The organism is Gymnodinialimonas phycosphaerae (assembly GCF_019195455.1).
Taxonomy (GTDB): Bacteria; Pseudomonadota; Alphaproteobacteria; order Rhodobacterales; family Rhodobacteraceae; genus Gymnodinialimonas; species Gymnodinialimonas phycosphaerae.
This window is the reverse complement of record NZ_JAIMBW010000001.1, coordinates 449,337-505,808: the sequence shown is the minus strand read 5'-3', so window position 1 is coordinate 505,808 and position 56,472 is coordinate 449,337. Positions and strand designations below refer to the sequence as shown.

General features: G+C 63.0%; 55 protein-coding genes and 2 tRNA genes (2 of these 57 running past the window's edge). 32 read left to right on the top strand and 25 right to left on the bottom strand.

Translation table 11 applies throughout. The features are described from left to right. Nucleotides 1-910 carry the 3' portion of a glutamate--tRNA ligase gene (gltX, locus tag KUL25_RS02585; protein ID WP_257891499.1) on the top strand. The gene continues 488 nt to the left of window position 1, outside the view, so only the last 910 of its 1,398 coding nucleotides appear in the window; its start codon lies beyond the left edge, outside the window; its stop codon occupies nt 908-910. 105 nt (nt 911-1,015) lie between these two features. Beyond that, a complete protein-coding gene (gene gltA / locus KUL25_RS02580) occupies nt 1,016-2,308 on the top strand; it encodes a citrate synthase (RefSeq protein WP_257891498.1) in 1,293 nt (430 codons plus the stop codon). Nucleotides 2,309-2,419: 111 nt separating this feature from the next. On the opposite strand, the gene KUL25_RS02575 is transcribed toward gltA, so the two are convergent. Further along, nucleotides 2,420-2,830, bottom strand: a complete 411-nt coding sequence (locus KUL25_RS02575; RefSeq protein WP_068358437.1) for a SufE family protein — start codon at nt 2,828-2,830, stop codon at nt 2,420-2,422. 157 nt (nt 2,831-2,987) lie between these two features. Between KUL25_RS02575 and KUL25_RS02570 the strand changes: the two genes are divergently transcribed. Beyond that, the gene (locus tag KUL25_RS02570) at nt 2,988-3,434 is read left to right on the top strand and encodes a hypothetical protein (protein WP_257891497.1); all 447 of its coding nucleotides are present in this window, start codon (nt 2,988-2,990) and stop codon (nt 3,432-3,434) included. An 18-nt stretch (nt 3,435-3,452) separates the two neighbouring features. Here KUL25_RS02570 and rnd read toward each other — a convergent pair whose 3' ends face one another. The 3 genes from rnd to purM form a co-directional block, all read right to left on the bottom strand. Further along, on the bottom strand, nt 3,453-4,613 hold the full coding sequence (gene rnd / locus KUL25_RS02565) for a ribonuclease D (protein ID WP_257891496.1): 1,161 nt from the start codon (nt 4,611-4,613) through the stop codon (nt 3,453-3,455). 90 nt (nt 4,614-4,703) lie between these two features. Then, complete coding sequence (gene purN / locus KUL25_RS02560) at nt 4,704-5,294, bottom strand: phosphoribosylglycinamide formyltransferase (protein ID WP_257891495.1); 591 nt, start codon at nt 5,292-5,294, stop codon at nt 4,704-4,706. Further along, entirely contained in the window at nt 5,291-6,340 is a 1,050-nt protein-coding gene (gene purM, locus KUL25_RS02555) for a phosphoribosylformylglycinamidine cyclo-ligase (protein WP_257891494.1), read from the bottom strand. The genes purN and purM overlap by 4 nt, the downstream gene beginning before the upstream one ends. Before the next feature lie 172 nt (nt 6,341-6,512). On the opposite strand from purM, the gene KUL25_RS02550 reads away from it, so the two are divergent. After that, nucleotides 6,513-7,457 carry a glycosyltransferase family protein gene (locus tag KUL25_RS02550; RefSeq protein ID WP_257891493.1) on the top strand — a complete coding sequence of 315 codons (945 nt, stop codon included), beginning with the start codon at nt 6,513-6,515 and terminating at the stop codon, nt 7,455-7,457. Here KUL25_RS02550 and KUL25_RS02545 read toward each other — a convergent pair. Next, nucleotides 7,454-7,849 (bottom strand): hypothetical protein, encoded by a 396-nt coding sequence (locus tag KUL25_RS02545; protein WP_257891492.1) that lies wholly within the window; start codon nt 7,847-7,849, stop codon nt 7,454-7,456. The two genes, KUL25_RS02550 and KUL25_RS02545, sit on opposite strands and share 4 nt — an antisense overlap. A 118-nt stretch (nt 7,850-7,967) precedes the next feature. On the opposite strand from KUL25_RS02545, the gene KUL25_RS02540 reads away from it, so the two are divergent. Both KUL25_RS02540 and KUL25_RS02535 read left to right on the top strand, forming a co-directional pair. Then, nucleotides 7,968-8,044 (top strand) — tRNA-Ile (locus KUL25_RS02540). A gap of 166 nt (nt 8,045-8,210) precedes the next feature. Continuing rightward, a complete protein-coding gene (locus KUL25_RS02535; protein WP_257891491.1) occupies nt 8,211-9,062 on the top strand; it encodes a hypothetical protein in 852 nt (283 codons plus the stop codon). Between the two features lie 135 nt (nt 9,063-9,197). On the opposite strand, the gene KUL25_RS02530 is transcribed toward KUL25_RS02535, so the two are convergent. Continuing rightward, entirely contained in the window at nt 9,198-10,505 is a 1,308-nt protein-coding gene (locus KUL25_RS02530) for an ATP-binding protein (RefSeq protein WP_257891490.1), read from the bottom strand. A 30-nt stretch (nt 10,506-10,535) separates the two neighbouring features. Here KUL25_RS02530 and KUL25_RS02525 point away from each other — a divergent pair, with 30 nt between their 5' ends. The 3 genes from KUL25_RS02525 (at nt 10,536) to KUL25_RS02515 (ending at nt 13,965) form a co-directional block, all read left to right on the top strand. Beyond that, nucleotides 10,536-11,423: an MBL fold metallo-hydrolase gene (locus tag KUL25_RS02525; RefSeq protein WP_257891489.1), complete on the top strand. Its 888-nt coding sequence runs from the start codon at nt 10,536-10,538 to the stop codon at nt 11,421-11,423. Nucleotides 11,424-11,481: 58 nt separating this feature from the next. Then, nucleotides 11,482-11,556, top strand: a tRNA-Asn gene (locus KUL25_RS02520). A gap of 399 nt (nt 11,557-11,955) precedes the next feature. After that, entirely contained in the window at nt 11,956-13,965 is a 2,010-nt protein-coding gene (locus tag KUL25_RS02515; RefSeq protein ID WP_257891488.1) for a PAS domain S-box protein, read from the top strand. Between the two features lie 317 nt (nt 13,966-14,282). Here the strand turns inward: KUL25_RS02515 and KUL25_RS02510 are convergent, their stop codons facing one another. Continuing rightward, nucleotides 14,283-15,461 carry a nucleotidyltransferase family protein gene (locus tag KUL25_RS02510; RefSeq protein ID WP_257891487.1) on the bottom strand — a complete coding sequence of 393 codons (1,179 nt, stop codon included), beginning with the start codon at nt 15,459-15,461 and terminating at the stop codon, nt 14,283-14,285. A 215-nt stretch (nt 15,462-15,676) separates the two neighbouring features. Here KUL25_RS02510 and KUL25_RS02505 point away from each other — a divergent pair, with 215 nt between their 5' ends. Further along, complete coding sequence (locus tag KUL25_RS02505) at nt 15,677-16,222, top strand: phage tail protein (protein ID WP_257891486.1); 546 nt, start codon at nt 15,677-15,679, stop codon at nt 16,220-16,222. A gap of 77 nt (nt 16,223-16,299) precedes the next feature. On the opposite strand, the gene KUL25_RS02500 is transcribed toward KUL25_RS02505, so the two are convergent. From KUL25_RS02500 to KUL25_RS02480, 5 genes are all read right to left on the bottom strand, one after another. Continuing rightward, entirely contained in the window at nt 16,300-16,443 is a 144-nt protein-coding gene (locus KUL25_RS02500; RefSeq protein WP_257891485.1) for a hypothetical protein, read from the bottom strand. 151 nt (nt 16,444-16,594) lie between these two features. Further along, a complete protein-coding gene (locus KUL25_RS02495) occupies nt 16,595-18,442 on the bottom strand; it encodes an asparagine synthase-related protein (RefSeq protein ID WP_257891484.1) in 1,848 nt (615 codons plus the stop codon). Beyond that, entirely contained in the window at nt 18,442-18,927 is a 486-nt protein-coding gene (locus KUL25_RS02490; protein ID WP_257891483.1) for a lasso peptide biosynthesis B2 protein, read from the bottom strand. Before KUL25_RS02490 ends, KUL25_RS02495 begins: the two co-directional genes overlap by 1 nt. Before the next feature lie 11 nt (nt 18,928-18,938). Continuing rightward, nucleotides 18,939-19,223, bottom strand: coding sequence for a PqqD family protein (locus KUL25_RS02485; RefSeq protein ID WP_257891482.1), 285 nt, complete (start codon nt 19,221-19,223; stop codon nt 18,939-18,941). Nucleotides 19,224-19,358: 135 nt separating this feature from the next. Next, nucleotides 19,359-20,285, bottom strand: coding sequence for an HPr kinase/phosphorylase (locus KUL25_RS02480; RefSeq protein ID WP_257891481.1), 927 nt, complete (start codon nt 20,283-20,285; stop codon nt 19,359-19,361). Between the two features lie 304 nt (nt 20,286-20,589). On the opposite strand from KUL25_RS02480, the gene KUL25_RS02475 reads away from it, so the two are divergent. Next, complete coding sequence (locus KUL25_RS02475) at nt 20,590-22,380, top strand: ABC transporter transmembrane domain-containing protein (protein WP_257891480.1); 1,791 nt, start codon at nt 20,590-20,592, stop codon at nt 22,378-22,380. Here the strand turns inward: KUL25_RS02475 and KUL25_RS02470 are convergent. The 4 genes from KUL25_RS02470 to KUL25_RS02455 all read right to left on the bottom strand — a co-directional run bounded on the left by KUL25_RS02470 (nt 22,377) and on the right by KUL25_RS02455 (nt 25,765). Further along, on the bottom strand, nt 22,377-23,111 hold the full coding sequence (locus KUL25_RS02470) for a maleate cis-trans isomerase family protein (RefSeq protein ID WP_257891479.1): 735 nt from the start codon (nt 23,109-23,111) through the stop codon (nt 22,377-22,379). The genes KUL25_RS02475 and KUL25_RS02470 overlap by 4 nt on opposite strands. Continuing rightward, nucleotides 23,108-24,265: a M24 family metallopeptidase gene (locus KUL25_RS02465; RefSeq protein ID WP_257891478.1), complete on the bottom strand. Its 1,158-nt coding sequence runs from the start codon at nt 24,263-24,265 to the stop codon at nt 23,108-23,110. Before KUL25_RS02465 ends, KUL25_RS02470 begins: the two co-directional genes overlap by 4 nt. After that, nucleotides 24,262-25,299: a pyridoxal-phosphate dependent enzyme gene (locus tag KUL25_RS02460; protein ID WP_257891477.1), complete on the bottom strand. Its 1,038-nt coding sequence runs from the start codon at nt 25,297-25,299 to the stop codon at nt 24,262-24,264. The genes KUL25_RS02465 and KUL25_RS02460 overlap by 4 nt, the downstream gene beginning before the upstream one ends. Nucleotides 25,300-25,420: 121 nt before the next feature. Further along, nucleotides 25,421-25,765: a hypothetical protein gene (locus KUL25_RS02455; RefSeq protein ID WP_257891476.1), complete on the bottom strand. Its 345-nt coding sequence runs from the start codon at nt 25,763-25,765 to the stop codon at nt 25,421-25,423. A gap of 822 nt (nt 25,766-26,587) precedes the next feature. Between KUL25_RS02455 and KUL25_RS02450 the strand changes: the two genes are divergently transcribed. Beyond that, the gene (locus KUL25_RS02450) at nt 26,588-26,935 is read left to right on the top strand and encodes a TfoX/Sxy family protein (RefSeq protein WP_257891475.1); all 348 of its coding nucleotides are present in this window, start codon (nt 26,588-26,590) and stop codon (nt 26,933-26,935) included. 156 nt (nt 26,936-27,091) lie between these two features. After that, entirely contained in the window at nt 27,092-27,514 is a 423-nt protein-coding gene (locus KUL25_RS02445) for a c-type cytochrome (protein WP_257891474.1), read from the top strand. An 83-nt stretch (nt 27,515-27,597) separates the two neighbouring features. Here KUL25_RS02445 and ndk read toward each other — a convergent pair whose 3' ends face one another. Further along, the gene (gene ndk, locus KUL25_RS02440; protein WP_257891473.1) at nt 27,598-28,020 is read right to left on the bottom strand and encodes a nucleoside-diphosphate kinase; all 423 of its coding nucleotides are present in this window, start codon (nt 28,018-28,020) and stop codon (nt 27,598-27,600) included. Nucleotides 28,021-28,128: 108 nt separating this feature from the next. Then, on the bottom strand, nt 28,129-29,307 hold the full coding sequence (locus tag KUL25_RS02435) for a Bcr/CflA family efflux MFS transporter (RefSeq protein WP_257891472.1): 1,179 nt from the start codon (nt 29,305-29,307) through the stop codon (nt 28,129-28,131). A gap of 62 nt (nt 29,308-29,369) precedes the next feature. On the opposite strand from KUL25_RS02435, the gene KUL25_RS02430 reads away from it, so the two are divergent. The 3 genes from KUL25_RS02430 to KUL25_RS02420 all read left to right on the top strand — a co-directional run bounded on the left by KUL25_RS02430 (nt 29,370) and on the right by KUL25_RS02420 (nt 32,569). Further along, nucleotides 29,370-31,208 carry an ABC-F family ATP-binding cassette domain-containing protein gene (locus KUL25_RS02430; RefSeq protein ID WP_257891471.1) on the top strand — a complete coding sequence of 613 codons (1,839 nt, stop codon included), beginning with the start codon at nt 29,370-29,372 and terminating at the stop codon, nt 31,206-31,208. A 128-nt stretch (nt 31,209-31,336) separates the two neighbouring features. Further along, a complete protein-coding gene (locus tag KUL25_RS02425; protein WP_257891470.1) occupies nt 31,337-31,954 on the top strand; it encodes a MarC family protein in 618 nt (205 codons plus the stop codon). A gap of 36 nt (nt 31,955-31,990) precedes the next feature. Next, nucleotides 31,991-32,569, top strand: coding sequence for a retropepsin-like aspartic protease family protein (locus tag KUL25_RS02420; RefSeq protein WP_257891469.1), 579 nt, complete (start codon nt 31,991-31,993; stop codon nt 32,567-32,569). 5 nt (nt 32,570-32,574) lie between these two features. Here KUL25_RS02420 and KUL25_RS02415 read toward each other — a convergent pair whose 3' ends face one another. Then, nucleotides 32,575-33,039 carry a DNA polymerase III subunit chi gene (locus KUL25_RS02415; RefSeq protein WP_257891468.1) on the bottom strand — a complete coding sequence of 155 codons (465 nt, stop codon included), beginning with the start codon at nt 33,037-33,039 and terminating at the stop codon, nt 32,575-32,577. A 29-nt stretch (nt 33,040-33,068) separates the two neighbouring features. After that, the gene (locus KUL25_RS02410) at nt 33,069-34,535 is read right to left on the bottom strand and encodes a leucyl aminopeptidase (RefSeq protein WP_257891467.1); all 1,467 of its coding nucleotides are present in this window, start codon (nt 34,533-34,535) and stop codon (nt 33,069-33,071) included. Nucleotides 34,536-34,648: 113 nt separating this feature from the next. Between KUL25_RS02410 and lptF the strand changes: the two genes are divergently transcribed. From lptF to rsmA, 6 genes are all read left to right on the top strand, one after another. Continuing rightward, nucleotides 34,649-35,818: an LPS export ABC transporter permease LptF gene (gene lptF, locus KUL25_RS02405; protein WP_257891466.1), complete on the top strand. Its 1,170-nt coding sequence runs from the start codon at nt 34,649-34,651 to the stop codon at nt 35,816-35,818. Continuing rightward, on the top strand, nt 35,797-36,909 hold the full coding sequence (lptG, locus tag KUL25_RS02400) for an LPS export ABC transporter permease LptG (RefSeq protein WP_345790916.1): 1,113 nt from the start codon (nt 35,797-35,799) through the stop codon (nt 36,907-36,909). Before lptF ends, lptG begins: the two co-directional genes overlap by 22 nt. Then, complete coding sequence (locus KUL25_RS02395; protein ID WP_257891465.1) at nt 36,906-39,041, top strand: LPS-assembly protein LptD; 2,136 nt, start codon at nt 36,906-36,908, stop codon at nt 39,039-39,041. Before lptG ends, KUL25_RS02395 begins: the two co-directional genes overlap by 4 nt. A 76-nt stretch (nt 39,042-39,117) precedes the next feature. Continuing rightward, nucleotides 39,118-40,377 carry a peptidylprolyl isomerase gene (locus KUL25_RS02390; protein WP_257891464.1) on the top strand — a complete coding sequence of 420 codons (1,260 nt, stop codon included), beginning with the start codon at nt 39,118-39,120 and terminating at the stop codon, nt 40,375-40,377. A gap of 15 nt (nt 40,378-40,392) precedes the next feature. Further along, complete coding sequence (pdxA, locus tag KUL25_RS02385; protein WP_257894808.1) at nt 40,393-41,388, top strand: 4-hydroxythreonine-4-phosphate dehydrogenase PdxA; 996 nt, start codon at nt 40,393-40,395, stop codon at nt 41,386-41,388. Continuing rightward, entirely contained in the window at nt 41,385-42,242 is an 858-nt protein-coding gene (rsmA, locus tag KUL25_RS02380; RefSeq protein ID WP_257891463.1) for a 16S rRNA (adenine(1518)-N(6)/adenine(1519)-N(6))-dimethyltransferase RsmA, read from the top strand. Before pdxA ends, rsmA begins: the two co-directional genes overlap by 4 nt. Before the next feature lie 53 nt (nt 42,243-42,295). Here rsmA and KUL25_RS02375 read toward each other — a convergent pair whose 3' ends face one another. The 4 genes from KUL25_RS02375 to KUL25_RS02360 all read right to left on the bottom strand — a co-directional run bounded on the left by KUL25_RS02375 (nt 42,296) and on the right by KUL25_RS02360 (nt 45,580). Continuing rightward, the gene (locus KUL25_RS02375) at nt 42,296-42,985 is read right to left on the bottom strand and encodes a DUF4167 domain-containing protein (RefSeq protein WP_257891462.1); all 690 of its coding nucleotides are present in this window, start codon (nt 42,983-42,985) and stop codon (nt 42,296-42,298) included. A gap of 236 nt (nt 42,986-43,221) precedes the next feature. After that, complete coding sequence (gene prmC, locus KUL25_RS02370) at nt 43,222-44,061, bottom strand: peptide chain release factor N(5)-glutamine methyltransferase (RefSeq protein ID WP_257891461.1); 840 nt, start codon at nt 44,059-44,061, stop codon at nt 43,222-43,224. Then, nucleotides 44,058-45,122 (bottom strand): peptide chain release factor 1, encoded by a 1,065-nt coding sequence (gene prfA, locus KUL25_RS02365; RefSeq protein WP_068364991.1) that lies wholly within the window; start codon nt 45,120-45,122, stop codon nt 44,058-44,060. The genes prmC and prfA overlap by 4 nt, the downstream gene beginning before the upstream one ends. Continuing rightward, entirely contained in the window at nt 45,122-45,580 is a 459-nt protein-coding gene (locus tag KUL25_RS02360) for a DUF1499 domain-containing protein (protein ID WP_257891460.1), read from the bottom strand. The genes prfA and KUL25_RS02360 overlap by 1 nt, the downstream gene beginning before the upstream one ends. Nucleotides 45,581-45,698: 118 nt before the next feature. Here KUL25_RS02360 and KUL25_RS02355 point away from each other — a divergent pair, with 118 nt between their 5' ends. Genes KUL25_RS02355 through KUL25_RS02345 form a run of 3 tightly spaced genes read left to right on the top strand, consistent with a single transcriptional unit; the run spans nt 45,699 to nt 48,551 of the window. Further along, complete coding sequence (locus KUL25_RS02355) at nt 45,699-46,634, top strand: nucleoside hydrolase (protein WP_257891459.1); 936 nt, start codon at nt 45,699-45,701, stop codon at nt 46,632-46,634. Then, entirely contained in the window at nt 46,631-47,059 is a 429-nt protein-coding gene (locus tag KUL25_RS02350) for a hypothetical protein (RefSeq protein ID WP_257891458.1), read from the top strand. Before KUL25_RS02355 ends, KUL25_RS02350 begins: the two co-directional genes overlap by 4 nt. Before the next feature lie 49 nt (nt 47,060-47,108). After that, nucleotides 47,109-48,551, top strand: coding sequence for a protein adenylyltransferase SelO (locus KUL25_RS02345; RefSeq protein ID WP_257891457.1), 1,443 nt, complete (start codon nt 47,109-47,111; stop codon nt 48,549-48,551). Nucleotides 48,552-48,672: 121 nt separating this feature from the next. On the opposite strand, the gene KUL25_RS02340 is transcribed toward KUL25_RS02345, so the two are convergent. Then, on the bottom strand, nt 48,673-49,566 hold the full coding sequence (locus KUL25_RS02340) for a DMT family transporter (protein WP_257891456.1): 894 nt from the start codon (nt 49,564-49,566) through the stop codon (nt 48,673-48,675). A gap of 169 nt (nt 49,567-49,735) precedes the next feature. Between KUL25_RS02340 and KUL25_RS02335 the strand changes: the two genes are divergently transcribed. From KUL25_RS02335 to KUL25_RS02305, 7 genes are all read left to right on the top strand, one after another. After that, nucleotides 49,736-50,281: a tellurite resistance TerB family protein gene (locus tag KUL25_RS02335; RefSeq protein WP_257891455.1), complete on the top strand. Its 546-nt coding sequence runs from the start codon at nt 49,736-49,738 to the stop codon at nt 50,279-50,281. Nucleotides 50,282-50,381: 100 nt separating this feature from the next. Continuing rightward, complete coding sequence (locus KUL25_RS02330) at nt 50,382-50,795, top strand: Fur family transcriptional regulator (RefSeq protein WP_257891454.1); 414 nt, start codon at nt 50,382-50,384, stop codon at nt 50,793-50,795. Nucleotides 50,796-51,056: 261 nt separating this feature from the next. Further along, nucleotides 51,057-51,923 carry a DMT family transporter gene (locus KUL25_RS02325; RefSeq protein ID WP_257891453.1) on the top strand — a complete coding sequence of 289 codons (867 nt, stop codon included), beginning with the start codon at nt 51,057-51,059 and terminating at the stop codon, nt 51,921-51,923. 92 nt (nt 51,924-52,015) lie between these two features. Beyond that, nucleotides 52,016-53,293 (top strand): phosphopyruvate hydratase, encoded by a 1,278-nt coding sequence (gene eno / locus KUL25_RS02320; RefSeq protein WP_257891452.1) that lies wholly within the window; start codon nt 52,016-52,018, stop codon nt 53,291-53,293. A 99-nt stretch (nt 53,294-53,392) separates the two neighbouring features. Continuing rightward, complete coding sequence (locus tag KUL25_RS21820) at nt 53,393-54,745, top strand: ATP-binding protein (protein WP_257891451.1); 1,353 nt, start codon at nt 53,393-53,395, stop codon at nt 54,743-54,745. A 162-nt stretch (nt 54,746-54,907) separates the two neighbouring features. Then, nucleotides 54,908-55,678, top strand: coding sequence for an OB-fold-containig protein (locus KUL25_RS02310; protein WP_257891450.1), 771 nt, complete (start codon nt 54,908-54,910; stop codon nt 55,676-55,678). A 60-nt stretch (nt 55,679-55,738) separates the two neighbouring features. After that, nucleotides 55,739-56,472 carry the beginning of a flotillin family protein gene (locus KUL25_RS02305; RefSeq protein WP_257891449.1) on the top strand. The gene runs 973 nt beyond the window's last position, so only the first 734 of its 1,707 coding nucleotides appear in the window; the start codon lies at nt 55,739-55,741; the stop codon falls past the right edge of the window.

Genomic DNA, 56,472 nt, shown 5'->3' with positions numbered 1-56,472 from the left:
CGCGACGCTTGACGACATGATCCTGCTGCGCTCGGACGGGACGCCCACCTATATGCATGCCGTCGTGGTGGACGACCACGACATGGGCGTGACCCATGTGATCCGAGGTGATGACCACCTCAACAATGCAGCGCGCCAGATCCAGATCTACACCGCCATGGGCTGGCCCGAGCCGGTCTGGGCGCACATTCCCCTGATCCACGGCGACGACGGCAAGAAACTGTCCAAGCGCCATGGGGCCACGGGCGTAATGGAATACGCCGAGATGGGTATCCCTGCGGCGGCCATGCGCAACTACCTGACGCGGTTGGGCTGGTCCCATGGCGATGACGAGCTGTTCACCGACGCACAGGCGCGCGAGTGGTTTGACCTGAGCGGCATCGGCAAATCGCCGTCCCGGCTTGATATGAAGAAGCTGGCCAATGTGACGGGCTGGCATATCGCGCGTATGGAAGACGCGGATCTGATCGCACAGATCAACGAATATCTGGCACTCACCGGGCAACCGGCGCTTTCGCAGACGCAGCAAGATGGGATGACCCGTGCGATGTATTGCCTCAAGGATCGGGCGAAATCCTTGCCCGATATCCTCGATAAAGCCCGGTTTGTATTGGAAAATCGCCCCTTCGACTATGACGAGAAAGCGCGGGCTGCCCTTGATCCGGTATCCCGTGGTATACTGCGGGAATTGACTACGCAGTTGCAGAATGCTAGCTGGACCCGTGACACCTTGGAGGGCGTTCTGAACGCCGCCGCGGACTCCCATGGGCTGAAATTCGGCAAACTGGCCGGACCGCTTCGCGCGGCTCTCTCTGGGCGGACGGTTTCTCCAAGCGTGTTCGACATGATGCTCGTGATTGGCCGGGACGAAAGCATCGCCCGCCTGAACGAGGCCGCCTCCCTCGCCTGAAAGTTGGGGGGCAGCGCCCCCGCCCCATCTTGTGAGCATCCGCTCCCGAGTGGGCCCCATATCCCGCCGGCATTCCGCCGCGCGCGCTTTCACGAAGGGACGACCATGGCCGAGCCTAAAACCGCCACTTTGACCATTGATGGCCAATCCTTTGACTTGCCGATCCATTCGCCCACCGCCGGGCCGGATGTTGTCGATATCGGCAAGCTTTACGGACAAGCGGGCGTGTTCACGCACGATCCCGGCTTCACCTCCACCTCGGCGTGCGAATCGTCGATCACCTTCATTGACGGCGACAAGGGAGAGCTGCTGCACCGTGGCTACCCCATCGACCAACTGGCCGCGCAATCCCACTACCTGGAAGTCTGCTTCCTGCTGCTATACGGCTACCTGCCCTCTGCGAAAGAGCTGGAGCATTTCGAGACCACGATCACCCATCACACGATGCTTCACGAGCAGATGGCCAACTTCTTCCGGGGCTTCCGCCGCGATGCCCACCCTATGGCCGTCATGGTTGGTGTCGTGGGCGCGATGTCCGCCTTCTACCACGATTCCACGGATATCACCGATGAGCGCCAGCGCGAGATCGCCTCGCACCGACTGATCGCCAAGATGCCGACGATTGCGGCATGGGCCTACAAGTACACCATCGGCCAGCCTTTCGTGTATCCGCGCAATGACCTGAGCTATGCCGCAAACTTCCTGCGCATGTGCTTTGCGGTTCCGGCCGAAGAATATGTCGTCGACCCGATCCTTGAAAAAGCGATGGACCGGATCTTCACACTGCACGCGGACCACGAGCAGAACGCCTCGACCTCCACGGTGCGTCTGGCCTCTTCGTCCGGCGCCAATCCCTTCGCCTGCATCGCAGCTGGCATTGCCTGCCTCTGGGGCCCTGCCCACGGCGGTGCGAACCAAGCCTGCCTAGAGATGTTGAAGGAAATCGGCACCGTTGACCGCATTCCCGAATTCATCGCGCGCGCCAAGGACAAAAACGATAGCTACCGCCTGATGGGCTTTGGCCACCGCGTCTACAAGAACTTCGATCCGCGCGCGACGGTCATGAAAGAAAGCGCCGATGAGGTGCTGGAACTGTTGGGCGTCGAGGACAACCCGCTTCTGCAAGTCGCCATGGAGTTGGAAAAGCAAGCGCTCGCCGATCCCTACTTCGCCGAGAAGAAGCTGTTCCCGAATGTCGATTTCTACTCGGGCATCATTCTGGAGGCGATGGGCTTCCCCACGTCGATGTTCACCCCGATCTTCGCGCTGTCGCGGACCGTAGGCTGGATCTCTCAGTGGAAAGAGCAATTGGCAGACCCGGCGCTAAAAATTGGCCGTCCGCGCCAGCTTTACACCGGTGAAACGACGCGCGACTACGTCGACATCAAGAACCGCTAAACGCGCTGCCTGAATTTGGATTGGCCGCTCCGGACCCCGGGGCGGCCTTTTTCGTGCGCCTCGCGTAGACCGGGCCTTGGCCCGGGGCCACCGCCTGCCCCGATCAGGTCTTTACGCCGCCTCGGCCGCGTGGGCACGGATCCGCTCGACCATGGCCCGCACCCCGTTGGAGCGTTGTGATGACAGATGCTCATCCAACCCCAAACGCGCCAATTCCGCCGGTGCATCGACAGCCAGCACGTCCCGCACTGGGATTCCACCATAAAGCGCGTGCAAGACCGCCACGAGGCCGCGCACGATGATCGCGTCGCTGTCACCTTGAAAATCGAAGGTCTGCCCTTCGATCCGGGGCAAAATCCACACTTGCGAGGCACAACCATCAACCTTGGTGGCGGGCACTTTCAGCGCCTCCTCCATCGGTTCCATCGCTTTGCCAAGTTCGATTACATGGCGGTAACGATCTTCCCAATCATCAAGAAATTCAAAGGTTTCCGCGATTTCTTCAAAGGCTTCGCTGGCCATTGGGCGTCTCCGACGGTCAAGGGGTGTGAAGGATGAGGTAGGCTGTTCGGGCCCGCTCGTAAAGGGCTGGCCCTCTGCGCACCGCCACAGGCCGGGTTTTCAACCCGCGCGGGATCGTTTACGCACGTCTTCAAGCTAATGTCTGAGGGATCCTCCCATGTTGCGCGCCGCTTTTCTCGTTACCGCCCTTCTGTCGCTTGCGGCCTGTGATAGCCGGATCAACCCGCTCAACTGGTTTGGCGGCGACCGCGAGCAACGCATCACGGTGGACCCGGACGCCCTTGGCACAGGCGCCATCGTGGATGGGCGCATTCTGGCGGCGGAAATCACGCAACTCGCTGTAGAACAGACAACCTCTGGCGCGATTGTCCGTGCCACCGGCGTGACGCCAGCGCAGGGTTATTTCAATGCGGAACTGGTGCTGGTGGAGGCGACGGAAACGCTGCTGGCCTATGAATTCCGGGTCGTCCCGCCCCTTGGGTCAGGTGCGGCAGGCTTGCAGACCATTTCGGTCGGGGCCGAACTGACGGTGGGAGAGCTTGCAGGCATCCGCACGATCACGGTCATCGCGCAGAACAATCGCCGGTCCGTCGGGCGCCGCTGACCGTCCGCAAGTAGGGCGTTACGCCTCGACGATCTTGACGCGAGAGCCCTTGGCCGACAGCGCAATCTCTCCGTTTAGAAGCCTCTGCGCATCGGCACCAAAGACCTCTTTGCGCCACCCGGACGCCCAGGCGCCATCGGCGTAGCCCGAGGCGATATCATCCAGATCACCGGACGACGCGATCAGCTTCGTCGCGACCCCAGCCTCTTCCGCCTTCGCCTTCAAGAGAACACGCAACAGATCCGCCAGCGCCGGGTTGAGGTTCGAGCGGTCGCGCCCGGCGGCCACCTTCGGGATTTCGCTGTTGGGCACCGACATGCCGCGCGCCACGGCCGCCACCAGCCCTTCTGCGATGGCACCCTTGCGCGCGTCGCGCAACAGCAGCCGGGATTTGCCAAGGTCGGCCACCGTCTTGGGCTTGGTGCCTGCCAGCTCCAGCAGCGCATCATCTTTCAACACGCGGTTGCGCGGGATGTTCTTTTCCTGGGCATAGGTTTCACGGAAGGCGGCAAGTTGCTGCGCAATCGCCACGACGCGCCCGGAATTCGATCGTAATTTCAGGCGCTTCCAAGCGTTCTCGGGATCCACCACATAAGCGTCGGCATTGGTCAGCTGCGCCAGCTCCTCTTCCAGCCAATGGGTACGTCCGGTCTTTGCCAGCTCGGCCGAGAGGTATTCGTAGATCTGCCGCAGATGGGTGACATCGCCCAAGGCATAGGTCTTCTGCGCGTCCGAAAGCGGCCTGCGGGACCAGTCGGTAAACCGCGAGGATTTGTCCAGGCTGGCCTTCGCGATCTTGCGCACCAGCGTCTCGTAGCCAACCTGGTCGCCAAAGCCGCAAACCATCGCCGCGACTTGGGTGTCGAACAGAGGCGCAGGCACCAGCCCACCTTCGACGAAAAAAATCTCCAGATCCTGGCGCGCCGCGTGGAAGACTTTCACGACGTCGGGATTTCGAAACAACTCGTACAAAGGCTCCAGCGACATGCCCTCGGCCAGCGGGTCGATCAATACTGCGTCACTGTCGTCGGTGCCGGGCAATGCCACCTGCACCAGGCAAAGCTGTGCAAAGTAGGTGCGTTCGCGCAAAAACTCCGTGTCGACAGTAACATAGGGCTGGGTGGCGGCGCGGGCGCAGTAGTCGGCCAGAGCCTCGGTGGTGGTGATTGTGTGCGGCACGAGGGGGCGTTCTTCGTCAAGAAATCAGGTTCGGACCGGGTGTAGAGGACCGGGGCGCGGAAGGAAAGACGGTGCGTCGAATTGAAGACGTCACGGCAGGTGAAACACTCGGCGATCCCCGCTGACAAAACGGCGCAAGACGGCAGGATACAGCGCGTGTTCCAGCGGCAGGATGCGGGCGGCCAGTGTGTCGGGCGTGTCATCGGGCGCGATGGTCACGCGGGCCTGGCCCAGGATTGGGCCATCGTCCAGCGCCGCCGTGACCTCATGGACCGTGCAGCCAGCCTCTGCATCGCCCGCCGCAATCGCCCGGGAATGGGTATCGAGGCCCTTGTAAAGCGGCAGCAAAGAGGGGTGGATGTTCAGCATCCGCCCATCCCACTGGCGCACGAAATCCGGGGTCAGGATGCGCATGAACCCGGCGAGACAGATGATATCGGGGGTGTAGTAGGACAGCGCCTCAAGCAGCGCCGCCTCAAACTCCTCGCGGCTCTCGTACTTGCGGTGGTTCACGCAAAGGGTTGGAATGCCAAGACTTTCCGCCTTGGCAAGCCCCCCCGCCCCCGGCACGTTCGAGACTACCAGACAGGGGCGCGCCGGGTGATCGCCTGTCATCGACCGGGCCAGCGCCACCATGTTGGAGCCGCCGCCCGAGATCAGGATCGCGACCCGTGTGCTCACAAAAGCGCACCCGTGTAGCGCACGCCTTCGCCCGCCGTGACAGAGCCGATGCGATGCACGCTTTCGCCTGCCTCTTGCAGCGTCCAGGTCAGGCCATCCGCGGCTTCAGCCGAAACGACAAGCACCATGCCGAGACCGGCATTGAAAGTCTTGAGAAGTTCGGCCTGTTCCATACCGCCCTCTTGCGCCAGCCAACCGAAGACCGGCGGAAGTGGCCAACTGCCAAGGTCGATGTCGACGCCCAGGCCCGCGGGCAGGACGCGGGGGATATTCTCGGTCAGGCCGCCACCGGTGATATGCGCCAGCGCGTGAACGCCGCCGGCCCGGATCGCCTTCAGCGCGGGTTGCACATAAAGGCGCGTGGGGGCGAGAAGGGCCTCGCCCAGGGTGCCCTCGCCGAACGGCGAGTCCGCGTCCCACGGCAGACCCGACCGTTCCACCACCCGGCGCACCAGCGAATAACCGTTGGAATGGACGCCGTCCGATGACAGGCCAAGCAGAACATCGCCCTCGATCACGCCGTCCGGCAGGGCCGCGCCACGTTCCATCGCCCCGACAGAGAACCCCGCAAGATCGAAATCGCCGGGCGCATACATGCCGGGCATCTCAGCGGTCTCGCCGCCGATCAGCGCACAGCCCGAACCCTTGCAGCCCGCCGCGATCCCTTCGACAATGCGCGCGGCATCATCGACGTCCAGCTTGCCCGTCGCGAAATAGTCGAGGAAAAACAACGGCTCCGCCCCTTGGCAGACCAGATCATTGACGCACATGGCGACCAGATCGACCCCAATGGTATCGAACACGCCGGTATCGATCGCGATCTTCAACTTCGTGCCGACGCCGTCCGTAGCCGCCACCAGAACCGGGTCCGTGTAGCCCGCCGCCTTCAAATCGAACAAGGCACCAAACCCCCCAAGACCCGCCATCACGCCGGGCCGGTTGGTTGCCTTCGCGGCGGGTTTGATCCGGTCGACCAGCGCATTCCCGGCATCGATATCAACGCCCGCTGCCGCATAGGTCAACGCGTCCAGCTTCTTGTCGGTCATATCCTGGCCCCTTTTCACAGACGCCGCTCAGTTATCAGGCCCCCCGCGCCCCGTCCATGCACATCCGCAACAGCGCGATCCCTCACTGCCGATTGTGTCAATTTGCGCCTAATTTTCGACAAATTGGCTGCGTAGCGCTTGGGGAAAGACAAAAACCGACGAGGCAAAGCACATGACATCGCATCTTTTGACCGAGGTTTTCTTCATCATCGACGGCGAACGGCTGGAGGCGCAGGCCAGCCTGCTGGCCCCGACGTTGAAACGTCACCTCACGGCCCATCAGCGCGCCGTGGCTTACGTGCGCGAAGACTACATCGATCAGGTGAACGACTTCACGCTGGATGTTCTCGCCGCGTCGGATGTCGAAGTCCGTACGATCCCCGGCACGAATCTTGGCCATACTCCGTGGCTGGCACCCTACCCCCACGGCAACAAGATCCTTGCCGCCGCCACGCCGCGCGATTGCGATGTCTCGGTCTGCCTCGACACCGACATCGTGCTGACGGGATCGATTGATTTCGCCGCCGAATTGGGGGACGCGCTGATTGCGGCCTGCGTGTCGGACTATGCCTCTGCCACTGGCACCGACGCGGATTGGCAGGCCTATTACGCCGCGTTCAACATGGAGCCGCCCGAGGATCGCGTGCAGCTCAACGGCGGGCGACGTCTGGTGTCCTTTCCCTATTTCAACGCGGGCGTCGTGGTGTTCCGCGAACGCGGAAACGATGGCACGCGCACGGAGGTCGGGCGCGATTGGCTTGGGGCGGCGCTCCACTTCGAGCGCGCGGTCACGCGTGACTATATACGCTCCAACATCGACCAATTCACGCTGCCGATTCTGGGCTATCTGCGCCAGAGCCCGATCAAGCCGATGGGCCAGCACATGAACTACAACGTGCAGGCCTTCGGCGACGGTGAGGGACAGAAACAGAGTGTGGTCCACTACCACCGCGTCGGCGCGCTTTGGAAACACAGCAAACATGGGCGCGCGACGCTGGAGATTCTGGCCGATGTCATGAACAGGGAGGCCCCCGAAACGTTTCTGGAGGTCTTCGGCCTTCACGCCCGGCGCAAGAACATGAAGCACCACCTGCGCGCCATGGCCGAGGCCGGTTAACCGCGCGGGCCACCGATCCGCGCGCCGATCCACAAGAACACCGCCAGCATCGCCGCCGTAGCCAGAAGCAGGCTAGCCGTGACCTGAAGATATTCAGGCGTAGCCAAAGCGGCGCGCATCGGTGCCAAGATGATCGCCGGCAAGATGATTTGAACCGCCGCGAAAAGCGCAAGGCAAAGGCCCCACAATTTGGCCCATTCGGGCAGCGCCAGGGGCCCCGCCGACATCTGCCGCGCCGCCCGCGCCACGTCCAATGCAGGCACGGTCGCAAGGATGACGCCCACGGCAGGAAGATTGGGCAATCCCACCCCCTGCACCGCGAAACTGTAGAGGATGCGCAAGCCGATCAGCCAAAGCAGGTAGCGCAGGGCGAGTTTTCCAAGGTTGGGCATGGGCATATCTCCGGCGCAATCAAAGGCTGGCGTAGCGATAAGGGAAGCGACCCCGGGCCGCAACGCGATTGCCCCCCTTCAAAGTGGCTTTGGGCTCTGCTAACCCTGCGGTTATCGGGGGCCTGTAGCTCAATTGGTTAGAGCAGAGCGCTCATAACGCTTTGGTTGCGGGTTCAAGTCCTGCCGGGCCTACCAAACTTCCCGATCACCCTTTTTCCGAGGCTACACTTGTGTCGTGCGCCAAAACTGGGGAACACGTTTCAATGGACTACAATGATCCCTGATTTAGGGGTTCGATGCGCCGACGCATTCAATCAACCCCTCAAATGCGTCTGCACCACGACCAGAAAGGACTCTCAACATGAGCATCAGAAAGCGCTACGATGAAGCGCTTCTACTTATTGAGAAAAAGCACTACGAAGCCGCGTTGATAATTGTCTTAGTAGCAATAGCCGCCTGCTCTGTAATCGAAGGAAAGAAGAAGGGCTGGACCAAGGACTTGGCGGAGAAAGGTAAGCCCAACTACAAGAGCGATCGGCATTTCTTCATCGAGTATCTCAAGGATCCGAAACGCACAAACATTGTTGGAACTAACATCGTGGGTACTAGCGGAGGCACAGGAATGGCCGACACACTGTACGGTGAACTCAGATGTACACTGATCCACGAAGCAGTGGTGTTCGACGACGGACAGGGGTTCTCAGACGAGACTGGCATTTTCACGTATAACGGTGGAGAATTTCGGTTCGGCGTAGGCTTACTGCATGCCCTTCTTCGCGCCATTCGTTTAGACGATAACCTGCGCGATCAATTTCAAGACATCCAACACCCGCTAGAGAGAAAACCCGCTATTTTTGACCTAGCGTCTATAGACGAGTTACTAGCAACGGCCAATGCGACCGCTCAGGCTGAAAGTTGGTACTACAAAGACTTTCCAAATTTCTCGGAATCGCGAAAGTCAACACTTCTTGTTTTAATGGAACACATCGGCGTCGAGGCGATTATTGTAGAAAACTGGTCGAAGTATCGAAAATTCATTGCTAGTAACAAGGGTGCTTTGCTGTGCCTTTCCGGGAACAAGATAAATGGTGGAGCAATCGGCAGCCTCCAGAGAACCCACCCGCAAATCGTCGATTCGGATGAGAAGATCACAGCTGAAGGATGGGAATTCCTGTGTGCAATGGCGCAGCACGCGACGCCCAGCGAGAGCTAAGTCGCTATTCTCAAGCTACAAATAGCAAGTTGAAACCGGGTACAGAGGAATTCGGATCGCATTTCCGAACATCACATTTCCGTTTCTCGTCCACAGTCGTTGCTTATAGATTGGCCCCGGCGATGTTAGCAGGGACTACCTCGGCAGCATCATGTCCACCCGCAACCCGCCCAATCTGGCACTCTCGCCCAGGATCAGGGATCCCCCGTGGCGGCGCACGATGTCATGGGCAATCGCCAACCCCAGGCCCACGCCCGAGCCCTGGTTCTGGTTGCGCGCCGTGTCGAGCCGGATGAACGGGCGCAGGGCGTCCTCGCGCTTGTCCGCCGGGATACCCGGCCCCGCATCCTCTACCGTGATACGCAGCGTCCGTTCCTGTACGCTGACTGAAACCGCCGTGCGCCCACCATAACGCAGCGCGTTTGACACAAGGTTCATCACCGCGCGCTGCACCGCCAAGGGGCGCATCATCACAGGCTCGACCGCGTCGGGGAGTTGCAGGGTTATTTCGCCACCGCTGCGCCGCGCATTCTCGACCACGTGGGTCACCAGTGCCAGCGGGTCCACGGGTTCCGGGTCGTCGAGCGCATCGCCACGCACGAAGTCGAGGAAGGTCGCAACCAGCGCCTCCATTTCTTCCACGTCCTGGATCAGGGCGTCACGGTCCGGCCCCTCCTCCATCATTCCCAGCGCAAGCCGCATCCGTGTCAGCGGCGTGCGCAGATCATGACTGACCCCCGACAACATCAAGGTGCGTTGCTCCAGATAGCCCTCGATCCGCCCCCGCATGTCCAGAAACGCCCGTCCCGCCGAGCGGACTTCGGTCGCCCCCGACGGATGATATGGCGCCCGCCGCCCCTTTCCGAACGCCTCTGCCGCGTCGGCGAGGCGACGGATCGGGCGTAACTGGTTGCGCAGGAAGAGATAGGCCACCAGCGTCATCAGGATGCCTGTCGCCACCATGATGACCAGAAGCTGGTGTGGGGCCGCCGCCGACGCCCGTCGCCGCGTCGTACTCAAGGCCACGGGCGCGCCCGCGTCTGGCGCCACGACCACATGAACTTGGCGCGCATCAGTGCGCAGATCGATCGCGACCGTGCCCGGCACCTGTTCGCGCAGCACCTCGATCACCACGACGCCCGAGAGGTCGTAGAAATCCCACGCATCCCTCACCGCCACGCGCGGGGCCGAGATCTCGATCTCCAGCGCCTGAGCCAACGCCTCGGCAGCCACTGGCCCCGAGGTCTCCAGCGTGTCCAGCACAAGGTTGAAATCGAGGCTGAGCGCGCTGGTCATCTGACGCGTCACATCCTCGAAATGGCGTTGCAGAAAAACCGAACTGACGACAAGCTGGATCGTGACCACGGGAACGATCAGGATCAGCGCCGCACGCCCATAAAGGCCACGGGGCAGGAAGCATTTGATCCAGGCCGACGGTTTCATGGGGCGTATCTAAGCGGGGGAAGGCCAGGCATGCAAAGCGAAACCGTGCAAAGCGAAACAAGGGCCGTCCTGGCCCCGGGCCTGCGCCGAGTGACCGCGCCGAACCCCTCTCCGATGACCTTCACCGGCACCCAAACCTATATATTGGGCGAAGGCGCGGTCTGTGTCATCGACCCCGGCCCTGCCCTTCGCCCACATCTTGAAGCGATTCTGGCGGCACTGGAGCCCGGAGAGCGGGTGTCGAAGATCCTCGTGACACATTCCCATCTGGACCATTCCCCCCTCGCCCGGCCCTTGGCCGACGCAACGGGCGCTCCGATCCTGGCCGCCGGTCCCTCGGACTGGGGCATCAGCCCGGTGATGGCCGACTTGGGCGAGGCCGTTGGCGGCGGAGAAGGCGTGGACCCTGACTTTGCCCCCGATGAGCAGATCGCAGAGGGTGACGACATCGACGGCATCGCGGTGCTGGAGACCCCAGGGCACATGGCCAATCACCTCAGCTTCGCTTGGGACGGTGCGTTGTTCTCGGGCGATCTGGTGATGGGGTGGTCGACATCCCTGGTCTCGCCCCCTGACGGCGACATGACGGCGTTCTTCGCCTCTCTCGACAAGCTGAAGGCCCGCTCGGACCGCATCTACTACCCCGGCCACGGCGATCCGGTGCGGGCCCCACAGGCCCGCTGCGCCGAGCTGATCGCCCACCGACGCACCCGCGAAGCGCAGATCCTCTCGGCACTCGCGGCGATCGGACCTGCCAACGCCGAAATGCTGGCCCGCCACATCTACACCGACGTCGCCCCCGCCCTTTTGCCCGCCGCGGCCCGCAACGTGCTGGCGCATCTGATCGACCTCACCACACGCGCCCGGATCCACCCTCAAGGCCCCCTCCACGCCAATGCACTTTTCCGTCCCGAATGAAGTTTTCCGGATTCCCCCACTGGACGCCCCAAATTCCCCTTGCTATATCGCGCCTAGTTCCGGCGTAGCTCAGCGGTAGAGCAGTTGACTGTTAATCAATTTGTCGTAGGTTCGATCCCTACCGCCGGAGCCAGTTTTTCCTACTAGGACAATGAATTACTGGCGCTTCTGCCTTGTGCACTGCGGCGCTGTCGATGCTCTGGAAGCAGGAGCGGCGGCATTGGGCCATTTACTGGGCACAAAAACACGGCAGTCCTATTGAACCATTCCGACGCTTAAAGGCAGGCCGCTCGCCGCGGATGCTACCCCCTGGTGCTGCCGTTTATGGCGAACGACGCTGTCGCCATCAGGACGGCTGAAGCGGTCGATGCCCAACAAACGACCCCGCCGGTCTTCATCAAGCAGAGATCGTGCCGGGTTTTCCCATGCAATTGCGGTCCTCCGAGCGGCTCCGATGCGGAAGAGCGACAATGGGAAGCCCTGCTTGCTCCCTTGAGTCGCAAAGCATTGACCGAGATGCTTGAGAGGCCACATGTTGGTGAAAACACGCCGTTACCAAGCGCCCGCAACGGTCGCGACACGAGCCAATCCGGTGAGAGGAGCTATTATGAATATACCCGAGACGCTTGCCGCACAGACGATCGCACCGGAGCACTACTGGGCAATGATGGAAGCGGTGTCATCGGGGATGTTTTACTGGTGTGTTCGGGAGGACCGCGTCCAGTGGTCGCCGAAGTTACATCAAACGCTTGGATATACGGCACAGGAGGCCGCTGGTGTTTCTGACACCTTGGCTCTGATGCACCCGGACGATCTGGAGCCCTACAAGCAGATCCTAGAGGCTGCGATGGCAGAGGTTCGGGATTATACCACATCGGTCCGACTCCAAAATGCCAAGGGTGCTTACCAGCATTTTGACGTTTCCGCCCACTGGATGCCGGCGCAGGATGATGGGCAGCCAGATCTTATTGGGTTTCTTCGCGATGTGACGGCACTGACCGAGTCCCGGGCGCAAGCACAGCGGTCACAGCGCATTTTTCACGCCCTTTGCGAAAACATGCCCGCCGCTGTCTACATCAAGGGTGCAGACCGCAAACATATCTACGGCAACGAGATGGCCGCCACGTTTGCGGGATGCAGCAGGGACGCGTTCATCGGCAATTCAGCCTCGGATCTCTTTGACGCCGATACGGCTGCCGCGCTTGAACGTGTCGACCATCGCTTGCTGAAAAATGGTGGCAGCATTTCGCGCCACGATAGCTTCGTCACTGAAAGTGGTGAGACACGGACGGTCTTTGATACGAGCTTCCTGATCGACGGGCTGTCCGAAGGGGAAAAACTGATTGCCAGCGTGGCCTTCGATACGACCAAGCAGTACGAAGCGGAACAAGCGCTGGCGCGCAGCCAGAGGCTCGAGGCGCTTGGACAACTCGTCGGGGGCATCGCGCATGATTTCAACAACACGCTTGCCGTTTTGAAAGGCAATCTGGAGCTGCTTCAGATCATTGACGACAAGTCGCAATGTCAGCTGTTCTGCAAGGAGATGGACGATGCCATCGAACGGGGACGTCGCTTGACGATGCAATTGCTGGCCTATGGCCGCAAAGCGGTTCTCAATCCCCAGATTCACAGCATGTCCGACATCCTGGCTGAAAGCGACAGGATGCTGCGCCGCGTTCTTCCGGAAACGATACTGATCGAGATGGTCGCGGGGGGTGGTTTGTGGAACACAATGATCGACCGCTCGCAAGTCGAGAACGCCATTCTGAACCTGGCGATCAATGCGCGTGACAGCATGCCCGATGGTGGCAAGTTGACGCTCGAGACACGCAACATCCGTTTGGATGACGATTACATCGATGATCGAAACGAGCCGGTGGAACCCGGACGCTATGTGATGCTTGCCGTGACAGACACCGGCACTGGTATGAGCAAAGACGTCATGGACCGGGTGTTCGAGCCGTTCTTCACCACCAAAGACGTTGACGAAGGTTCGGGCATGGGACTTGCCATGGTGCATGGTCTCATGTCCCAGATCGGTGGCAGCGCGCAAATTTACAGCGAGCCGGGCGTTGGCACGACGGTAAAGCTCTATTTCAGGGCATCCGAGGAAACGGCGGATAGGGACACTGCCGTGCTAGCCAAACCCATCGTGCGCGGCACCGCCCACGTGCTGTTGGCGGAAGATGAAAAGAGCGTCCGCGAGATGCTGACCCGGCAGCTGGAGGCGCTGGGATATCGGGTCACGGTGGCCGCCAATGGTGATCAGGCCTACGAATTCCTGCTTCAGGATGCATCGATCGAATTGCTTGTTACGGATGTTGTCATGCCGGGCACCTTGCAAGGCCCGATGCTGGCCAGGCAAGCCAGAGAACATCGCCCCGATTTACCTGTCCTCTTCATGTCCGGATATCCCCGTGAAGCGGCCATCCATGGCAACGGTTTGAAAGAACGTGACATCAACTTGATGAAGCCCGTCAGCATGCAGAATCTTGCAGTGGCCATCGCGGAACTCTTGAACAATCACGAAACCAGCACCTGAAGGTCTTCATCTGCGAGCCTGTTGAAGCCGCCGCCACTCTTGGCTGATCTGGCTGCGATTTGGTCGTGCTTACCCGTCATATGCACATGCTGAGGGGCCGTTTCCTGCACATCATGCCGTTGTGAAGATGACAGTGACGCCCCGATGTGCGGCCGACAGCTTCCGCGCTTCTCTTCTTGCCTGATCCGTCGTTAGGGCACCATGACAACGTGAGCGCTGCTGCGTGACCGCGTCGGGCTGGCGCTGGAGAAGTGGCGCGACCGCCTCGTCGCGGTCCGCCTTGTGCCCGTAGCCAACCGGTCAAGCCAGACGGTCGCTCAGGTTTGGTGCTTGGCGCTTGCGCCACGGCGGGGCACAAGGCCTTTCAGGCGCCGCACGATCAACGACGGCAGGCGGATCACGATGTAGACACCGTCCAGCGACGGGGGCAACGGCAAGGCCATGACGTCTTCCTGGCCAATCAAATGACCTCTCAGCGCCCACACCCCCGCCCACGGCGTGGCATGGAGATGGCGCGACGCGATGATGTCCTTGATCTGCCGGATCACGCCCCGGGCACTGGTGGGCGCGACACGCGGCTGATCGATCCGCGCCAGCGCATAACGATACAGGATCCTGGCCCTGCGCGACATTCGGGGGGCATATTCAGTGCCGAACAAGGTGTCGCAGAGCGCCAACGCCTGCGCCAGAACATCGCTTGCCGGGCCAGTACCCACTTCCGCGATCACACGGGCACGCGTCAGCGCGGGAAGAGCATTGAGGTAGGCCGACAGGTCCGCCAGCCACTTGAGCCGCGTCCAGAAATGCGCGGCTCCGTGCTGGCAAAGGTAGGGCACCAATTGCTCGGCTGCCATGGTTTGCATATCCGTGGTCCCCGCAACCGCGATGGTTTGCGCCTTGGGATCACGCTCAGCCCCGCTAAGGTCTTCGCCGATGTCACACAGCCGCCAATGCAATTCAATCAACGTGCCGGACGGCCCCCCGAACTTGAGATCCTTGCAATTCCGGATCACGGCATCGGCCAGCCTTGCCGAGACCTCATCCCCCTGCCCCGCGCGCCGATATCCAAGTCCCTCCAACGCGGCAATTGCGGCATTGGCCTCGGATGGCGGCACGAAGATATCGAGGTCACGACTGAATTTCCGCACGACACTGTTATAGGCCAATTGCCCCAACACGGGACCTTTCAAATGCAGCGGCGACACGCCGGCGGCTTTCAAGGCTTTATCGACATCAATGCACGTGCGGGTCAATTCCATGGCTTGCAGTGCCACGCCATGGGCCTCTTGCCGCGCCCAATCGCGGAAGGCCTGCGGCACGCAGGCAAGATCACGCACCGCCGGGTGAACCAACGCGACGACGCGATGCTCTGCCACGGCCTCTTGCGCCAACTCCCACGAACCGACGTCGGCCGCCGCTGCCGCAACCGCCTCGTGCGCGGCGGCGTCAACGGGCCACCGACAGCAGGCCGCCACGAACCGGGTTGTGTCACGCATGGGGCGTCCCTCTTGCACCGCGGATATGCGGTGGTGTGCCTCTAACCTAGACGCAGGCAGCGACCGCCAAAAGAACAAAAAAGACGTGACTAAATCGCTGGCTATGACAGTGTTGGCCTACCGGAGAACCCGTGTACCGTTTCATTAGTTTGCCAAAGTCCTTTTTACCGCGGGATGTGCCTTCGGAAAATGAAACAGAATAGGAAGACATTATCATGCCTGTAGATCCGTACCTTGGTGACATCTCGATGTTTGCTGGAAACTTTGCCCCACGGGGATGGGCGTTCTGCGATGGCCAGCTTTTGCCGATCTCGCAATACTCTGCCTTGTTCTCGATCCTTGGCACCATGTACGGCGGCGACGGACGCACGACCTTTGCCTTGCCGGACCTTCGCGGTCGCGTGCCGATGGGCCACGGCGCTGGTCCGGGCCTGACCCCGCGCAATACGTTCGGGCAAAAGGGCGGCAACGAATTCACGACCCTGACCACGGCGAACATGCCCAACCACACCCACACCGCAACGCTGCACGCCGAGGCCGCAGTCGGAACGTCGGGCAATCCCACGAACCAGATGCTGGGGATCATCACCGGGGACACAAAGATCTACGCGCCTCTGGACCCGGCGAACAATGTCGTCATGTCCTCCGAAAGCATCACGGTCTCGGCCGAAGGGGGCAATCAATCGTTCTCGAACGAGCAGCCCTTCCTCGTGCTGGCGTTTATCATTGCCCTCCAAGGCGTCTTTCCAAGCCGCAGCTAAAAAAAACGCCTGCCTCTGATACGAGGCAGGCGTTTCTTTTCATCCAGCGCGTCTATTTCGACGCAAGTGCACAACCCTCAGGACATTTGCAGAATGGTTGGGAACTCACTGGGATCCGGGAACGGACCCGTCTGCGTGTCCGCAACGTTCAGCACACGCAATTGCGGTGCCTCATAGGCCGGAAGGTCTTTTTGGCGATCCTGGTCCGTGGCGGTGGTCATTGGCCTGTATCCTCAAAAGAGTTAAAAATATGGTTAATTAGGTACCGAGCGTGCTTGGCTTGTCAAGCCGTGAGCGCCACGTTAATCGCCGTGTCAGGCTTATTTTCAAGGCGCAACCTGGAATTCCCCCCGCGATGCATCGCCCGCAGCCCTAAAGCCATGCAGTCAGTTGATCCAGCTGCCACAAACTGAATTCCGACGACAAATCCGCCGGTGCATCCGCCTTGTTCTGTGGTCCGCACCGAGCCATCAGGGCATCGTACTTCCGGGCATCCACAAGGCTGCGCAGGACCTCGGGCAGTGCTGCGAACGGCGTTACCGTTCTGGGGGCAATGTTCGGGCGCCCGCCCAAATGCGTGCCCATGTCTTTCGTCTTCTGCCAAAGGATCTGATCGGGGACCCGCCCCATCATTGCGCGGCGATGCAGATACCGTCCCATATCGCGGTGCCGTTTCTCGATCGCGGGCGTGGCGAAAAATTGCTGGATCAGGCGGCGGTCGAGCATCGGAAATCGGTAATCCACGCGGTGGCTTGCCGCAAACAAAGCAGTGCTTTCCAGACGCGCCGTGCGCCCGTGGGTGAAACCCGGCAACAGTCCGGTCCAGGCATTGAGGGTGGGGGTCAGACCGGTGGGGTTTAACCACGCCTCGACCTGATCGCGCAGGCCCATGTCTTCCAGCACATCGTCGCGCAGGCAACTCGCGGCCAGTTTGGCGCGAACCCTTTCGCGTTCCCGCTCGAACGGATTCGAGGCACCGCGCATCAGACGTTTTGCCAGCCGCGCAAGGCGCATTGCTCCGGTGCCGGGAAGCTCTTGAAGCAAGGTGCCATATGCTTTTTGCGCCTGCAGATCGTCGAACAGGCCCCCCGCATAGGATGTGACGACCTCATCCCCCCCGAAGCCAGAGACCATGGTGCGAATGCCCAGCGATGCCCCAATGGTGAAGAAGCTGGGATGCAGCAACATCTGCCCATGTTCGGCCGGATGCCCGATGGTGCGCAGCGCCCGCTGAAAGCTGGCGTTAAGTGCCAGCATTTCGGGCCGGGTGACGATATGGGTGTGACGGATGTCGCACATCGCGGATGTGGCCGGAAGCAGCGCCACCTCATCCACCATCTGCATCATGCCGAAGCAGTGAAAATCCGCGCGATCATGGGGCAGGACGCGCACCAGTTGCGCGACAATGGACGAAGAATCGAGCCCGGCAGAGCTTTCGGCGCCCACCAGGTACGCGGATCGTGCCCGATCCTTGACGACGCGGTCAAAAAGATCGCGGTAGCGCTCGACCCAGATGGGGTCGCGCCGCGTGGCGTGGGGGGCGCTCAGATCGAAGTTGAAATAGCGCTTTGGTCCTGTGCTGGCATCGCGCGCGACCGTCATATGATGGGCCGGAGCGAGTTTGGAAACGCCTTCGTAGGCAGCCTCGGTCTGCGCCCAGTTCATGTTCGCCACGAACAGCGCGATCCACTTCTGGCTGGGGGCTTTGAATGGCGTCCTGAGCGCACGCAGGGCGACCAGAGAGGTCGCTGCAACAAAGACCTCATCGGTCAAGACATAGTAGAATGGCCGCGTGCCCAAGCTGTCGCGGGCGCAGAATACATTATTCTTTTCAGGGTTATAGAGGACGAAGCTGAAGTCCCCTTCAAGCTGGTCGACGCATCCCTCACCCCACGTTTGATGCGCGGAAAGGATGATTTGCGGGTCCGTCAGGTCGGGTGCGTCGCGTAGGTGCAACGCGGCGCACAACTCCGTCCGGTTATCGAGCCGCACCCAAGACACGATCACGCGGCCTGTTGTGGCGCAGACCTCGGGCGCGTTCTCAAAGCGCTGCTCCGGCGTGTTCCAGGTCAGCGCCTGGACCATCATCAGATGCTCGTTCGACCAATGGCCTTGCACATCCGCCGGCTCAAACGGCGTCAGGGCGTGCAACAAGGCCTCGGGCGTCGCATGATCCTGCGGATTAGCGCGAGCGGCACGGACAAAAATGCAGGCAAACATCAGCCGCCGTGCCGGGGGCTGTGTTTGAAGACCATGACGACCGCGTAGCGGCGCACATCCTGTCCCCCCGTCGCGTTCCAGTGCCCTACCCGGACCCATGCGTGCGCGCTCAACGGATCTGTTTCAGCCCCATCGCGGGCAGCGGCGACGCCAAAATAGCCGCAGTAGGGCACACCCGCCAAGCGAAGCAGAAGCGCGGCGACCATGGCTTGGCCAAGGCACACGGATTGCCACGGGGTGATCCGTGCGGTGCGCCGCACGACCTTGCCGATCGCACGGGCGCGCGCCATGGCGCTGTCAGACACCGGTGCGGTTTCAACGTCCAGCCCGGCCGGTTGCCCAAGAACGCGGGCATAAAGCCGGAACGGCAGGATCAAAATCGCCAGCCGCGCCACGCCTAAGGCCATGAAGACAGGCGCGATCAGGATAAGCTCGAACGCCGAGAATGTCGTCGCGGATCGGACTTTCCGAAGGGCAACGGCCACGATGCCCATCGTCAGGCCCTGATCTCTCGGATCAGGTTGTTATGCGCCATGTCGGCAAGGAACCCCTCCACATCGGTCTTGACCTGGGAAGCATCATCCGTGGCAAAGGCCTTCGTTACGCTTTCGACCAGGCCCGCCAGCGTTTGCGGCGTCTCCAACTGCTGCCAAAGATGGCCACCGACCGGGTTGATCGCGAAATAGCTGCCTTGGTCGATATCCATCATCACCAGATCGCCATCCATCTCGGCCACCATCATATTGGCGCTGCGCTCGTATCGCATGATGTCTTCTTTCATGGCAAAACCCTCAAACAACGCCGCCCTTGAGGCCGTGGGTCGCCCCCCATCTCTCTTTCACAAGCAACCAAGCGGCGTGTTAACTTCTAAGGCCTTGAAAAAAGGTCGTCTAGGGCATTGTCCGGGACAGTCGCGTCAGGTGTTCCGCACCTGATCGGTGGTATCAGCGATCAAGGCATCCAGCAGTTGGTCCAGATGAAACCCTTCCGCAGGGCGTTTTATCCGCGTAACGCTGATGCGCCGGGCAAGATCGGCCAGCTGCTGGAAATGCAACGTGCTCAAGCCCAGGGCGGCCACGAAGGGAAAACGGTAGGTATTGTCGCGAAGCGTGTCGAATTTCTCGGCCGCGTTCAGCCTTTCAAGGCTGACGGTGGCAGAGCCGTTGGGAGAAAGGACGTAGATTCTGGTAACCGGCAATGGATCGGCGTAGAACGCCCGCCCCAAAGGCAGCCCGTACTTCTCCATGTCGGGCCTGACGGGATCCAGCCCCTTTGTGGCCATGCCCAACCCATCTGCCGCGCTTTGCCACAGCTTGATGCTGGGTATGCCCGGAACGATCTGCCCGGCCCCGTTGATCGCGCAGACATCATCGCTCATCACTCGGTGGCCGCGCTGCATCAGGCCCGCGGCTGTGGTGGATTTCCCCACGCCCGATGGCCCCACGCACATCACGCAAGCCCCGGCCACCTCCACCGCATTGCCGTGCATCACCAACAACTTGCGCTGCATCAGAACCGCCCCCAACCCCGAGCCCATCAGGAACACCTGAACAGACGCGTCATCGGTGCCGTCATAGGGACAATACAGCAACCTTTGCCCCGCAATCGCCGCCATGCGCACAACCCCGTCAATGTCGAGTGACAGAAAACCGGGGGCGGCCCGCAGGTAGGGGCCAATCTTCGCCGCATTGGCAGGCGCCTCTGGCATCACCTCCTGACGGGTGACGGTGATCGTGTCGAGGCCCAGATCAATGCCGGGGCTCAACCGAGCCAATGGTATATCGCTGACCAGATTGAAGCCATAAGCGCGGTAGGCGAAAGATGTGACAGACGCGCTTTGCATCGGGGGCGGCCCTCAGGGGATCGGCTCGGCGCAAGGTCGCGGCGATGGGTTCAAGAGTGACACTATAGCGACCATATTTTATCTTTAGAGTAAATCTTTAAACTTTAGAGTCAAGAATTAACCTTTAGCTTCAAGAACGCCTCTTTACAGCCCCGGAACACGGCGAAGAGAAAACCCTGTGGCCACGTCTTGCGCCCCGCGCTTTGCACTATGTTTGCGCAAGGCCTGTTGCCCGGCAAAGCGAACAGATAGCCTGTAACGGAGCGCGGCGTTTGCAGTCGTGGCGCACGACGAAGGGCACACCGTGGCAACCAAAGCGCCAGCACATATTCTTGAGGCCCGCCGCCCGCGCAAAGGATCTCGCCGGATCGGGATCTTAGGGGCGCTGGTGCCGTTCTTGCGCCCCCACCGGACCCTGATTGGCGCGGCAGCAATGGTGCTGCTTGTGACCACCCTCGTGTCGCTTGCCCTGCCCCTGATCGTGCGTCGACTGGTGGACCATTTCAACGCCGGAAACGTCGAGCTTCTGGACCGGTACTTCGTCATCGGCCTTGTTGGTGTCGCGGCCCTTGCGGTTGGCTCGGCCCTGCGCTTCTACCTCGTCGCCCGCCTCGGAGAGCAGGTGGTGATGGACCTGCGTAACGCGGTCTTTTCGCGGGTCATCGGCCTCAGCCCCGCCTTCTACGAGACCACCATGACCGGAGAGATCCTGAGCCGCATCACGGCCGATACCACGCTGGTGCAAAACGTCGTCGGCTCTTCCGCCGCGACGGCCCTGCGCAACGTCCTGACCCTGACGGGCGGTGTCTTCCTGCTGGTCACGACCTCGGTGAAGCTGTCGGCCCTTGTGCTGCTGGTCGTGCCCCTGACGCTTGTGCCGATCTATCTTTTGGGCCGCAAGATGCGCCTCGCCAGCCGCGAAGCCCAAGACTGGCTCGCGGCTTCCTCGGGCAAGGCCTCGGAAAGCCTGTCGGCGGTGCAAACCGTGCAATCCTTCACCAATGAAAAGGCCAGCCGAACCCAGTTTTCCTTCTTCACCGCCAAGGCCTTCGCCGCCGCGCGACGCCGGATCGAGATCCGGGCGGCGCTGACCTTCTTCGTCATTCTCCTGTCGTTTACCGCCTGTGTCAGCGTCGTTTGGGTCGGCATCGGGGATGTCCAGAGGGGCCTCATGACCCCCGGAACCCTCGTGCAGTTCATGATCTACGCCGTCATGGTCGCCACGGCGCTGACGGCCACGGCGCAACTTTGGGGCGACCTTCAGCGCGCAGCGGGTGCGACGGAGCGGTTGGTCGACTTGCTGAGCGCCGAAGACGGCGTAACGGATCTTGAGGCCCCCACACCGCTGACGGGGCCCGTGACGGGCCATATCGTCTTTGAAGACGTCCATTTCACCTACCCCACGCGCCCCGAGGCGGCGGCATTGGCGGGCGTGACGCTGGAGATTTTGCCGGGCGAGACCGTGGCACTGGTTGGCCCTTCGGGGGCGGGCAAGACTACCATTGTCCAGTTGATCCAGCGCTTCTATGACCCCACCGGCGGGCGCATCACCCTTGATGGCTGCGACCTGCGCGACCTGTCCCGGCCCGCGTTCCGCCGCAACATTGCATTGGTGCCGCAGGATCCTGCGATTTTCGCGGCCAGCGCCACCGAGAACATCCGGTTCGGGCGTCTGGACGCGGATCAAGCCGCGATCGAGGCTGCCGCGAAGGCCGCCGCCGCCCATGGCTTCATCACCGGTTTCCCCCAAGGTTATGACAGCCACCTGGGCGAGCGCGGCGTAATGCTATCGGGCGGCCAGAAACAGCGCATCGCCATTGCCCGCGCGATCCTGCGCGATGCGCCGGTCCTGTTGCTGGATGAGGCCACGAGTGCGCTGGACGCGGAAAGCGAGACCGCCGTGCAGATGGCCGTCGACCGCCTTAGCCGCAACCGCACGACGGTTATCATTGCCCATCGCCTGGCCACAGTGAAGAAGGCCGACCGCATCATCGTGTTGAACGAAGGGCACGTCGTGGCCACCGGCACCCATGATGAGTTGATTGCCGCAGGCGGGCTATATGCCCGCTTGGCCAAGCTGCAATTCATCGGCTAGGCGCGCAGCAACGCCGCGTCGATCCCCGCAGCCTTCAGCCCTGCCAGATGCGCCATGTGCCATGCCAGCACCAGATTACTCGACAGGACCGGCAGGCCCAATTCCGCCTCGATGGGCGCGATTACGTCCAGCGTGCGCAGGTTGGTACAGGACAAGAACACCGCGTCGCACGGTGCCTGCGCCACGGTCGCGCGGGCCGCATCGACGATTGCACCGGGCGCGATACGCACGACACGCGCCTCGTTGGCCTCGTTGAAACTGGCGAAGGCCGCAATCTCGATACCCGCCTCGGCCAAGACATCCATCAGGCGCGTCGAGACCTCTTCGACATAGGGGCTGACCAGCGCCAAACGGGACAGGCCCAACTGCCTGCATGCCGCGATCAGGGCCGACACGGGATCCGTGACCGCCTGCGTCTCGACGCCTGCGCGGGTGAGTTGCGCGATGCGCCCTGCCCCGATCTGCGCCGTACCCGACGTGCAGCCAAAGCCCACCACCGCCAGTTTCGCGCCCCGTGGCAACAGCGAAGCGGCCGCCGTGAGGTCACGCGCCATCTCACCGAGGCTGTCGCAGGATACCGTGTCCGACGACGGGATCCGGGTCACCAGAAGCTCGGCCCGTTGCGGCAGAAGGCGGCCCAGGTCCGCCTCCAGCGTCTCGTCCGACTGCAGGACGACCATGCCCAATTGCGGCGGGCGATCCTCGGTCAGCGCATAGGGAAGATGGGTCATATCACGCGGATCTCCCGGTCTTGAGGCGAAGACAGGAAGCGGGCGCCCTGCGCCTCGATGACGATGTTTTCCTCATGCACCATGATCTTGCCGTCGGGCAAAGTCACGCCCGGCTCCAAGGTCAGCACCATCCCCTCTGCCAGTACGGTCTTGTCGGCGGCGATGATCGACGGCCATTCCGTCAGCTGCATCCCCACCCCATGCCCCAGCCGTCCCGCGTCAGACCCCGCACCGCCCGGGTTCACGATGTCAGTCATCGCATGGAACAATTCGCAAATCCGCGCGCCGGGCTTGGCGGCTTGGAACCCGGCCTGCGTCGCCTCGATCAACCGCCCGTGGCCCTCGGTCACCGCCGCCGAGGGCGCGCCAAGGCTGAAATTCCGGTCGAAATCGCAAAAGTAGCCGTCCCAGACCAATCCGGTGTCCAGCATCAGCACATCGCCCGCCGCCAAGGGGGCCTCCGTCGCCGGAGAAATCACATCGCCGTATCCCCCAGCCTCGGACGCACCCGCCAGATACGGCACCCAATCCGCGCCCCCCTCCAGACAAAGTCGCTGGAAATCTCGGAACACCCGCGCCAGCGGTATTCCCACGCGCGCAATCTCTGCCACTCGGTCAAAGGCGCGATCGGCGATCTGGGCGGCGCAGGTGATCTTGGCCAGTTCCGCCCGCGACTTCACCATGCGCAAACGGCGCGTGATCGTCGCGTCGCCCGTGATGCGACGGGCCCCAAGCGATTGTTTCAGAGTTTGAAAATCGGCCAGCGGCATCCGAAGGTGGCTTTCCATCTGATCCGCCACGCCGATCCGGGCGTCCGGAGGCGTCACCTCCTGCAAGGTCTCGGCCAATAGGCCAATGCCGTCATCATCGTAATCAGGCGCCTGCCAGGTGCGAATGTCATCAAGCCACGTCTGCCCCATCAGATGCGCGCCGATGCTGGGGATCACCGCAATCGGCGCGCCCGAGGCCGGGATTACGACAAACCAGGGCCGCGTGGGGCTTTCCCAGAAGCGCGTCAGGAAACCGGTGTAGTAGCGCACCTCGGGCTCGGTCGTGAGCAGCAGCGCCGACAGACCAGCCTTTGCCATAAGCGCCTGCGCGCGATCGGTGCGGTCGCGGAACTCTGCCTCCGGAAAGCCGCGAGGGGGTGTCATTCCGGACCCTCGCTAAGGATCAGCAGCACGCGCGAGGTGCGATCCAACCCAAAGTCGCCCTCTGCGGCGACGATCAGGCCCGCTAGACCCGCCGCGCCCGACGGCGTCGAGGGAAGCCCCGCTTCCTCGGCCATCTGCGCGCCCAAAGCGCCCTCTTTTTCGGAAATCACCATGAAATCCGAGGCATCGCGCGACAGCCCCTTCAGCGCAATCAATGACGGCTCCTTGCAATCGAGCCGCCCCATGACGCTCGCGGGCCCCTCGGTGGTCATCGCGCGCCCCGCCGCGACCGAAGCGATCAGCGCAGGCGCCGCGTCGGGCTCCACCACGATGATCCGGGGACCAGCGCCCCAAACCTTTCGTGCATAGGCCGCGGCAGAGGCCGCCATACCGCCCACCCCCGCTTGCAGGAAAACATGGGTCGGCGGCGCAGGTATCTGCGCCACGGCCTCTTGCATAAGGACCAGATAGCCCTCCATCAGCCGCCACGGGCGCTTTGTGTAGCCGGGCCATGAGCTGTCGGACAGCAACACCGCCCCCTCTGCCGCAGCGTCTGCTTTCGCCGCCTCCATGCTGTCTTCATAGACATCTCCGCGCCAGCGGACTTCTGCGCCCATCCCCTCTAGCCGTGCCGCGAAAGCGGCTGGCACCGTGGCCGCCAGATAGATCACCGCGCGCGCGCCGAACGCCAGCGCGCCCGCCGCCACCGACAGCCCATGGTTACCTGCGCTGGCGGTGTAATAGGCGCGGCCCTTGGCGGTTCCCGCCGCGGCATCACAGGCAATGACGTAGGCCGCGCCCAAGGCCTTGAAGCTTCCCAATCCCATGCGCGCGCGCTCATCCTTGAGGTGCAACGCCTCGAGGCCCAAGCGTGAAGCAAGCGCGGGTGCCGCCACCAAGGGCGTCTGCGCGGCCTCGGGGCATCGGCTGAGCAAGGCGGCCGGTGCGTCGGCGTCCACCGAGGGCCATGGAATATCCGAGAGGTCAGCTTGCACAGCATCGACTTGGGCGGGGGTCGGTATCAGGTGTCGCATTGGCAAGAGGTAACATGGTGGCCCCCACCGCCAAGCAGATTCTTATCGCCCCGTACAAAAGAAAGCCCCCCGCCATGGTGGCGAGGGGCTGACCCGGGGGAGGAGGTCCCGTGATCTGGTCTTAGTTGTTCTCACGATCAGCGGCGCGCAGGCGCTCGAAGATGTCGGCGCCGTAAGCGGGCGTGCCGTTCACGACGGTTGCGCCGTTCAGGCCGCGCAGGTCGCCGGTGCCGTCAGCGTATTCGTTGAACAGGGCGAAGGCTTCAGCCAGGGGCGTCATGCCGCGGGTAGAGACCTGCGTGGTGTTCGCGCCATTGGGCAGGGCCACAACGTCCGAGGCGCTATCGGCCGACTGGTTGAAATGCGCGATGGCGAAGGCGGTGGAGGCCGATTGCGCGAAAGCCGGAGCAGCGAGGGAAGCGGCCATGGACAGGGTGGTAGCGGCGATGATTGCGATCTTTTTCATGACGTTAGTCCTTTTTCTTTTCTGAGTGGGCGGCGGTTGTCGCGGCCCCTGGTTTGGGTTGTCTTGGGGAAGCGCGGCGTCTTGCTGCGTTCCGATGAGATGAATATGCGCCTTGTGTTGGCGTGATTCCACACACGTATCTGAGAGAAATGCGCGATATAGGTGCGAATATGAACAGACGGCACCCCGCCCTGCACCAACCACACAGGCCCGTGAAAGCCCGTCTCGCCGCCGTGAGGACGGCGCGGGTTTTTGCAACAATTCGCACCGCAATTGCATCGCCCTGCGCGCCGCATCGAACGGGTACTGCCCGATCGCGACCAAGGCCGCCGCAAGATCGCCCAATATTGCAGCATTTCGCGTTTAAGCCCCCTCTCGCACCGCCTACCCCTTCACGTGCAACGCCGGAGAAGCCAAAAAGATCTCAGTTGATGTGAGCCGGGACGTCTCCTCCCTTTGTTCCCGGTCCACCCAACGCCTTCCAAGCTGGCGGCCCGCGTCCTCGTCTCTCTTCCACTGATCCGGGACGCCAGCTTTTCTTTTCCCCGCTCCGATTTTTGTTTTCACGGACTTGGTGCCCCATTGTCGCCTCATTTCCGCACCGTAAATCGCCTGATTTCAGGCGCAGCGTTTTCTGTGCAATCCCAAAGAACGGAGCAGCACGATGCCAACCCGCAAGCCAAAGCCCGCCAAGGGCCAAGCCCCCGCCAAGGAACTGCCAACGCCGGTCCGCTTCTCGGATTGGGCCAGTATCTGAGCGCAGAACGCGTTCAAGTTTCGAACAGACCTGTGTAAGGTGACGACCTCAACCAGAGGTCCACGATGACAGATGACGACGACACCGCCCCAGTGACGGTGATCCGCAATATCGGCCCCGCCCAGGCCCAGGTTCTGGCGAATGCCGGGATCCACACCGCGGGGCACCTGCGCGATCTTGGCGCCGACCAAGCCTACCGCGCGATCCTAAGAACCGGCGCACGGCCCCACTTCATCATGTACTATGTCCTGCACATGGCGTTGCAGGGACGCCCTTGGAACGACTGCAAGGGGGCCGAGAAGGACGCGTTGCGCGCTCAATTCGACACCCTGAAAGCCGACGAAGCGGGTTCCGTCGTCGACAGCGCATTCGAACGCATGCTCGATGACATTGGCGTGGGTCAGCGGCGCTAGGCGCATCGCTATCGACAATCGCCCTCGGTTTTTCCGCGAAGCTGCCCTCGCCCGCGCATGTCTCCGGCAGGGTTGATCCACGTCAATCGGCAGATCGCACAGGCAACTATACTCCGTATCGTGTCGACGCTTGGATAAACCGAGGGAGGGTCCGAAATGGGACAGGTTTCACGCATCATTGGTCTGGTAGTCGGACTTGCAGTCTGGCTGCCGCTGGTAGCCAACGCACAACAAATCGGTCAATTGGAGTATATGGACAGTTGCGCCCAATGCCATGGCGCGTCCGGGACCGGCGACGGGCCGTTGGCAGGGTACCTGAACGTATCCCTCCCCGATCTGACAGCCCTTCAATCTCAGAACGGCGGCGTGTTCCCGGTGACCTCCGTCTACCAGATCATCGAGGGCCCGGTCTCCAGCGGGGCCCATGGCAGCAGCGAAATGCCCGCATGGAGCAACCGTTTTCAAGCCCGGGGACGGTTGGTGGCGAACCCCGACTTCTCCACCACCGAGGCCGAGATTTACGCACGCTTCCGGATCCTTGCCCTGATCGAATACCTCGCGGGGATCCAACAGGATTAGATGACGTAACCCTTTTCAGCACGCACAAAGGGCCGCCCCATCTGTCTGGGACGGCCCTTTTTCATGTGCTAGAACAGGGTGGCTTAGCCGACCAGCTCAAGACCCGAGAAGAAGAACGCGATCTCTTCCGCGGCCGTCTCGGGCGCGTCGGAGCCGTGGACCGAGTTCTCGCCGATCGACAGCGCGAATTCCTTGCGGATCGTGCCGGGGGCGGCATCGGCGGGGTTGGTGGCGCCCATGACTTCGCGGTTCTTGGCAATGGCGTCTTCGCCTTCCAGAACCTGCACAACGATCGGCTCGGAGATCATGAATTCACACAGCTCACCGAAGAAGGGACGCTCGGAGTGGACACCGTAGAACTGCTGCGCCTGGGCCAGCGTTAGCTGGATGCGCTTGGAGGCGACGATGCGCAGACCGGCTTCCTCGAATTTAGCGGCGATCTGGCCGGTCAGGTTGCGCTTGGTGGCGTCGGGTTTGATGATCGAGAAAGTGCGCTGGATGGCCATGGGGCTGCTCCGGGTTGAGTGCGTTAAGATTTCGCGCGGCAGCTAGCATGGGCAACAGAAGAAGGAAAGACCCGGCAGCGACCGCCCTGCCCCCGAATGGCGGCTTGCTCAATTGGCTGGCAGGGCCTTGGACCAGCGGCGCGCCAGGAGGGCCGCCGCCATAGATACGGCCACAGCCGCCACCATAAGAAGGATGAGCCGCGCCGGCGTCGCCTGGGCGCTGAGAACCATGGTGGTCAGCCCTGCCAGGACCGCGCCCGTCACCAGGACAAAGGCCCCTGCAAGCCCCGCCGCCGTGCCCGCCATTTCGGGCCGCACGGCCAATGCACCCGCATTGGCGTTAGCCACCGTCAGGCCATTGCCGAAGCCCACCGTCATCGTGGCCGCGAACAGCACCCACAAGGTCCCGAACCCTGCAAGGAAAACTGCCAACGCAGCGACAAGCGACACAAGCGGCAGGCCGCGCCCCACAAGGATCAACGGCATCGCACCCACCCTTTCGACCGTTCGCGCCGAAATGCCCGCCCCAAGCATATACCCCAGCGTGATCGAGCCCAGAACAAGGCCGATCTGGTCCGACGAAAGGCCGAAAACCTGCGACGCCACGAAGGGCGCCCCCGTCAGAAAGGTGAAGAACGCCCCGACGCTGAACCCCAACACACATGTGTAGGCCCAGAACACAGGCTCTTTCAGCAAGGCCGTCACGCGGCCTGCTTGCCGCGCGGGGTCCCGTTGCTTGGTCTCTCCCAGATCCGCCCAAATCAGCACGAATGCGGCCAACCCAAAGATCGTGTAGGCCGCGAAGATTGCACGCCAGCCGAACCACGCGTCCAGAAAGCCCCCCAGGATAGGCGCCAACATCGGCGCAATCGCCATCGCCGTCGCAATCGTCCCCAGCTTCGCCGCCGCCATCCGCCCGTCATAGAGGTCACGCACCACGGCGCTGGACAGAACGCCGCCTGCCACTGCAACGGCTTGCACCGCGCGCGCCACCAGAAACACCTCGATGGATTGCGCGCTCAGGCAGACCAGCGACGTCACCACGTAAAGCGCCAACACCCCCAACAGGACCGGCCTGCGGCCAATGCGGTCCGACAGCGCGCCAAGCGACATCTGGAACACCGCCGCGCAGGCCATGTATCCGGAAATCGCCAAGCCCATCACCGCCTCGCTCACGCCGAAGCTTTCCCCCATCGCGGGCAAGGCAGGCAAAAACATGTTGAGGGTCAGCACCGACAGCGCCGTCATCAGCACCAGCGTAGTCAACCTTGGGGGTGTTCGCGTCACGGAAGGGCATCCTTTCGAAAACCAGCTAGCATGGGGCGCAACCCTCTGCTAGGCCGCGCTCCATGTTGCGTATTTCTGATATCGGTTACTCCGTCGCGGGCCGCTCTCTGCTTGAGGGCGCCTCTGTCACCATTCCTGCGGGCCACAAGGTGGGCATCGTGGGCCGCAATGGCACGGGCAAGACCACGCTGTTCCGGATCATCCGGGGCGAATTGGGCCTTGATACTGGTGAAATTACCCTACCTGCGGGCGCGAAAATCGGCGGTGTGGCCCAAGAAGTGCCCTCGTCCGAGACGTCCCTGATCGACACGGTGCTTGAGGCCGATACCGAACGTGCCGCCCTATTGGCCGACACGTCCCAGGACCCCACGCGCATCGCCGAGGTGCAGGCCCGCCTCGCCGACATCGACGCCTGGGGGGCCGAGGCGCGCGCCGCACAGATCCTGCGCGGTCTTGGCTTCAGCCACGAAGACCAGCAACGCCCCTGCTCCGCCTATTCAGGCGGCTGGCGCATGCGGGTCGCGCTGGCCGGTGTCCTGTTCGCGCAACCCGATATTCTACTGCTCGACGAGCCGACCAACTATCTCGACCTTGAAGGCGCTTTGTGGCTGGAGGCGTATCTGGCCAAATACCCCCACACGGTCCTGATCATCTCCCACGACCGCGGACTGCTGAACCGTGCCGTGGGCCACATCCTGCACCTCGCCGACAAGACGCTGACCTATTATACCGGCGGCTACGACACTTTCGCCAAAACCCGCGCGGAACGCCGCGCCGTGCAAGCCGCCGCTGCCAAGAAGCAAGACCTCCAACGCGCCCACCTGCAATCCTTCGTGGACCGTTTCAAGGCCAAGGCCTCCAAGGCGAAACAGGCGCAATCGCGCGTGAAAATGCTGGAGCGAATGGAAACCATCCGCGCGCCCGAAGATGCCGCGCGCACCGTCTTCACCTTCCCCGAGCCCGAGGCCCTCAGCCCGCCTATCGTCGCCATGGACAACGCCGCCGTGGGCTACGGCGACCGCGCAGTGCTTAACCGTCTTAACCTGCGGCTGGATCAGGACGACCGCATCGCCCTCCTGGGCCGCAACGGGCAGGGCAAATCCACCCTGTCGAAACTGCTGGCGGGCAAACTGCAAACGATGGAGGGCCGCGTCATCTCGTCCTCCAAACTGCGCATCGGTTACTTCGCGCAGCACCAGGTGGACGAGTTGCACCTTGATGAGACGCCGCTCGATCACCTGCGCCGGGAACGCCCCACCGACGCGCCGCCGAAATTGCGCGCACGCCTTGCGGGCTTCGGCCTTGGCGCGGATCAGGCCGAAACGCTTGTGGCCAAACTCTCCGGCGGCCAAAAGGCGCGCCTATCGCTGCTGTTGGCCACGTTGGAAGCGCCGCACCTCCTGATCCTGGACGAGCCGACCAACCACCTCGATATCGAATCCCGCGAAGCCCTGGTCGAGGCACTGACCGCCTACACAGGCGCCGTGATCCTCGTGTCCCACGACATGCACCTGCTGTCGCTCGTGGCCGACCGCCTCTGGTTGGTTAAGGACGGCCATGTCGCCCCCTACGAGCATGACTTGGAGACCTACCGCCAATCCCTTCTGGGGACCGAGCCCAAGGCCGCCAAACCCGCAAAACCCAAGCCCAAGCAACTGTCCCAGGACCAGATCAAAGAGCTGCGCTCCGAGGTCAAGAAAGCCGAAGCCCGCGTCGAAAAGATCGAAGACATGCGCGAGAAGCTGGCCAAGAAACTCGCCGATCCTGCTCTCTACGAGGATGCCCGCATCGGCGAGCTGACCACCTGGCAAAAGAAATACGCCGAAGTGATGGAAGGCCTCGCTCGCGCCGAAGACCTCTGGGAAAAGGCCCAGGCCAAGCTCGATGCCGCACGCCCCTGAGGCTCCCCTTTCATCTTGCCCGGAAAACTCCGGGGTATTCGCATCCCTTGGATGCGAAAAAGGGGCAGCGCCCCTTCCTCTTGAAAAACCAATGCAGCTTTGCTGCGCAATTTGCTAGAAATCGCCCCATGGACCTCGCCCTCCTGATCCCTGCCTTCGTGACGCTGTTCGTCATCATCGACCCGATCGGTCTCGCGCCTCTTTTCGTGGCACTGACCCAAGGCATGACCCCGCGCCAGCGCCGATCCATCGCGATCCGCGCCTGCCTCGTGGCCGCAGCCCTCCTCACGCTGTTCGGCGTCGCGGGCGAAGCGGTCTTGGGCTTCCTCGGCATTTCCATGCCCGCCTTCCGCATGGCAGGCGGCATCCTGTTGTTCCTCACCGCCCTCGATATGCTGTTCGAGCGGCGCAGCCAGCGGCGCCAAGGCACCGCGGATTCCGAGCCTGAGGGCGAAGACCCCTCCGTCTTCCCCTTGGCCATCCCGCTGATCGCGGGCCCCGGGGCCATCGCCACGATGATCCTGCTGACGGGCCAGGACGACAGCACCCTCAATCTCCTCGCGATCCATGGTGTCATGGCCCTCGTGATCGCCTGCGTCTTCACGCTTTTCCTACTTGCCGCCCCGCTAGAGCGGCTCCTTGGGCCGACAGGTATCAACGTCGTCACCCGCCTTCTGGGCATGCTTTTGGCGGCGCTTTCGGTGCAATTCGTCATCGACGGCTTACGCGATTTGCAGGTGATCTGACGTTTCATTTCGTCCAAGCCTGCCTATATCTGCATCATGGATAGCCAAGACATTCCCCGCCTGATCTACCTGATCGTGCTGCTTTGTGCGGTTGGCGGCTATTTCCTTTGGGGTCAGCGCCGCCAGCTTGGGAAGATGGCCCGCTACCTCGCGGTCTGGGGCTTCATCTTTCTGGGCGCGCTTGTGGCCGTGGGCCTTTGGAACGACCTGTCCAGTTCCATCGCGCCGCAGCAATCGGTGATGCAAACCGGTGCGATCGAGGTGCCACGCGCCTCTGATGGGCATTTCTACCTGACGTTGGAGGTGAATGGCGTGCCAACCCGCTTTGTGGTCGATACCGGGGCCTCGGCCATCGTGCTCAGCCAGGCGGATGCCACGCGCGCCGGCATCGCGACGGATGACCTGATCTTTTCGGGCCGTGCCAATACCGCCAATGGCCGGGTCGAGACCGCGCCCACCCGCATTGCGACCTTGTCGCTCAGCGGGATCGTGGACGAGAACGTGCGCGCCATCGTGAATGCGGGCGAGATGGACGGCAGCCTTCTGGGCATGACCTACCTCAACCGGTTCTCGCGGTTGGAAATCGCCGACGGGACTTTGATCCTGGAGCGTTAATGGCCTTAAGACGCTGCGCTTTCGGCCTTCATCTCCCAGCGCCCGGACGCCTCGGACCAGTATTTCGCCGCAACGCCTGCCGCCGTCAGGGCCTTCCACTGTTCCCGCGCGGTCTGCAAGGCCGCCTCGTCGTGGCCATCGAACAGGACCATCACCCGCTCCATCATGCCCACCTCGGCGGCCTCAACCGACGCCCCTTCCACCGACACAAGACAAGACGGATCGTTGCCTGCCGCCCCCATCGTCAGAAGCACCGGTTGATCGGCATCATGGGGACCGCCCGCGCGGCCGTGGGGCAGGAAGCCGTCCTCGGGTACCAGCCAAAGCTGCTCGTCCAGGCGGTCCAGCACAGCCTCCGTCCTGCCGCGCACGGCAACACGCCAGCCCGCTTGCAACGATTTGCCCAGAAGCACCCTTAGCGTTACCTCCAGCGGCGCTTGGGTGAGGTGGTAAAAATACGCCTCACCCATGACTTACACGCCATTCTTCATGTGATGGATTAGCTTTCATAGCCATCGCGCACGAGCCGATCCAGCGCCATCACACCCCAGCCCGTCGCGCCCTTGGGGGCCAACGCGGTCTCGGTCTTCACGCTGGCCACGCCCGCGATATCCAGATGGATCCACGGCATTTCGTCTTTCACGAAACGTTGCAGGAACTGCGCCGCTGTGATGGAGCCTGCGGCCCGACCGCCAACGTTTGCCATGTCCGCCACGCGGCTTTTGAGCAACTTGTCGTAGGCATCCCCCAAGGGCATCCGCCACGCGCCTTCATTCTCGGCCCCTGCCGCCTTCAGGAAGGCGCCGGACAGCGCGTCAGAGTTGGAAAACACTCCGGCGTTCTCATGGCCCAGACCAATGATGATCGCGCCCGTAAGCGTCGCCAGATCGATCATGCCGACAGGCTCGAACCGCTCCTGCGCGTACCACATGACATCGCACAGGACCAAACGCCCCTCCGCATCGGTATTGATTACCTCCACCGTGTCGCCCTTCATCGAGCGGATCACGTCGCCGGGCCGCGTCGCGCGTCCGTCGGGCATGTTCTCGACCAGGCCCACAATTCCCACGACGTTGGCCTTCGCTTTGCGCAGCGCCAAGGTCCGCATGACCCCCGAGACAACCCCCGCGCCGCCCATATCCATCGTCATGTCTTCCATACCGCCCGCAGGCTTCAGGCTGATGCCACCGGTATCGAACACCACGCCCTTGCCGATCAGGGCCAACGGCTTCTCCTTCCCGCCGCCATTCCAGCGCATCACGACGACCTTCGATGGGCTTTCCGAGCCTTCGCCCACCGACAACAAGGTGCGCATGCCCAATTCCGCCAAAGCCGGTTCATCAAGCACTTCGACGTCAAGGCCAATGTCCTTCATCGCCGCCAGACGATCGGCGAACTCCTGCGTTGTCAGGACGTTGGCAGGCTCATTGATCAAATCACGGGTGAAGAAGACACCCTCTGCCACGGCCATGGCGGTGGCGGCCTCGGGCGCCACCTCATCGGGCTTGGAGCAGTAGACCATTGCCCCTTGGCCCTCTTCCTTTTCCTTGGTGCGGTGGGTGTCGAACTCATAGGCGCGCAGGGCAAGGCCCAGTGCGATATCGGGGGTGCGGTTGAACGTGCCCGCGTACAGCGTCAGGGCGTCCTTGCCCTTGAACTTCGCCAGGGACGCGCCCGCCTTGCGCGCCTCCACCACCGTGGGGCGACGCTCCAACTTCACGACCAGCAGGGCATCGGCGGCCAATCCGGCCGGGAAACCCATGGTAAAGCCTTCTCCGACCTTCACTTTTCCCCACTTCTCGGACTCGACCAACCGTGCAACCGCTTGCTTCGTCAGGCGATTCACCCGGCGACCTGCCGGGTCCAGCTTGCCATCGGGCGTGACGAGGATCGCCAGCTTGCCTGCTGCATCGGCAAGCGCATCAAGGTCGGTTTCGGAAAAATCGATGGACATGAGGTCGGTCATCAAGGGCTCCATTTCGGGCGAAAAGCGTGACATTCGCGCCAGACCTTACGGCGCTGTTCCGCCCTTGGCCAGATCGCCCCTACGCAAGGGCGAAGATCGCTGATAAAACATAGATGACGCGGTCGGGCTGCCACCCGCACACCGCATGTGGGGGGTACCACGGCTTGGGTCAGTACGACCGATACATCTTGAAGCAGCTGGTGATGCTGTTTTGCTTTTTCAGCCTCGTGCTGGTGTCGGTCTATTGGGTCAACCAGGCCGCGCGCCTCTTCGACAGTCTGATCGCCGATGGCCAGAACGTCGGCGTGTTCCTTGAATTTTCAGCCCTGACGCTGCCGTGGATCGTGCAATTGATCCTGCCGGTCTCGGCCTTCGTGGCCACGCTCTACATTTTCAACCGCCTAATCAGCGATTCCGAATTGGTGGTGCTGCAAACGGCAGGCCTCTCGGCCCTGCGGCTCTTGCGGCCCGTCCTCGTCTTCGGCTGCCTGATGGCGCTTTTGGTGGCACTGCTTGGCAACCTCCTTGCACCCACCGCTCGCGCCCAGTTCATCGAGCGTCAGAGCGAGGTCCGCGATGACCTGACGGGCCGGTTCCTGCGCGCCGGAGAGTTCATCCACCCCACCGGTGGCCTTACGGTCTATATCCGCGAAATCAGCCCCTTGGGCGAGTTTCGCGACCTTTTCCTGCAAGATGCCTCCAACCCCGGGGTCGAGGTAACATATACCGCCACGACGGCACTGCTGGTCCGGTCAGTCAACGGCCCGCGGCTGGTGATGTTCGATGGCATCGCCCAAACGCTGGACCTGGAGACGGGGCGATTGGCGACGATCTCGTTCAGCGATTTCACCTATTCCGTCGCCACGCTGATCGATGACTCTGCCCTGCGCCGGGTGGATGTGCGCGAGTTGCCGACGCCCTTTCTTCTGACCGCCGATCGGCAGATGGCGGATGCGTTGAACCTGCCCCTGGCCCACATGGTCTTCGAAGGGCATGACCGCATTGCGCAATCCCTTTTCGTGATTTTCGTGCCGCTGATCGGAGCCGCCTCGCTGATGCTTGGCAGCTTTTCGCGCTTTGGGGTCTGGAAGCAGATCCTGATCGCCGTGGCCCTCGTGCTGCCCATGCAGATCGTGCGCAACGCGGGCGAGGCCGCCGTTCGGGCGGACGCCGAGGATTGGGCCATGGCCTATGCCCAACCGGCCCTGGCGGCAGTGATCGCCGCAATCATGATCGCATTGGCGATGCGCCGCTCCACCCGATGGCGGAGCGTTCCGGCATGATCCTGCATCTCTACATTGCACGTCGCTTTTTGATGGCTTTCGGGATCGTGACGGCTGTTTTCGTGGCGATCCTGCTGCCCATTGACATGGCAGACCAACTGCGCGGCCTGAACGAAGGCGAAGGCTTCACCGCCGTGCTGCAACTGGCACTGCTGAACTTGCCGCGCTCGTTGATGGGGTTGCTGCCCCTCTTTGTGATGCTGGCGACGCTGTTGTTGTTTCTGGGCCTGGCACGCACATCCGAGTTGGTGGTGGTGCGCGCGGCCGGACGCTCGGCCCTGGCGGCGGCGGCCTCTCCGGTTGTTGTGGCACTTATCATCGGGGGGCTTGCACTGGCGCTGCTGAACCCGCTGGTGGCCTCTACCGCGCGCCAGTTCGAGTTGACGCGCGCGCAGATGACCGGCGGCGAAAGCCGGACCGTCTCGCTGACGCAGGGGGGCTTGTGGTTGCGCCAGGGCACCGGCAGCGAGCAAACGGTGATCCGCGCACGCGCGACCAATTCCGACGGGACGCATCTCTTCGACGCCTCCTTCTTTACCTTCGACGCGAACGGCCTCCTGCTGGAGCGGATGGACGCGCGCGAGGCAGTGCTGGAGCGGGGGGCTTGGGACTTGGCGGACGTCAGGCGTTGGCCCATCGCGGGCTCTGACAACGCCGAGGCGGACGCGAGAACCTTCGCGGTACTCACCCTTCCCTCTACCCTCACGGCGGAACAGATCCGCGACAGTTTCGGCAACCCCGAAACGGTATCGATCTTTGATCTTCCGGGGTTCATCCGGCAGTTGAACGATGCGGGCTTTGCGGCGTTGCAACACCGCACATGGTTCCAGATGCAACTGTCCTCACCCCTGGTGATGGCCGCCATGGTGCTGATCGGCGCGGGCTTCACCATGCGCCACACGCGATTTGGCAAAACCGGTGTCATGGTGCTTGCGGCCATCCTTCTGGGGTTCGGAGTGGTCTTCATCCGCCGTTTTGCAGAGGTTCTGGGCGAAACCGGGCAAGTCTCGGTCACACTTGTGGCCTGGACGCCGCCGATTGCAGCAATCCTCTTGGCGCTTGGCTTTTTATTGCATACGGAGGATGGGTGACCCGTTGCGTCTTGCATATCGCTGCGGTCGTATTGGCCGTGCTCGTCTGCCTTCCGTCACCGGGGGCGGCACAAACGACTGCGCCCGCCACGCTGATCGCCGACAACATCCGTTTCAACGGCTCGACCTCTGTCACTGCACGTGGTGCGGTGGAGGTCTTCTTCGAGGGCTCGCGCCTCCGGGCGGAATCGATCACCTACGACGGCAGCACCGATAACCTGCGCGTCCAAGGCCCGCTCACCTTGGTAGACGAAAGCGGCAACGCTGTATTTGTCGCTGATTTTGCCGAGCTGTCGGCGGACCTGCAAAACGGCGTGCTGCAATCCGCACGACTGGTTCTGGATCGCCAGTTGCAGATCGCCGCCACCGAGATTGTCCACACGGACGGGCGCTATACACAGCTTTACCAGGCCGTCGCGTCGTCGTGCGAGGTCTGCTTCGATCACCCCACACCGCTGTGGGAAATCCGCGCCCGGCGCATCATACATGATGCCGAGGAACAACAGCTATACTTCGAAAACGCGCAATTCCGGGTCCTTGGCGTCCCCGTCTTCTTTCTGCCGCGCATGCGCATGCCCGACCCGACGCTGGAACGGGCGACGGGCTTTCTTGCCCCCTCTGTCAGCGCTGATGACCTGACCGGAACGCAATTGCTGGTGCCCTATTTCATTGAATTGGGCGACCATGCCGACATCACCGTGACCCCGTGGATCGGCGTCGGTACCCAGACGGTGGAGCTTCGTTACCGTCAGGCCATCCGCAACGGGGAACTGGAGGCCGAAGGCGCTGTGTCGTGGGACGATCTGACAAACAATGCGACCCGCGCCTACCTGTTCGCCGATGCGTCGTTCGAGTTGCCGCGCGCGTTCACCCTCGATTTGCAGCTGCAGGCTGTCAGCGACCGGGGCTACCTTACGACCTACGGCTTCAATGACCCCGATACATTGGAAAGCTACGCCCGCGTCAGCCGCGTGCGGCGCGATGAATATGTCGAGGCCTCCGGCACGCTCTACGAAAGCCTGCGCGACGGCGTCGATAACGACACCCTGCCCACCCGCGTCGCCCATGCCGAGATCACCCGCCGGATCACCCCGGACCTGATCGGTGGCACGCTGACGGCCACGCTTGAGGGCACGGGCTTCTATCGCTATTCGACCATCGATGGGGACGACGGGCGCGATGTCTTCCGCGTCACCGGCGCGTTGGATTGGCGCCGATCGCAGACCTTCGGCGGTCTCATGGCCACCTTTGAAGGGGCGCTTCACGGCGGGGTCTACAATACCCAGCAAGACGCCACATTCGGCTCGACCGTTTACCGCCTGACGCCCTATTCCGCCGTGGAATTGCGCTATCCGATGCAGGCCACGACAGCCACAGGCGTCAGCCACCTGATCGAGCCCATCGCGCAACTGGTCTGGTCCAACACCTTCGGCGACGCCCCCCCGAACGAAGACAGCTTCATCGTCGAATTCGACGAGGCGAACCTGTTTTCTCTCGACCGTCTTCCCGGGTCGGACCGCCGCGAGACAGGCACGCGCGCCAATATCGGCCTCAGCTACTCGCGCATCGCGCCGGGCGGCTGGACGGTGGGCGTGGGCGCAGGCGTGGTCTTGCGCCGCGAGGACGAGGGGCAATTCACCGAAGGCTCTGGCCTCAATGGCTTGCAGTCGGATTTCCTGATGGCCACCCACCTCAGCTTCTCGGACCAGCTAAGCGTCGCGAACCGGTCGCTTTTCGACAGCGCGCTGAACTTTACCTCCAGCGAATTGTCCCTGGCCTGGAGCGGGGACCGCCACGAGGTCATCTCAACCTATACCTTCCTGGAAGCAGACCTGGGCGAATTGCGCGCCGATCCCTTGGCGGAACTGGCCTTTGACGGCGAATATGCGCTCAACAGTGGCTGGGACGCGGGCCTGAATTTCCGGTACGACTTCATGGACAACGAGGCGACGCGGGCGGGCGTGACATTGGGCTACAGGAATGAATGTCTGGATATGGAGTTTTCCGTCTCGCGCCGATATACCACTTCCAGCACGTTGGAGCCGGCCACCAGCTTTGGGTTGACGGTGTCGCTGGCAGGGTTCGGGGCTGGACGCGAAGGCCGCTCGGTATCGCGCAGTTGCCGTGGATGAGGGCCCGACCGGGCCCACTAGATAACGACGCTGCCGCAAATGCGGCGGCACAGGACGAACGAACAGGGGTTCACGGATGAACGGCATAGTCTTGGCAGCACTCCGATTGCGGCAAATGACAGGTCTTGGGGCAGTGCTGATGGCCCTGTGGTTTGGGGGTACGGTCGCGCCAACGCCCGCCCAGGCGCAAAACCCGTTCGCGGCCGCCGTCGAGGTCAACGACACCATCGTGACCAACTACGAAATCAACCAGCGGATGCTCTTTCTTCAGGTGCTGAACGCCCAGGGCGATCTGCGTCAGCAGGCAGTTGAGGCGCTGATCAACGAGCGTTTGCAACTGGATGCCGCGCTGGCCGTCGGGGCCGAGGCCGCGCCCGAAGCGATCGAGGCGGGGCTGTCGGAATTCGCCGCCCGCGCCAACGTGGGCCCCGAACAGTTCCTGCAACAGATGGCGCAGCAAGGCATCGCGCCCGAAACGATCCGCGATTTCGTCGCCAACGGCATCACCTGGCGCAACGTGGTGCGGGCACGCTTCGGGCCGCGCGTCGAGATCACCGATGAAGACGTGGAACGCGCCCTTGAACTGGGCACCGTACTGGGTGGCGGGATCGAGATTGCGCTGGCCGAAATCATCATCCCCGTGACCCCCGACAACCAGGCCACACTGGAAACCGAACTTGGGCGCCTTGGCCGCGATCTTGCCGGCGATGTCGATCGGTTCTCGGAAGCCGCGCGCCGCTTTTCCGCCGCCCCCACGCGGGAGGCCGGTGGCGTCACGGGCTGGCGCGCGTTGCGCGAATTGCCCGAGGGTTTGCGCGACCTCTTCATGAGCATGAGCTACGGTCAGGTGACCGCGCCCGTGCCCTTGGGCGGCGGGCAGGCCTATGCGTTGTTCCAGTTTCGTGGCCAGCGCGAAGTGACCTCTCCGCGGTTGCCCGTCACCTCTATTGACTATGTGACCATTGCAATCCCCGGCGGCCGCTCGGTCGAGGCGCTGGCAGAGGCCGCGCGCCTGGATGCTGCCGTCGATGTTTGCAACGATTTTTACGGTGTGGTCCCTGGCGGTTTCACCTTTCACTCGGTCCCGCCCGGCCAAGTGCCCGAAGACATCGCGATGGCGATCCGTACGCTCGACAATCACGAAATGTCGACCTCGGTCACGCGCAACAACGGCACGGTCTTGCTTGCGGTCATGCTTTGTGACCGCGTGACGGCAGAGCCCGATGACGGGATCGACAGCATTCGTGAGCAGTTGTTCGGCGAACAATTGCAGCGGCTCGCGGCGAATTATCTGGAACAACTACGTGCCGAGGCGCGCATCGCCTACGTCAACTGAATGACAGTTCCCCCCATGGCCCGGCCCATCGCGCTGTCCGTAGGCGAGCCGTCGGGCATCGGCCCTGAAATCGCTGTCCGCGCCTGGGCCGCGTTGGGGGCCAAGTTGCCGTTCTTCGTGATTGGTGACCCGGCCCATTTGGTGGGCCTTGGCGCGCCGCTTGTGGCGCTCTCCAGCCCCTCCGAAGCAGCTGCGGCCTGCCATGATGGCCTGCCGGTTCTGCCCCACGCCTTTGCCGCCCCTGCCATTCCCGGCCAACCGGACCCGGCCAATGCCCAAGGCGTGATCGATGTGATCGCGCGCGGGGTGGATCTGGTGATGCGGGGCGAGGCCTCGGCCCTGACAACTGGTCCGATCCACAAGAAAGCGCTCAAGGATGGTGCGGGCTTTGCCTTTCCCGGCCACACGGAATACCTCGCCCATCTTGCAGGGGTGGAACGTGTGGTGATGATGCTTGCCTGCCCCGAACTGCGGGTGGTGCCGGTGACGATCCACATCCCCGTGGCCAAGGTGCCAAAGGCCCTGACGGCCGATCTGTTGCGAGACACGATCCGGATCACCGAAACCGCGCTGCGCCGTGATTTCGGCATCCCAGCCCCCCGGCTCGCCGTGGCGGGCCTAAACCCCCATGCAGGCGAAGGCGGCGCGATGGGCCGCGAAGAGATCGAGGTGATCGGCCCGGTACTCGAAGAATTGCGCGCCGCAGGAATGACGATCAGCGGGCCGTCCTCAGCCGACACGATGTTTCATGCCGGCGCACGGGCACATTACGACGCAGCACTGGCGATGTATCACGACCAGGCGCTGATCCCGATCAAGACGATTGATTTCGCGGGTGGCGTGAATGTGACGCTCGGCCTGCCGTTTATCCGCACGTCCCCGGACCATGGCACGGCTTTTGACATTGCAGGCACAGGCAGTGCCGATGCGACCTCCTTGATCGCGGCGCTGAAGATGGCGCACGATATGGCCGCCGCCCGAGGGTCTTCGCCCAAAGAGGCCGAACAATGAGTGGCATCGACGATCTGCCCCCCCTGCGTCAGGTGATCGCCACCCACGACCTGTCCGCCCGCAAGGCTTTGGGGCAGAACTTCCTGCTGGACCTGAACCTGACGGCGAAAATCGCGCGACTGGCAGGCGACCTGTCCCACGCCGATGTGCTTGAAGTCGGCCCCGGCCCCGGCGGGCTGACGCGCGGGCTTCTGGCAGAGGGCGCACGGCGGGTCGTGGCTGTCGAAAAGGACCCTCGCTGCCTTCCGGTGCTGGCCGAAATTGCGGCCGCCTACCCTGGAAAATTGAAGGTTCTCAACGCCGATGCCCTCGATCTGGACTGGGAAGCCGAGCTGCAAGCCCCCCGCAAGATCGTGGCCAACCTTCCCTATAACGTCGGGACCGAACTCCTGATCCGTTGGCTCACCCCCGCCACCTGGCCGCCCCCTTGGGAAAGCATGACGCTGATGTTCCAGCGCGAAGTGGCCGAACGGATCGTGGCCGCGCCCGGCTCCAAGACCTATGGACGCCTCGCGATCCTGTCCCAGTGGCGCGCCGAGGCGCGGATCGCCATGACCCTGCCGCCCGAGGCCTTCACGCCGCCACCCAAGGTGCATTCCGCGGTGGTCCATTTCACCGCCCTGCCCGCCCCCCGGTTCGAGGCCGACGCACGGGTACTGACCCGCGTGGTCGCCGCCGCCTTCGGACAACGGCGCAAGATGCTGCGCGCGGCCCTGAAGGGGCTGACCCCCGATATCGAGGACCGACTGATCGCCGCAGGGCTCAAGCCCACCGACCGGGCCGAGCAAGTGCCGCTGGAGGGATTCTGTGCGCTTGCGCGGGTGATGACGGACGTGATCGCGCCCGCGCGCTAGCCAGCCCCACGAAAAAGGGGCCCACCGGGCCCCTTGTCTGCTTTTGCGCTGCCTTATTCTGCGGCTTCTTGCGGCGGTTTGTCGTCGCCGACACCGGCCTCGGGGGCATCCTTCGCCGGCGCGTCAGCCTTGCGGCGCCGCGTCCGAGGTCGCTTTGGCTTGGGCGCGCTTTCGGGCGTTTCGACCAGACCGCTGTCGGCCTTCGCGGGTTCGATCACGGCATCGAAAGTGCCCTGCGCCTCTGCGTCCGCGCGGGGCTGTTCCGCCGGCTGCTCTTCGGGCTGCTGATCATTGCCGCCACCGCCCCGGTTGCGGCGATTGCCACCCTTGCTGTCGCCCTGGTTGCCACCTTGTTGGTCGTTGTTCTGCTGGCCCTGCTGTCCACCTTGTTGGCCACCCTGCTGGTTCCCACCACCTTGGTTGCCCTGTTGATTTCCCTGCTGGTTGGCCTGATGTTGGGCCTGATGTTGGGCCTGCTTGGCCTCTTGCTCACGCATCGCTTCCGCCAGCATCCGGGTGTAATGCTCGGCGTGCTGTTGAAAGCTCTCTGCGGCCACGCGGTCGTTGGAAAGCTGCGCATCGCGGGTCAGCTGATTGTATTTGTCGACAATCTGCTGAGGCGTGCCGCGCACTTTGCCCTCTGGCCCCGACGAGTCGAAGACGCGATTGACGATATTGCCGCCGCCTTGGCCATTGCGGTTGCGGTTCCCTTTGGACCGCGAACGGTTCTTCGAAGATCTCATGTGTGTACTAATCCAGTGGTCCTGGTTGGCGGCCACATCGCAACTTTGGCGGGGCCCGGAAAGTCTCAATCTGCGCGTCGTTTGTACCGATCCTTGGCACTGCGCGATCTGGCGAGAAAAGCGCGGAGGGCAGAGACTGCCTCGTGTCGCGCTTGGTAGTGAGTAAACATGTGGGGATGAGTGAGTCCAGACCATTTTGGCGAAAATCAGTGTTTCTCGCCGGGGATTGCGCCGTTTTAGCGCCAGATTCCGCCGACGACCCGGGATTTGCCGTTCAGGTCCGCCAGAACCGAGATATCCTGGAAGCCTGCTTCCTTGAACAGCGCCGAAACGGCGGCAGCCTGGTCGAACCCGATCTCGACCATCAGATGCCCCCCGGGGCGCAGATGGGCGGGGGCCCCGGCGATGATGATGCGATAGGCGTCCAGGCCGTCCCCGCCGGGGCTTAGCGCGATCCTGGGCTCCCAGCGGGTGATTTCAGGGGCCAACGTCGCGTAGGTGGCGGCATCCACGTAGGGCGGATTGGAGATGATCAGGTCGAACGTACCTTCTATGTCGTCAAACCAATCGCTTTCGATCAACGTCACACGCGCGGCCACGCCAAGTGCGTCCGCGTTCACCGCCGCGATATCCAGCGCCGCGCGCGACGTGTCACTGGCCACGCCCTGCGCGTCGGGCAATTCTGCCAAAACCGTCAACGCAAGCGTCCCGGGGCCCGTGCCCAGATCCAGAAAGCTGCGAGGAGAGGCCGCCAAAGCGGCGTCGAGGAGGGTTTCGGTATCCGCTCGGGGCGTCAGGACGTCGGGCGTCACCCGAAACAGGCGGTCGCGAAACGGGGCGTAGCCCAGGATCTGCGACAAGGGCTGGCGCGTCCGCCGCGCCGTCAAGATGGCCTCTAGACGGGCCGGATCGCCCTCGAAGGCATCGCTTCCACGCAAACTTTGCTGCGCCCGCGACAGGCCCGTCAGGTGTTCGATCACCAGCGCCGCTTCTCGACCTGCTTCATAGGCACCGGCGAATTCCTTGACGGCGTTGACGTAGGCGCTGTGGACGTCGCGCAGGGTCGTATCGCTCACCCGTTCATCTCGGCCAGTTTCATGGCCTGATCCTCGGCTGTCAGGGCATCCACGATCTCGTCCAGATCGCCCTGCATCACGGCATCCAGCTTGTACAGCGTCAGGTTGATGCGGTGATCGGTCATGCGGCCCTGGGGGAAGTTATACGTCCTGATCCGCTCCGAGCGATCGCCCGAGCCGATCTGCGCCTTGCGGTCGGCGGCCATGGCATCATCGGCCTTTTGACGTTCCAGGTCATAAAGGCGTGTGCGCAGGGTCTGCATCGCGATTTCCCGGTTGCGGTGCTGGGATTTCTCGGAGCTGACCACAACGATCCCCGATGGCACATGGGTGATGCGCACGGCCGAGTCGGTGGTGTTCACGTGTTGGCCGCCCGCCCCGCTGGCCCGCATCGTGTCGATTCGGATATCCGTGGCGGGAATGTCGATATCGACATCTTCAGCCTCGGGCAGCACGGCGACGGTCGCGGCCGAGGTATGGATACGCCCACCGGACTCCGTTTCCGGCACCCGCTGGACCCGGTGCACTCCCGACTCGAACTTGAGTCGCGCGAAGACGTTCTCCCCCTCCACCCGCGCGGTGCATTCCTTGATGCCGCCAAGGTCGCTTTCCTGTAGGTCCACGATCTCCAGCGTCCATCCCCGCGCCTCGGCATAGCGGGTATACATGCGCAACAAATCGCCCGCAAAAAGCGCCGCTTCATCGCCGCCGGTGCCGGGGCGGATCTCGATCATTGCGGGGCGCGCGTCGGCGGCATCCTTGGGAAGAAGCGCCAGTTGCAAGGACTGCTCGGCCGCTGGAATGGCAGCTTCCAGGCGAGGCAATTCCTCCTCCGCCAGTTCCTTCATATCGGGGTCCGCCAGCATCACCTGCGCCTCGGCCCGATCCTCCAGAAGCTGCTCATAGGCGGCGATTTCCGCAACAACGGGCTTCAGATCGGCATATTCGCGGCTGATCCTGGCGATTTCCGAAGGGTCGGGGTTGCCGTTCAGCTGCGCTTCGAGAAACTCGAACCGGTCAGTGATCTGGCGAAGGCGATCGCGGGGAAGCGCATTGGCCATCAGGCGTCGCCCGCCTCATCACGTGCGGCGGTCAGCCAGCGCTGTACCCGGGCGGTGTTTACCCCCAGATCGCTGTACCCGTCGCGCGCCCTGGAGAAGACGTGCACCCGCGTCGTGTCGTCCTCGGGCACCAGCCGAATGGTAATGAAATCCGGAAAGCCCATGACGCGCGATCGCACCATGTAGGTCACGAACCCCTCCCCAAGCGCGCCCGCGACGACCTGCGCGCCCTCGGCCTCGGCAATCGCCTGCAAGCGGCCCGCCACCACAAGCGCAGAGGCCTGAACCGTGGCCGCATTGGATCCGGCCAGAAGCGCGTTATTCGGGCTGGCGGGCGGCGTGACCTCTTCCGGGTCCACATGCCAATCTGCGGCGTCCACCGGGGAGAGGCGCACGTAAGCGGCAGCCGCAAGGGTCAGGACCACGAGGGCCGCGAGAATATAAAGAAGTATTTTCATGGCATCTCAGATGCGCCGCCACGGCGCGTCCGTCAAGTCATGTCGCGTTTTCCCTGACGTGTGCGGCTTGCATCTGGTCGCCTGCTCCGCTCTGATACAGGACCAAACTGGAGGCCCCATGGCACGCAAGATCATCATCGACACCGACCCCGGCCAGGACGACGCGGTCGCCATCCTTCTGGCGCTGGCCTCGCCCGAGGTGGAGGTCGTGGGCCTGACCGCCGTGGCGGGCAACGTGCCGCTGGCGCTGACGGAAAAGAATACGCGGATCGTATGTGAACTGGCCGGCCGCCCGGACGTGAAGGTCTTCGCAGGCTGCGACAGGCCGCTGCGTCAGACGCTGGTCACGGCGGAACATGTACACGGCAAGACCGGCCTTGACGGCCCGGTGCTGCCGGACCCGGCGATGGCCTTGCAGGATCAGCACGCCGTCGAGTTCATCATCGAGACGCTGCGCGCCGAGCCCGAGGGCACCGTGACGCTGTGCCCCTTGGGGCCGTTGACCAATATCGCCACTGCCTTCCAACGCGCGCCGGATATCATGGCGAAAGTGCAGGAAATCGTCTTGATGGGCGGGGCCTATTTCGAGGTCGGCAACATCACGCCCGCCGCCGAATTCAACATCTTCGTCGACCCCGAAGCCGCGCAGATCGTCTTCTCATCCGGCTGCCCCCTGGTCGTCATGCCCCTCGATGTGACCCACAAGGCCCTGATCACTGCCCCCCGCGTCCAGGCGTTCCGGGATCTTGGCACGCGGCCGGGCACGATGGTGGCGGAATGGACGGACTTTTTCGAGCGCTTCGACAAGGAGAAATACGGCAGCGCAGGTGCCCCCCTTCATGACCCCTGCGTGATCGCCTACCTGATCAACCCTGCGCTGTTCACCGGCCGCTTCGTGAATGTCGAGATCGAGACCACGTCCAAGCTGACACGCGGCATGACCGTCGCCGATTGGTGGGGCGTCACGGACCGGGACAGGAACGCGATGTTCATGGGGGATCTGGAAGCCGAGGGGTTCTTCGCCCTGCTCACCGACCGGATCGGGCAGCTATGAGGGCAGCGCTGGCCTGCGCTCTCCTCCCGCTCTTCGCCCTGCCCGCGCGGGCCGATGGCCCGGCCCTCGCCCATCTGACGCTAGCGGGCACGACGATCACCCTTACCGAAGTGGTCCCCATTCAAGGCGGCGCCATGACTTTCGCGCAGATGCATCTGGGCTTCCCCCTGCCGCCCCTTCTGCGGGTCGTGCTGGGGGATGAAGGCACCGTGCACAGCATCAGCCTGAACGGGTCAGGCGACGGGTCGAACGGCACCGGCACGGCCCTGGGGCCCGAGACCTTCTTCTGGGTGGAGCCACAAAGCGCCCGCGTCACCGGCGACACCCAATCCCTTCGGATCGAGGCCGAAGCGCTCTCGCGCACCGCGCTCGGCCAATTCACCGCCCTGCCCCTGTGGATCGAGATCCAGTTGACCTCACCCTAGGCATTTCCCGCGCAACGCCCTACATCAAGCCAAACGCCGGAGACCCCCAATGCCCGCAGCCTTCCCATTCGACAACACCTACGCCGCCCTGCCGGACCGCTTCTTCACCCGGCAATCCCCGAAACCGGTGGCGGACCCGGCGCTGATCGCCGTGAACCGGCCCCTTGCCGAACGGCTTGGCATTACCCTCGGGGACAATGACGCCGAACTGGCGCAGCTTTTCGCAGGCAACGTCGTGCCGATGGGCGCCGCCCCCTTGGCGCAGGTCTACGCGGGCCACCAGTTCGGGGGCTGGTCGCCGCAACTGGGCGACGGGCGCGCGGTGATGTTGGGCGAGGTCGTGGCGCCAGACGGCGCGCGCTTTGACATCCAGTTGAAAGGCGCAGGCCAGACGCCCTATTCGCGCAGGGGCGACGGACGCGCGTGGCTCGGCCCGGTGATCCGCGAATACATCGTGTCCGAGGCGATGGCCGCCCTCGGCATCCCCACGACGCGGGCGCTGGCGGCAGTCACCACCGGAGAGGTCGTCCTGCGAGAAGGCCGAATGCCCGGCGCGGTGCTGACCCGGGTGGCCGCGTCGCATATCCGCGTGGGCACCTTCCAGTTCTTCGCGGCGCGCCAAGATACCGACGCCCTGCAAGACCTGCTCGACCACACCCTCGCGCGGCACTATCCGGGCGTCGAGGGGCCATCGGGCCTGCTGGATGCCGTGCTTCAGGCGCAGGCCGAGTTGGTGGCGAAATGGATGGGCGTGGGCTTCATCCACGGGGTGATGAACACCGACAACATGACCTTGTCGGGCGAGACGATCGACTACGGCCCCTGCGCCTTCATGGATACCTATGATGCCAACAAGGTCTTTTCGTCCATCGATCAATTCGGCCGCTACGCCTATGCCCAGCAGCCGCAAATCGCGGCCTGGAACCTGGCGCAACTGGCCACGGCGCTCTTGCCCCTGATGCCGGACCGGGACGCGGCGATCGAAGAATTCACCGAGGCCGTCAACGGCTTCGCCGCCCGGTTCGACGCGGCATGGCACGGGGTCCTGCGCGCCAAATTGGGATTGACCGGCGACGACGAAGCGGACGCGCGCCTCGCCTTCGATCTGCTCAACCGGATGGCGCAGGGCGAGGCCGATTTCACCCAGACCTTCCGCGCCCTTTCAAGCCCAGATCCCGAAAGCGCGGCGGCCGCCTTCAAGGCCCCGGCGGCGCTGATGCCCTGGCTGGAAGCCTGGCGCGCCCGCTTGGTCCAAGAGGGCCTGCCCGAAGACGCGCGCATCGCGAAGATGCAGGCCGTGAACCCCGCCGTCATTCCACGCAATCACCGGGTGGAGGAGGCCATTCAAGCCTCCATCACCGGCGACTTCGCCCCTTTCAATCGCCTGAACGCGGCCTTGCGAGACCCCTTCACCGACCGCCCGGAGATCGCAGATCTGCAACGCGCGCCCGAGCCGACCGAAGAAGTGTTACAAACGTTTTGCGGCACCTGAACGCGGCGGAGCCGCCTAACGCGTGGCAAAGCCGCGCTTGGCCGAGCGAAGCGAGGCCCCCCCCCGCGACGCCGTAGGCGGCGCAATGCCTTAGTGGCGACGCCGAAGGCGGCGTAAACCCTCAGCCTCTTCGCGCCGGACGGTTGACCAAGACCAGCCCCGCACAGACCAGCACCAGCGCCACCAAGATGCCCGGCCCCACCTCCTCCCCCAACAAGAGCCAGCCCAAGGCGACCCCGAAGACAGGGGTCAGGAAAGAGAACGCCGCAACCGAACTCGCCGGATAGATCGTCAGAAGCCAGAGCCAGAACAGGAAACCGGCTGAGACGATCACCACGGTCTGAAACGCAAGACCCACCCAGTGGATCAGTTCCGGATCCCTCAGCAAGGGCCCGAAAAACAGCGCCGCCAGCAACAGAAGCGGCGCCGAGATCGTCAGTTGCCACAGCAACTGCACTTCCGGGCGCACCGTGCTGAGTTTCGTGGCCCGCGCGCATAGCGCGATGGCGGCCCAGAAGATGGCCCCCAGAAGCGCCAGAATATCACCAAGGATCGAGGTCTCTCCCGCCCCGTCGCCCCGCATTGTAAGCGCCACGACGACCCCCGCGAAAGCCAACAGCAGCCCTGCGGATTTCATCGGTGTCAGGCGCTCCCCCGGGATCAAGACATGGGCAGCCAGGGCCAGCCACATCGGCATTGTGTAGAAGATCACCGATGTCCGCGTGACACTGGTCAGGTCCAGCGCCCAGAACAGACAAATGAACTCCAGCGCAAAGACCACGCCGATCATCAATCCCGCAGGGATCGTCCCCGGCGCGATGGCGACGGAAAGCCCGCGCAGTTTCATCCAGCCGAAGATCAACAGGGCGCCGCCGACAGACCGCAGCCCCGCGAAGAATACCGGCTGGAGGCCCTCGTTCACCAGCTTGATGACCACCTGATTGAACGCCAGAAGCAGCGCGAACCCGGTCAGGGAGATCACGCCAAAGGCGTCGATCCGGGGTTTTGGGTCCATGTCTACTGCTCCTGCGTCGTGCCTTGCGGCAGTGCCGAGGACGGCGTCCGGTGTCAAGTTTTGACGCACAAGGCCCCGCATTCCCCGTACCCTTGCGCAGATCAGGCTATGCCCATGCCCCTGCCTCTGCCATGCTGCCCCGCATATTTTCATCTGGGAGGATTTGGCTATGAGCCTGTTGAGAACTTTGGCCACGGTGGCCGTGGGTGTGGCAGCCGCGCGCGGTGCGCGGGCGCTGACGAACCGGGGCAACCGGGACGAGCGGCGGGGCGGCGGCGGATTGCTGGATTCGCTGCGCGGACAAGACGGGCGAGACAGCGGTGGTCTTGGCGCGCGGGAGCGGCGGTTTGTGGAAGATGAGTTGGACGCGCGCATCGACGTGCGTGATTTCGCCCGCGACGTGCCCGATCACCCCGGCCTCAGGGCGCAGATCTTCGCCGCCGCCATGTCCGCGATCGATGTCGACAGCCCGCGAGAGCGGGAGTTTGCAGAAGACCTCGCCAACGCGCTGGGTCTGGAAGAAAAGGCACGCGGCCACGTGCAACGGCGCCTGTCGGGCACCTATGGCCAGCAACCGGACACCCCGTGGCAAAAGCAGGACGTCAACCGCGCCTACTCGCAGCCCATTCAGGCCCCCGCCAGCGCAGGTGGCGCCGTGCGGGGCACCAAGGGCATGCAGGGTAATGCCGGGATGGGGCGGCCGTATCGAAAGTAGGCTGACCCCGGCAAAACCCGTCCCGTGCGGTCTTTATCCGCGCGGGCAAATCACGTAGACCGCGCCCTGCAACCGCCATTGCATCGCGCGAGGACCCGCCATGACCGACACCATCGAGGACCGCTGCGCCGCAAAGGGCCTCCGCATGACCGAGCAGCGCCGGGTGATTGCGCGGGTGCTGGAGCGATCCGACGATCACCCGGATGTGGAGGAGCTTTATGCCCGCGCGGCGGCGGTGGATCCGAAAATCTCGATCGCGACGGTCTACCGGACGGTGAAGCTGTTCGAGGAAGCGGGTATCCTCGACAAGTTGGAATTCGGCGATGGGCGGGCGCGGTATGAGGACGCGGAGCGCGATCATCATGACCATCTGATCGACATGCATTCGGGCGAGGTGATCGAGTTCGTGGACCCCGACATCGAGGCCTTGCAGGAGAAGATCGCCGAGAAGCTGGGATATCGGCTGAAGGGGCATCGGTTGGAGTTATACGGGGTGCCATTGAAGAAGAAATGAGCCGTTCCGGTGAGGTGCTCAAGCTTGAGCACACACGTAAGTAATTGTTTCTATTTCTTTTTCAAATTTTATTGACCTTTCATTAAGGATTTCCCGGCGGGCGTGCCCCCCTCATCCGGGCGCACGCCCGTCTTCGCAGGTGTCCGGTGCGCGCGGCGTAAGGCGTGCGATTTTCCAGTCTGGTGAACCCGGCCGCACTGGTCATGGCCTGCCTATGGGCGTAGGGCCGCAGGGCCGGAAGGCACGGAAACAGGAGCGGGCATGGACAACCTCAAGGGAATGGGCTGGATGGTGTTGGCGATGTTGGGCTTCGCGCTGGCGGATACCTTCATCAAGCTGACCTTGGGCGCCCTGCCCGTGGGCCAGGTCATTGCCATTTTCGGCTTTGGCGGCGCGGCGATCTTCGGGGCCTGGGCGGCCACAAACGGCGAGCGGGTGGTGGACCCTGCCCTGTTCACCGGGCCGTTCGTGTTTCGCCTGGCCTCGGAAGTGGTGGGAACGATGTGTTTCATCATCGCGCTGGCCTCTATCGAGTTGTCGTTGCTGTCGGCGATTATCCAGGCCAACCCGCTGCTGGTGACCCTTGGGGCGGCGCTGTTTCTGGGGGCCAGCGTGGGCTGGCGGCGCTGGATGGCGATTTTTGTGGGCCTATTGGGCGTGTTGATCATCGTGCGCCCCGGGCTGGAGGGGTTTGACGCCAACACCCTGTGGGCCCTGGGCGCAGCCGTGGGGCTGACGGGGCGCGATCTGTCGACGCGGGCGATCCCGCGCGATGTATCCACCTTGCTGGTGGCCGCATGGGGGTTTGCCGCCGCCGGTGTGGCGGGGGTGATCCTGCTGGCCTTCACCGGCGGCGCGGCGATGCCAGACGCCACGCTGACCCTGCAACTGATCGGCGCGCTAATGTTCGCCATGGTCGCCTATTACGCCGTCACGGCCGCGATGCGCGTGGGCGATATCCCCGTGGTCACGCCATTTCGCTACACACGTCTGGTCTTCGCGCTGATCCTGGCCTTCTTCGTCTTCGGCGAGCGGCCGGACATGTGGACGCTGATCGGCGCGGCCATCGTCATCGCCACCGGCCTTTACACCCTGTGGCGCGAGCGGCTGGCGGGCGGCATGGCGTGACATGTTACCGCTAACAATAATGATAATGGGCCGTTTGCGCCCGCCGCCGCCTCTGCTATAGCGCCTGCAACCCATCCTTCAGGAGAGCCCCCATGAGCGTTATCATCGATATCCATGCCCGCGAGATCCTCGACAGCCGGGGCAACCCGACGGTGGAGGTGGATGTGACGTTGGAAGACGGCACGATGGGCCGCGCCGCCGTGCCCTCGGGGGCAAGCACGGGCGCTTACGAGGCGGTGGAAAAGCGCGACGGCGACAAGGCGCGCTACAAGGGCAAGGGTGTTCTGGCCGCCGTGGAAGCGGTGAACGGAGAGATTGCCGACACGCTGGTGGGCTTTGATGCCACGGAACAAGTCGCGATCGACCAGACGATGTGCGAATTGGATGGTTCCGACAACAAGGGCCGGTTGGGCGCGAACGCGATTTTGGGTGTGTCGCTGGCCACGGCGAAGGCGGCGGCGGAGTTCACCGCGCAGCCTTTGTATCGCTATGTGGGCGGCACCATGGCCCACGTGCTGCCGGTGCCGATGATGAACATCATCAACGGCGGCGAGCATGCCGATAACCCCATCGACATCCAGGAATTCATGATCATGCCGGTCTCGGCCACCTCCATCGCGGAAGCGGTGCGCATGGGGTCGGAGGTGTTCCACACCTTGAAAGGCGAGCTTTCGGCGGCGGGTCTGTCCACGGGCATCGGGGATGAGGGCGGCTTTGCGCCGAACCTGTCGTCAACGCGCGATGCGCTCGATTTCGTGCTGAAGAGCATCGAGAAGGCGGGCTATGCGCCCGGCGACGACATGGTGCTGGCGCTGGATTGCGCGGCGACGGAATATTACCGCGACGGCAAGTATGAGTTGAAGGGTGAGGGCAAAAGCCTGAGCAGCGATGAGAACGTGGCGTACCTGCAAGCGCTTGTGGCGGATTACCCGATCTTCTCCATCGAGGATGGCATGTCTGAGGACGATTGGGACGGCTGGATCGCCCTGACCGAAGCCCTGGGTGACAAGGTACAGCTGGTGGGCGACGATCTGTTTGTCACCAACCCCGTGCGCCTGAAGGATGGCATTTCGCGCAAGGCCGCGAACTCGCTTCTGGTGAAGGTGAACCAGATCGGCACTTTGACCGAAACGCTGGCCGCCGTGAACATGGCGCACCGGGCGCGGTTCACGAGCGTGATGTCGCACCGATCCGGCGAGACGGAGGACGCGACGATTGCGGATCTGGCCGTGGCGACGAATTGCGGGCAGATCAAGACCGGGTCGCTGGCCCGCTCGGACAGGCTGGCGAAGTACAACCAGTTGATCCGCATCGAAGAGCAACTGGAAGAAACAGCCGTTTACGCAGGGCGGTCTATCCTGCGCGGTTAAGGCCAAGTCAGCCAAAAACCTGACGAAAAGCACAGGCTGACAGCAATACTGCCCATAGGTATGGTTTAAATATCGCACCTATGGGCAGGCTCTTCGCCAGTGAATGATTATCAATACGCAAATCAGGTCGACCGTCAGCTGAAGGAGTTGTCGGACCTTGACCGTTTGTGGTTCGCCCATTTCGGCACAAGCTGGGAAGTCGCGCTGCGTGTGGTAAGTGTGATCGCGGCTGCACTGGGTCTTTGGTTCTATGACGGGGCGCTGACCGGCCCGATCTGGGCCGTGATCTATCTTGGCGGTCTGGCGATGTCCTACTACACGTTGCAGCCGTCGGACCAGCACCACCCGCTTGCGTGGTCCATCGGCATCGGGAGCCATGTTTTCATGGCCTTGGGATTTGCGTGGCTGCCGCTGTATCTGATCTCGACCGACGACATGGTTCTGAACTTCTGCGGGTTCTTCGGGATGGTTGGACTGGGGGCCTTCAACCTGTTCCGGGAAGAACCCCCCGACATCGTGCAACCCCTCGACATCGTGATCGCATGGGCTGCCATTGCCATCATCGCCTACCAGTTTCTGCCCGAGGCCCCCTCCTTCGCCGCGCAAGCTGTGATGGGCTTTTTGTGCCTGATCACCGGGGGATATTACTCGGTGGCCCTGTGGACGACGCGATCCATCCGGCGCGACGTCCGCAAAGCGGCCGAGCGCACCCAGGAAGAGCGTGAGATGGAGGCCATCGGGCGTCTTACCGGTGGGATCGCCCACGACTTCAACAACATCCTGACGGCGTTGCACGGCAATCTGGAGCTGTATGCCGTGGTGCCGGAAGGGCCTGAGCAGGACGCGTTGGTGGATGAGGCGCGCGCCGCAAGCGTTCGGGCGACGGCCTTGGTGTCGCAATTGCTGGCCTATGGGCGCCGTGCCCCATTGGAGGCCCGGATCCTTGATGCGAATGCCGTGATCGATGAATTGTGCACGCTGGCCCAACGGCTTTTGCCGGCTGGCGTTCAACTGGAATGTCGCATGACCGACGCCGCCTCTTACGTGCTGGCCGACGCCAAGGGGCTGAATTCTGCCCTGCTCAACCTGATCCTCAACGCCAATGACGCCCTGGAAGGTCACGGGTCGATCGTCTTGGCCGTGGACGTCATGCACGGTCCCGCCCCCGAGGCCAGGTCAAAATTCGCGGTGTCGCAAGACAATGCGCACCTCTGTTTCAGCGTGGCCGATGACGGACCCGGCATGGCCCCGGACGTCCAGCAGCGCGCGATGGAGCCGTTCTTCACCACCAAACCAATCGGTAAGGGCTCGGGCCTCGGCCTGTCGATGGCACTGGGATTTGCAAAACAATCGGGCGGCGCCCTGAGGATCAAGACCGGCCAAAACGGAACCACGGTCGCCTTGCATTTGCCGATGAGCGATGGGCCCGACACGGACGGCCACGGGATCTAACCGCGACGCCAGGTGTCACTGCGGGAAAAACGCCGTTGCCAAGGCGGGTGCGGGGGGTAACTCTGGCATCACGCGTTGTTCTTTTCGAGCAACCTGCCCTTGTAACAGATCCGTGATACCCCATATTCAGTATACACCTGTATACAATTGAGACCGCACCCGATGCTCGACACACTTCTGTCAGGGCCTTTCATGCCCTTCACCCTGTCCTTGGCGCTGCTTTTCGGCCTTTTGGCCCTGGAGCTTGTCGTGTTGATGCTTGGCGGATCCCTGATGGGGGACAACGCCGAGGTGGACGGGCCGGATCTGGACGGCGACCTGGAATTCGAGGTCGAGGTAGAGCTTGAAGCGCTGGATCTGGACGGGCTGGATCTGGACGGGCTGGACGGCTTCGATGCAGAAGCGCTGGATCTTGAAGGAATGGATTTCGACACCACCGGGATCGAGCTTGCGCCCGAAGGCGCATCGGTCACTGCCGCCCCCTCGCCCCTTGGCTGGCTAGGGTTGGGCATGATGCCGACACTGATCTGGCTGGCTTGCCTGTTCATGGCCTTCGGCGTCGCCGGTGTGGCCTTGCAGGCCATTGCGATCGCCGCCCTCGGCGGGCCTTTCCCGGCCCTTCTCGCAGCGATCCCAAGCGCGCTGGCCGCGGTCTGGTTCACCGGTCGTTTCGGTGCGTTGTTCGCGCGGTTGATCCCCAAGACCGAAAGCCAGAGCGTTTCGTCCCGGCAGTTGGGGCGTCGCAAGGGCACCGTCACCCAAGGCACCGCCCGCCGTGGCACCCCCGCCGAGGTTCGCGTCACGGACCGCTATGGCAACACCCACTACCTGAGGGCCGAACCCCTCAAGGACGCAGACACCATTCCCCAAGGCACAGAGGTTCTTGTTCTGCGCCACCGCCCCAGCGGCGGGTTTCGTTTGATCGCGCTATAGGCAGCTTTTTCGCCCGATGCGCCCCTTTTGACCCACGCCCCCTTTTGAAAGGACCTTAATATGGAATTCATCCTCATCATTGTTGCCGCCGTTGTCGGCTTCCTGGTCTTTGCAGGCCTTATTATCGGCCGCCTCTACAAGCGCACGACGCGCGAGCTGTCGCTGGTGAAGACCGGCGCGGGCGGCAAGAAAGTCATCATGGATGGCGGCACCCTGGTGATCCCGCTTCTGCATGAAGTCACGCCCGTCAACATGAAGACCCTGCGCCTTGAAGTGCGCCGAACGGGCGAAGGTGCCTTGATCACCCAGGACCGGATGCGCGTCGATGTGGGTGTGGAGTTCTACGTCAGTGTCATGGCGACCGACGAAGGCATCGCGCGCGCCGCGCAGACGTTGGGCGACCGCACGTTCTACGTGGACCAACTGCGCGAGATGATCGAGGGCAAGCTGATCGACGGCCTGCGCGCCGTGGCCGCGAAGATGACGATGGACAACCTGCACGAGAATCGCTCGGATTTCGTGCAACAGGTGCAGAACGCGATTTCCGAGGATTTGTTGAAGAACGGTCTGTCGCTTGAATCCGTGTCGCTGACAGCGCTGGACCAGACGCCGTTCGACAGCCTTGATGAAAACAACGCGTTCAACGCGGTCGGGATGCGCAAGCTGGCCGAGGTGATCGCCAAGTCGAAGAAAGAACGCGCAGAGATCGCCGCAGAGGCCGACGTTGCCGTGCGCCGCGCAGGCATGGAAGCCGAACGCCAGAAGCTGAGCATTCAGCAGGATGAAGAGCAGGC

Coding starts and splice junctions, on each gene's coding strand:
- pdxA (WP_257894808.1), top strand. CDS start 40,393: ATGGCCCGGCCCATCGCGCTGTCCGTAGGCGAGCCGTCGGGCATCGGC.
- KUL25_RS02330 (WP_257891454.1), top strand. CDS start 50,382: ATGACCGACACCATCGAGGACCGCTGCGCCGCAAAGGGCCTCCGCATG.
- lptF (WP_257891466.1), top strand. CDS start 34,649: ATGACGCGGTCGGGCTGCCACCCGCACACCGCATGTGGGGGGTACCAC.
- KUL25_RS02570 (WP_257891497.1), top strand. CDS start 2,988: ATGTTGCGCGCCGCTTTTCTCGTTACCGCCCTTCTGTCGCTTGCGGCC.
- KUL25_RS02390 (WP_257891464.1), top strand. CDS start 39,118: ATGAACGGCATAGTCTTGGCAGCACTCCGATTGCGGCAAATGACAGGT.
- KUL25_RS02510 (WP_257891487.1), bottom strand. CDS start 15,461: ATGCGTGACACAACCCGGTTCGTGGCGGCCTGCTGTCGGTGGCCCGTT.
- KUL25_RS02425 (WP_257891470.1), top strand. CDS start 31,337: ATGGACCTCGCCCTCCTGATCCCTGCCTTCGTGACGCTGTTCGTCATC.
- KUL25_RS02415 (WP_257891468.1), bottom strand. CDS start 33,039: ATGGGTGAGGCGTATTTTTACCACCTCACCCAAGCGCCGCTGGAGGTA.
- KUL25_RS02545 (WP_257891492.1), bottom strand. CDS start 7,849: ATGCCCAACCTTGGAAAACTCGCCCTGCGCTACCTGCTTTGGCTGATC.
- KUL25_RS02495 (WP_257891484.1), bottom strand. CDS start 18,442: ATGTTTGCCTGCATTTTTGTCCGTGCCGCTCGCGCTAATCCGCAGGAT.
- gltA (WP_257891498.1), top strand. CDS start 1,016: ATGGCCGAGCCTAAAACCGCCACTTTGACCATTGATGGCCAATCCTTT.
- KUL25_RS02500 (WP_257891485.1), bottom strand. CDS start 16,443: ATGACCACCGCCACGGACCAGGATCGCCAAAAAGACCTTCCGGCCTAT.
- KUL25_RS02530 (WP_257891490.1), bottom strand. CDS start 10,505: ATGAAACCGTCGGCCTGGATCAAATGCTTCCTGCCCCGTGGCCTTTAT.
- KUL25_RS02515 (WP_257891488.1), top strand. CDS start 11,956: ATGTTGGTGAAAACACGCCGTTACCAAGCGCCCGCAACGGTCGCGACA.
- KUL25_RS02430 (WP_257891471.1), top strand. CDS start 29,370: ATGTTGCGTATTTCTGATATCGGTTACTCCGTCGCGGGCCGCTCTCTG.
- ndk (WP_257891473.1), bottom strand. CDS start 28,020: ATGGCCATCCAGCGCACTTTCTCGATCATCAAACCCGACGCCACCAAG.
- KUL25_RS02465 (WP_257891478.1), bottom strand. CDS start 24,265: ATGACACCCCCTCGCGGCTTTCCGGAGGCAGAGTTCCGCGACCGCACC.
- KUL25_RS02350 (WP_257891458.1), top strand. CDS start 46,631: ATGAGGGCAGCGCTGGCCTGCGCTCTCCTCCCGCTCTTCGCCCTGCCC.
- KUL25_RS02360 (WP_257891460.1), bottom strand. CDS start 45,580: ATGAAAATACTTCTTTATATTCTCGCGGCCCTCGTGGTCCTGACCCTT.
- KUL25_RS02550 (WP_257891493.1), top strand. CDS start 6,513: ATGACATCGCATCTTTTGACCGAGGTTTTCTTCATCATCGACGGCGAA.
- KUL25_RS02535 (WP_257891491.1), top strand. CDS start 8,211: ATGAGCATCAGAAAGCGCTACGATGAAGCGCTTCTACTTATTGAGAAA.
- KUL25_RS02325 (WP_257891453.1), top strand. CDS start 51,057: ATGGACAACCTCAAGGGAATGGGCTGGATGGTGTTGGCGATGTTGGGC.
- KUL25_RS02455 (WP_257891476.1), bottom strand. CDS start 25,765: ATGAAAAAGATCGCAATCATCGCCGCTACCACCCTGTCCATGGCCGCT.
- KUL25_RS02450 (WP_257891475.1), top strand. CDS start 26,588: ATGACAGATGACGACGACACCGCCCCAGTGACGGTGATCCGCAATATC.
- KUL25_RS02525 (WP_257891489.1), top strand. CDS start 10,536: ATGCAAAGCGAAACCGTGCAAAGCGAAACAAGGGCCGTCCTGGCCCCG.
- KUL25_RS02340 (WP_257891456.1), bottom strand. CDS start 49,566: ATGGACCCAAAACCCCGGATCGACGCCTTTGGCGTGATCTCCCTGACC.
- KUL25_RS02480 (WP_257891481.1), bottom strand. CDS start 20,285: ATGCAAAGCGCGTCTGTCACATCTTTCGCCTACCGCGCTTATGGCTTC.
- KUL25_RS02410 (WP_257891467.1), bottom strand. CDS start 34,535: ATGACCGACCTCATGTCCATCGATTTTTCCGAAACCGACCTTGATGCG.
- KUL25_RS02460 (WP_257891477.1), bottom strand. CDS start 25,299: ATGCGACACCTGATACCGACCCCCGCCCAAGTCGATGCTGTGCAAGCT.
- prfA (WP_068364991.1), bottom strand. CDS start 45,122: ATGGCCAATGCGCTTCCCCGCGATCGCCTTCGCCAGATCACTGACCGG.
- purM (WP_257891494.1), bottom strand. CDS start 6,340: ATGACCGACAAGAAGCTGGACGCGTTGACCTATGCGGCAGCGGGCGTT.
- KUL25_RS02505 (WP_257891486.1), top strand. CDS start 15,677: ATGCCTGTAGATCCGTACCTTGGTGACATCTCGATGTTTGCTGGAAAC.
- KUL25_RS02485 (WP_257891482.1), bottom strand. CDS start 19,223: ATGAAAGAAGACATCATGCGATACGAGCGCAGCGCCAATATGATGGTG.
- KUL25_RS02335 (WP_257891455.1), top strand. CDS start 49,736: ATGAGCCTGTTGAGAACTTTGGCCACGGTGGCCGTGGGTGTGGCAGCC.
- KUL25_RS02345 (WP_257891457.1), top strand. CDS start 47,109: ATGCCCGCAGCCTTCCCATTCGACAACACCTACGCCGCCCTGCCGGAC.
- KUL25_RS02575 (WP_068358437.1), bottom strand. CDS start 2,830: ATGGCCAGCGAAGCCTTTGAAGAAATCGCGGAAACCTTTGAATTTCTT.
- KUL25_RS02375 (WP_257891462.1), bottom strand. CDS start 42,985: ATGAGATCTTCGAAGAACCGTTCGCGGTCCAAAGGGAACCGCAACCGC.
- lptG (WP_345790916.1), top strand. CDS start 35,797: ATGGCGGAGCGTTCCGGCATGATCCTGCATCTCTACATTGCACGTCGC.
- KUL25_RS02310 (WP_257891450.1), top strand. CDS start 54,908: ATGCTCGACACACTTCTGTCAGGGCCTTTCATGCCCTTCACCCTGTCC.
- KUL25_RS02445 (WP_257891474.1), top strand. CDS start 27,092: ATGGGACAGGTTTCACGCATCATTGGTCTGGTAGTCGGACTTGCAGTC.
- KUL25_RS02420 (WP_257891469.1), top strand. CDS start 31,991: ATGGATAGCCAAGACATTCCCCGCCTGATCTACCTGATCGTGCTGCTT.
- eno (WP_257891452.1), top strand. CDS start 52,016: ATGAGCGTTATCATCGATATCCATGCCCGCGAGATCCTCGACAGCCGG.
- rsmA (WP_257891463.1), top strand. CDS start 41,385: ATGAGTGGCATCGACGATCTGCCCCCCCTGCGTCAGGTGATCGCCACC.
- KUL25_RS02355 (WP_257891459.1), top strand. CDS start 45,699: ATGGCACGCAAGATCATCATCGACACCGACCCCGGCCAGGACGACGCG.
- KUL25_RS02470 (WP_257891479.1), bottom strand. CDS start 23,111: ATGACCCATCTTCCCTATGCGCTGACCGAGGATCGCCCGCCGCAATTG.